Raw genomic sequence first — 54683 nt, forward strand, 5'->3', positions numbered from 1 at the left:
TCTTCCACGACGGCTACTACCACGTGTGCTACCAGTACAACCCGTCCGGAGCGACCCACGCGAACATGCACTGGGGCCACTTCCGCAGCCCCGACCTGCTGACCTGGGAGCCGCTGCCGATCGCCCTGTCCCCGAACCCCGATGGCGTGGACGCCGACGGCTGCTTCTCCGGCAACGCCGTCTCCGACGGCGACCGGCTGGTCGCCTTCTACTCCGCGCACCGCGAGGACCGCTCGTTCCAGCACCAGCCGGTCACCTGCGCCGTCTCCCACGACGGCGGCAACAGCTTCCGCCCGAGGGGCGAACTGCTCATCCCCGAGCTGCCCGAGGGCTGCACCATGTACCGGGACCCCTACGTCTGGCAGGACGACGACGGCTGGCGGATGCTGGTCGGCGCCGCCCTCGCGGACGGCCGCGCCGCCGCCCTTCTCTACGACTCACCCGGCCTGGAGACCTGGACCTACCGGGGGCCCTTCGCGGCCCGCCGTCCGGAGCCCATCGGTGGCGCCGACCTGCTCACCGGCGAGGGCTGGGAATGCCCCCAATACCTCCCGGCAGCCGACGGACGCGGCGCCCTCCTCTTCAGCACCTGGACCGAACCCACCGGTCCGCAGAGGGTCGCGGCCCTGATCGGCGAAGAGCATGACGGCCACTTCGAGGCCGGCCCCGCGGTACCTGCCGACCACGGTCCCGACTGCTACGCCCCCGCCCTGCTGCGCGCACCGGGAAACCGGTGGCTGCTGTGGGGCTGGTCGTGGGAAGCCCGCGACGAAGCCTGGGCCGTCGCGGACGGATGGGCCGGGGTCCTCACCCTGCCCCGCGAGATCCATATCCACGACGACGGCACACTGCGCCAGCAGCCCGCCACCGAACTGCTCGCCCTGCGCGGCGAGCACGCCGTCCACGCGGAGGGCGTGACCGACGGCCCGCAGCCGGTGGACCTCGGCACCGTGGGCCGCGCCTTCGACCTGGCGGCCCGCCTGGAGCAGACCGCCGGAAACGCCGGTCTGCGGCTGCTCACCACCCCGGACGGCTCCGAATATCTCGACATCCGCCTCGATGCCGACGCGGGCGAACTGGTCGTCGACCGCGACCACGCCTCACTGGACCGCCGGGCCCGCGGCGGCTCCCACCGGATGCCCTGCCCAACCGACCGGCCCGTCTACCTGCGCGTGATAGTCGACCACTCCATCGCCGAAATCTTCCTGACCACCACCGGCCAGGTACTCACCCTGCGCTTCTACCCCACAGGGCAGAGCCCCTGGCGACTGCAAGCCCGCACCGCCCCGGGTACGCGCCTCGGCTTCGCGGTCGACGCCTGGGACCTGCACCCGCTCCTGATCAAGGAGCCGAGCACCAGCGCCGCAGAGCCGGCGCAGACGTCGCCGTAGAACCGACTCCAACCGGTCGATCCCCCACCTCGGCAATGTGTCCCACCCGCTCTCCCCAGTACTGAACAAGCAGGTCCGAAGGAGGATCTTCCATGAGCTCATACGGTCTCGGACGACGCCAGTTCCTGGCCACCGCCGTCGGTGTCGCCGCCGCCTGGACCTCGGTTTCCGGGAACGCCATCGCCGCCCCACTGAAGCAGACCGCACGCAGCAATTCCGTCCGTGTGTGGCTGACGGACGTATCGGCCGACAAGTGGGTCGCCGACCAGGACGACGTGCTGTTCAAGGCGAAGCGAACGGCCAACCCGCTCACGATCAAGATCGACGACAGCGTCAAGTACCAAAAGGTCCAAGGCTTCGGCGCGGCCATGACCGACTCCTCCGCCTGGCTCATCGACAAGCTGTCCACCGCCGAGCGGACCAAGCTGATGAAGAAGCTGTTCGATCCCTCGAAGGGAATCGGCCTCAGCCTGCTCCGCTCCCCGATGGGCGCCACGGATTTCAACGCGTCCGGGAACTACTCCTACAACGACATGCCCGCGGGACAAACGGACCCGACGCTGTCCAACTTCTCCATCCAGCATGACGTGCCGTACATCATTCCGGCCCTGCGGCAGGCCCTCTCACTCAACCCGTCCATCAAGATCATGGCCAACCCGTGGAGCCCACCAGGCTGGATGAAGACCTCCGACTCCATGATCGGAGGCACCCTCAAGAGCGAGTACACCTCCGCGCTCGCCACCTACTTCGTCAAGTTCATCCACGCCTATGACGAAGCCGGCGTGCCCATCTCCTACATTTCCCCGCAGAACGAACCCATGGGTACTCCCACCTGGCCCGGAATGTTCCTGTCCGCGTACCAGGAAGCCGACTTGATCCAGGAGATCGGCAAGGCGTTCGAAGCCAACGGAATCTCCACGAAGATCCTGGCCTGGGACCACAACTGGGACGTGCCCTCCTATCCGGAGACGATCTTCAGCGACCCCGCAGCCTCCAAGTACACCGCGGGAACCGGATGGCACATCTACAGCGGCAACCCGAACCACCAGACGCTGGTCCACAACGACTACCCGAACAAGGAAACCTTCATCACGGAAGCCACCGGAGGCGTCTGGCAGGACAGCGACCAGACGGCGTTCAGCGAAGCACTGGGAACGTGGATCATCAACGGCACGCGCAACTGGGCGAACGGGGTGATGCTGTGGAACATCGCACTCGACCCCGACCGGGGCCCGCTCAACAGCGACACCGCCGGCATACCCATGCTTCGGGGCTTGCTCACGATCGACCCGGCCGACGGGCGGGTGACCTACAACGTGGACTACCACGCCCTCGCTCACGCCAGCAGGTTCGTCAAGCCCGGAGCACGCCGGATCTACTCGAACACCTTCGGCGAAGGAAGCATAGAGAACGTCGCGTTCCAGAACCCGGACGGATCGAAGGTCCTGATCGCCCACAACTCGGGCAGCGCCGCGAAAACCTTCAGCGTCGCGGACGGGACACACTCGTTCGACTACACCCTGAACGCCGGCGACGCCGTCACCTTCACGTACTCCGGGCCCGCGCAGAGCGACCGTACCCCCGCGGCGACCAAGGTCTCCGACCCGACACACGACTTCACCTTCACGTCGGCATCCGGTCCGGTCACCGTCACGTACGACCCGGCACTGCTGCCCTACCAGAACTCCATCCGCACCGGAAACAAGCTGGTCACGTACTCCCTGCCGATCGGAGCTTCCGTCCAGACGACAGGAAGGGCGCTGAGCCGCAGCAAATGGACCGCCACGGCTTCCGCGCAGCCGGACTGGGGGGTGGCCGCGAACGCGATCGACGGCGACATCAACACCAGGTGGAGTCTCGGGCACGGGCCGACGAGCGGCGACTGGTTCCAGATCGACCTGAGAAGCCCCACGAGCTTCAACAAAATCGTTATCGACACCGGCGTGAACAATTCGTTCGACTACGTCACCAAGTATCAGATATACGTTTCGGGCGACGGAGTCGATTGGGGCAGCGCGATTGCGAGCGGCAGCGGGGGCATCGGCAAGGTAGCCGTCACGTTGCCGACCCGAACGGCACAGTACATTCGCATCGTCAGTACCGCGGTCTCCGGCTTCTGGTGGGCCATCGGCGACATCGAGGTGTACGGGTCCGCGCGGGGAGCCGGCTCGATCGCAGCTCCGGCAGCGGTATCGAACGGCCTCCAGCTGAAGACCTGGACCAGCAAGGAAGGGTCGCAGGTCACCGTCGTGTTCAACGGGACCGCCGACGGCAAGAGTTTCAAGATATCCGCCGACGACTCGTACACCTATACGCTGCCGAGCGGCACATCGGCGATGTTCACCACCAAGAAGCTGTCGAGCTTCCCATCGCCGAAGTTCAGCGAACTGAAGCCGGAACGAGGAATGCCACGCTCCAAGTTCACGATTCGCGGTGCTGGTTTCGGTGACGCCCAAGGGCTGGGCACGGTGTACTTCGGATCAAGCAATGCCGAAATAGACACCTGGTCGGACACGAGCATCAGTGCCTACGTTCCGGCGGGGCTTCCGGCGGGGAAGGTCACGCTTTCCGTGAAGGGAACCAGCGGGGTGGACGCAGGTGGATCTTCGTTCGACGTCATAGACCTCGGTCCTGCGCTGCCGCGGACGGGCTGGACCGCAAAGGCTTCGGACGCCACTCAGGGGGATGCGCCCGGGAACATGCTCGATGGCAGTTCCGACACTCGGTACAGCTCCGGAACAGGGCAGTACGACGGCCTCTGGATCCAAGTGGACATGGGGCAGACGCAGACATTCAACAGGATTGTGTTGGATGTCGGCACCAGCGTAAGCGACTATGCGCGAAGCGCAGACGTATACGTATCCACGGATGGAACCGACTGGACCAAGGTCTCTTCCGTAGCGGACGGCCAACGAGTCCACCTGATCTCCTTCCCGACGCAAGCGGCTCGTTACATCAAGGTCGTCAATACCGGAAATCTTGCGCGTAGCTGGTGGTCAGTCGCAGAATTCAACGTCTACAACTGACCTCGGGCTTTCATGCGGGATAAGCGTTGACCTTGCCCTCGACGCAGAGAAATTGCCTCCGGACAGCGGACAGGGATTGCTGATGTCTTGTCGCCGTAGTGGCTGAAGGCACTCTTCAGATGAAGGGAGCACTCGGCGGTGACCGCCTGGCCCCTGCAGGGATGCTTCGCGCGCATCGAAGGGCTGAGTTTCTAGAACCAGCCGCCTGACCCGGACCAGTAGAGCTGGGCCGAACAGCGCGGCCCCGTGGGCGAAGGGCCGGGTCAGACCTTGCCCTGCGTCGGCGTCGCACCGTCGGTGACATCGCCGGCCTGCTTACAGCTCAGTTGCCGATGTGTTGACCGGCTGTGCCTGTTGGTGCTTCACTGCCAGAACCGGTTCCGGTACCGCTTCCGGGACCGGTTTCAAGAGTCTCTGTCCTATCGGTTCCTTCGATGCGGGGGAGCATCTTCCGCTGCAGTGCGGAGGGAGGGGAGGTGGCGTGGCAGTCACCATCGCTGATGTGGCCACACGGGCAGGCGTCAGTCGGCGGAGTGAAGGCGTGGCTAGCGAAAAACCCACACGTCCACTTCCATTTCACCCCCGTCGGGTCCTCGTGGCTGAGACAGATCGAGATCTGGTTCGGGATCATCACCTGGCAGTCCATCCACCGTGGCACGTTCTCCAGCGCCAACGTCCTGGCCAAGCAGATCCGCGACTACATCAACTCCTGAAACAAGAACGCGAAGCCCTTCACCTGGACCGCCACCACCGACGAGATCCGCCAAGGTCCCGCTCGCCCAGGCCAGGGTGAAGAAACTCGTCAACAATAACTCGAAGTAACACAGCCAAGATCACGCGACTCTAGGCTGTGGGGTGAAGGTCCACTCTCTTGGGGCTAGGGTATGGAATTGCGTCAACTTACCTGCTTCGTCACTGTGGCCGAGGAACTGCATTTTGGGCGTGCAGCCAAGCGCCTCCATGTGGTACAGCCTGCCGTCAGTCAGCAGGTGCGGAATTTGGAGCGGAGTCTCAAGGTCACCCTATTCGAGCGTTCAACACGAGAAGTGCTCCTCACCGAGGCCGGTAAAGAGCTTTTACCCTTGGCTCGCGCTGTGCTGCGGTCGGTGAAGATGGCCGAGATTGTCGCCGCCAGACATACTGCTCAGGCGCGCACTATGCCGCGGACAGGTGGGTCTCCGGAGAGCCTTGGGCGAGGTGAGTGAGCGTTTTCAGAGTGGCCACCGGTCGGGTGACGGGGTTGCCTCCCGCAACGCACGAGGCCCCTGTGCCGTTGAGAGAGGTGTTCGACGTCTCAACTCATCAGCGCAGGAGCCTCGTTGGTTCCGTATCCTGCCGTACTCGACCTGCCTCACACCCTGGTCGAGTGGGTAACCATGCTCATCGTCACCCGTGAGGGTGACCGCTGCAAGCTCCCGCCTCACCAGCGTGCTCTCGTCGGCCTGGTCTACCTCCGCCGGCACGACACGCTCGCGCGGACCGCCGCCGGTTTCGGCATATCCGTCGGCACTGCCCACGCCTACGTCACCGCCGTCGTCGGCCATCTGTCCCGCCGGGCGCCCGGGCTGCTGCGGGTCCTGCGTGAGACGGATCCCGGACACGTCCTGCTCGACGGAACGCTCGCCGAGTGCGACCGGGTCGGTGACAGCCGGGCCGACTACTCCCACTGTGAGGATGGTGGTCGTGTCGTTCTGGCCACGGCTTGACTCGTACTCTCACTGGCCGCTTGTGCCTTGTGTTTGATCTGTCAGCCCGGCCGGAGCGACACTTACCGGCACTGGGCCGGCGGAGCGTGTCCCGATAGGGGCCTTGGCCTCGAAGGCACCGTCACAGTCCTGACCGCTCCACCGACCGGCGCTGACTATCGGTACGTCGTCGAACAGGAGCACCGTGACCACCCTCGGCATGCCTGCTGCCTTTCCTGCTGTCCTCGCTGTCGAGGCCGCGGCCGAGCCACGCGTGGTCGTGCTCGGTGTCGACACGCACAAGGACGTGCACGTCGCCGCCGTCCTCGACCACCTTGGCCGGCTGCTGAACAGTGGAGAGTTCCCAGCTACCGCGGTCGGCTACGGCCACCTTCTCGACTGGGCACGCCAGTGCGGGACGGTGCTGCGGGCTGGGGTGGAGTGCACCGGCTCCTACGGTGCCGGCCTGGCCCGCTACCTCGCGACCCAGCAGGTTGCGGTGGTGGAAGTCAACCAGCCCGACCGATCCACCCGGCGCCGCCGCGGCAAAACCGATGCGGTCGACGCCGAGGCTGCCGCCCGGGCTGCGCTGTCCGGCATCGCACGGGCACTACCGAAGAGCGGCGACGGACATGTGGAAGCGCTGCGCATGCTCCGGTTGGCCAAGAAATCCGCAGTCAAAGCCCGCACCCAAGCGCTCAACCAGCTCAAGGCCGTGCTGGTCAACTCTCCCTCTGCCCTGCGCGAGGAATTGGAGCCGCTCTCGACTTCACTACTGCTGCGCCGGTGCGCAGACCTGGCCGACACCGGCGAGGGCAACCCGGCAGCCGACACAGCGGTCTTCACGCTGCGACTGCTGGCACGGCGCGTCCTGCAGCTTCGGCAGGAAGCCACCGAGCTCGGAAGGCGGATGACCATAGCGATCCGGTCTACCGCGCCCAGCCTGCTGGAGCAGCTCGGGATCGGACCGGACAGCGCGGCGGCCCTGCTGATCACTGCAGGCGACAACCCGGAACGGCTGGGCAGCGAGGCGTCCTTCGCCGCCCTGTGCGGTGTCAGTCCTGTTGAGAAGTCCTCAGGGAAGAGCCAGCGCCGTCGGCTCAACCGCGGCGGAGACAGGCAGGCCAACGCCGCACTGCACCGCATCGTCGTCACCCGCATGAGACAAGACGAGCGCACCCGCCTCTACCTGGAGCGACGCACCGCCCAAGGAAAGGGAAAACGCGAGGTCATGCGCTGCCTGAAACGCTACGCAGCCCGCGAGGTGTATCACCTGATCCGCGCCGACATGATCACACGCCACCAGCAGCACGATCTTTCAGCAACCCTGATGACCGCAGCTTGACGAACATAGGGGCATCAAGCACCGCCGCCACGGCGTGAACGTGCAGGTCGTTGCCGATCCTGCGGGCAAGCTGCTGTGGATCTCGCCCGCACTGCCCGGCCGCACCCACGACCTGACCGCGGCCCGCACCCACCACATCATCCGGATCTGCGAACGCCAGGGCGTGCCCATCCTCGCCGACCGCGCCTACATCGGGGCTGGCTCCTGGGTGACCACGCCGATCAGACGTCTTCCGCACCAGGACCTCACCGCGACCCAACGGACGAGCAACCGGGCCCTGTCAGCGGCACGAGCACCGGTCGAACGAAGCGTCGCGAGACTGAAGTCCTGGCGCGTCTTCCGCAGAGCCCGCTGCAGCCCCAACCGCATGACGGTCATCGCCGCTGCCATCCTCACCCTGGAGCGTCAACGCTGAAAACGCTCAGTGCAACAAAGTCGACGGTGCTTCTGACGCGGCAGCCAGCAGGGTATGCAACATCGCCGCGTGGACAATGACGGGAGTGGTCCGATATCGCCGCGCAACGAGCTGAAGCAGTGGAGCGGTACGCGTCGATGCGCTTCGGGTGTGCGCTGGCTGTCCGTCACGGTCGGGGATGGGTGGGGTGGTTGTCGGCCCTGGATGCAGGACGCCCGTGGTTGATCACTGGGGAGCCACGGGCTTGGTCAGCGATACGACGTTGCTGCTCGACCTCGACGGGGCGTCCGTCATACGGGTCGAACGGTACGAGGACGGTGGGCGCCGGGTCCACCTGGCCACGGCGGATGCCTCGGCCCGGGCCTGCCCGGCCTGCGAGGTCTTCGCGTCCCGGGTGAAAGGCTCCGCGACCACCCAGCCCCGGGATCTCCCGTACAGCGAACGCGAGTTGGAGCTCCTGTGGCACAAGCGGCGCTGGTTCTGCCGCGAGCCGGCCTGCCCCAGCAAGCCGTTCACCGAGCAGATCCCGCAGATCCCGGCCGGCAAGCGGCTGACCGGGAGGCTGCGCAGTGTGGCCGGGCGCCGGATACGGGACGCCGGCTCCACAGTCGTCCAGGCCGCCCGCGATCTGCACCTGTCCTGGCCGACCGTGATGAACGCCTTCAAGGCCGCAGCCCGGCAGGTCGTCGAAGCACCACTGTCCTAGCCGAGATCCTGGGCATCGACGAGACCCGGCGCGGACGACCTCGCTGGGAACAGAATCCCGACAGCGGCAAGTGGCAGCTGATCAGGGACCGGTGGCACACCGGGTTCGTCGACGCACACGGCTGCGGTGGGCTGCTCGGCCAGGTCGAGGGCCGCACCGTCGCCGACGTGCTGGCCTGGCTCGCCACCACACCCCTGACCTGGCGCAAGAACGTCCGGCACGTCGCCATCGATATGTCGTCCACCTCCGCGCCGCCCTGCGCACCGGCCTGCCCCATGCCACAGTCGTGGTCGACCACTTCCACGTCGTGCAGCTCGCGAACAGGATGCTGTCCCTGGTGCGGCGCCGCACCACCGCCGAATGGAAGGCTCGCCGACGGCTGGTCGTCCAGCAGCGGGTTCCAAATGGTCGCGACTGCTCGTCGGTGAAGGTGGCTTCGCAGTTTGTTGCCGGCCCGGGAACAGTCCGACGCGGCCGCAACACCCTGAGCCGAGAGGCAGCGGGTCAAGACCCGGATTCACCTGATGGACGGGTCAGCCCAGGGCGGTTCTGATCCGTAAAAGTTCGCGGAACGATCAACTCTGGATCGACCAGCTCAGCAAGATGCTCAGGCTGCCTGGCCAAGAACTCCTCGGTGAGCTTCTTCGTCAACTGCTCGTTTGGCGTACTTCGCGCCCAGGACCCCAAACAGTAGCGGCATGCCTCCAGCGGCTCCTGCCTTCGGATCAAGTTGTCCAGGTCCTCGTAGAGGTTCGGGTTACCGTGGATGGCGACACTGTCGGATTCGCGGTTCTTGAAGGCAGTTCCATGAAGCGCTAATCTCGGCTCCATCCATACTGACGGCGCACACATGTAGTAGCGCCCCTCGTAGACGGTGTGACAGCTCTCTAGGTGTGCGAGATTGCAATTCTGGAAGACCATCTCGACGAGCTCTTTGCTTCGGATCTCTTCGATGAGCGACCGTTCGGCGAACTCCGGCGTCTCCTTGCGCCAAACGAAGATCTGATGTTCATCGGCGAGGTGCTGGATCGACTCCCAGTCGAAACGATATTTGATGTTCGGATAGACGCTGATCCACATGCCGTCGATGAGTTCCCAGAGCTCGGTGGGAGCCTTATGTAGAAGCACGCCGTTGGTCACCAGGATGATGCGCTTCGCAATCTGGAGCTCTTTCGCAATCTTGAGAAAATCTACGAGCTGAGGATGCAAGAGAGGCTCGCCGCCCACAAACTTGATCTCCCCGGCCTGCAGGGCGGTCGACAGAACTTCTATATCTCGTGTAAATGATGCGAGATCTGCGAACCCGGGCGGCAGAATCGACGAAGCGTGGTCGCAGTGGGTGCAGCGCAGGTTGCAGTGCTCAGTGAGGTTGAACTCTATAGCGGGTCGCCAGACCTTGTTGAGCGGCATTTCCGAGCCTCCATCTCTTTTCGTAGGTACGCCCTAACGCAGTACTCTAGACTGAGGCGAGAAGCTGGATCGAATCCAGGTAGAGTCCGCCGCCGAGGAAAACCAGGAATAGATCGTGGAGGCCGGGCATTGGCCGCAACCTGCCGCGCACCGTTCTGTATTCCTGAATATCGCCTGTAGCGGAAACGGGGACGGTGCCCAACAGCGGACCGTCCGGCGCATCAACGCGCACCTCGATGAGTGGCTCTCCTCCGTCGGGGTAGTCCAGTTCCGCTGCGGCGGTTCTCAATGCGACCTCATGTACGCCATTCATATCCACCTTGCGGAATCCGATATGGTCGCCGCTGCGTCGGGAGACGACCGAGTGGTGGCCTCCGGCCCTTGCGAGGTTCCTTGACTTGGGCACCTCCCAATGCGACACGCCTCGGCTGATCCGTTCCTCAGGACGCGGACCGGTCATACGCCGCCATGTGCAGTACGGACCCCGCCGACGAGCGACCCTGCCGCATCCGACTACGCGGTGGTCGTCATCGGGAACGAAGTACTGGATGCACGCGAGGGCATCGACCGACCCGGTCTCGCGCTCCCTGAGAGCCAAGCCGAACTCGTACGCCGGACGGCGGCAGCCTGCCCAGGACGCACCGGTCCGGCGTCGTTGATCCGATAGGGAGAGTACAGTCCTTAGCTCGGTTGGCCACCCGGGCGCACTGATTGATTGCAGTCCCTTATAGATCCGGACAGAGGATCATGCGTGCGGTAACTTTTCGGTAAGTCGATTTCCGAGTTACCTGTCCACTGAAGTTCCGACATTGGCTGGGGGTTGAGTGAATATCACAAAAGCGGTTGCAGGCGCCTGGTCAGCGCACCTAGGCGTGTCAGAAATCGGCTCGGAGGAGAACTCTTTCGAACTCGGCGGGAACTCGCTTATTGGCTGCCCGAACATGTGACACCGTCTGTCGGAAGGCTGGCACGTGAGTGCGCATGGGCTTGGACCGAATTTGCAGATCGAGCTCAGGGGTGATCCCCTCACTGCTCGGGCCACCTGATGCTCTGCTGTGGCAATACCTGAGTCATCGAGGTTGAACACCTCGATGGCCGATGGCCGGGCTTAGATTGCTTAGACACGCCTAGGTTAAAGCTGCTTGTACGAAAGGGGCCGAAGTGAATCCGGTGACGAAGCTGCCTACAACCGAAGCCGCGCTGCGGCAGCACGAAGCTGAGGAAGTGTGGGCCGCGATCGGCCGATTGGTCGGCGATCAGGATATCGAGTCGTTGACGCCGGATGAGTTCGTCGATCTGGCGCTCGCTGCCACACCGTTGTTTCCCGCCGACTTGCGCCGGCGCATTACTGAATACCGACGTTACGCTCCAGGTGGAGACGTACTGCTCCTGCGCGGGCTGCTCCCGGACAGCGTGGCATTTCCCGCCACCGCCAGCTCCCCGTCGCAGCAACACTCTGGCCCGGCGCAGCGGGCCGCGTTGCTGCTCGCCGGCGTGATGGTCATGTTCGGAGAGCCTTTCAACTATTCGACGCTCTACGGCGGTCGGCTCGTGCAGAACATGGTCCCGGTGCCGAGCATGGAATTTACTCAGACCAGCCAGAGCAGCACCGGAATGCTCGATTGGCATTGCGAGGACAGCTTTCGCGATGATCGGTGTGACTACGCTGGCCTGCTCTGTCTCAGAGGCGATCCGTCAGGGGCATCGATGTACGCCCAGGCGAAGGACGTTCGACTGTCGGCTGATGCCATAGCGACGCTTCGGGAGCCGCGGTTCCACGTGCGCCCGGATCCGGCGCATGTCCTGTCCGGCGACGTGCAGATGCGTCGAATCGCCATACTCTCAGGGTCGGAGTCGGCACCGGAGATCGCTTACGACACGCATCACCTCGCGCCCATCGATGACGACGACCTCGAGGCTGCCAGCGCGCTTCGCGAGCTGGGCGCTTGTTTGGACAAGGTCGCTGCCTCGCATGTGATGGAAAGAGGCGACCTGTTGATCTTCGATAACAAGCGGGTTGTGCACGCGCGCACACCTTTTGATGCGCGCTTTGACGGCACGGACCGCTGGCTGATGCGCGTCATGGTCTGCGGATCGGCCTTGACGTTTCGCCGCTGGGGCCAGCGCGTACCGGACTAGCCGGATCACATGTCAAGAGCATTGATCACCACCGGTAGAGCATAAGGAGCTCGTGGCCGACGTTCCGATGATGAGGTTGCTCGCCCGGGACGCGCAGACGATAGGAGTACATCTGATGGCGATTCAGCCCGAAGTGCGGTTCACGGCGGATGCCGACGCGAAGCCCGCGCTGCCGCGCTTGCCGGAGTATCGAACGAAGGCGGTGAACTCCTGGGACGAGTTCAGCCCGCTTCGGGAGGTCATCGTCGGGGATGCTACCGGTGCGCGGATCCCGATGCAGACTGACGTCTCCGCGTGGCTGAACGATTACCCCGAGCTCTCGCGCTCCGAACGGGAACAGGTCGGAGGACGCTTTCCGCAGCGGGTGATCGAGGAGACCAATGAGGACTTGGCCGACTTGGTGACGACCCTCCGCGACCTGGGCGTCGTCGTTCATCAGCCGCCGGCGGTCGACCATGAGCAGGAATTCGGCGGACCGGGTTGGCGCAGCCAAGGCCGTCACTCGTACTGCCCGCGCGACGTTGCCCTGGTCATCGGTTCAACCGTCATCGAGACGCCCAGCCCCTCGCGTGCCCGCTACTTCGAGCTGGCGAATATGAGGGACTTGTTCCAGGACTATCTGGAGCGTGGTGCGGCCTGGCTGAGCGCGCCCAGGCCGCAGTTGCGGGATGAGCTCTACCTTGCGGACGCGGCGGGCGGTCCTGCGCTGGGCGAGGCTGAGCCGGCCTTCGAGGCGGCCAACGTTCTGCGACTCGGACGTGACGTCTTCTATCAGGTGTCCCGCAGCGGCAACGAGTTGGGACTGCGTTGGCTGCAGTCGACCTTGCAGTTGATCGGCGACATCCGCGTGCACCCCTTGCGCGGCCTCTACCAGGGGACGCACATAGACAGCACGATCTGCTTCCTGCGCCCCGGCCTCGTTCTGCTCAATCCCGAGCGAGTCCGGCCGGACACCATACCGGAAGTGCTGCGTGGCTGGGACGTGATCTGGTGCCCGCCCATAAACGAGCCGGTTGCTCCCGTCCTTTCCCGTACGTTGAGCACGCCATGGGTGGGGATGAATCTCCTGATGATTAGTCCGCACATGGCCATAGTCGATGGTAACCAGCCTGAACTGATACGCCTTCTGGAGACTAAGGGCATCACAGTCGTGCCGCGCAGACTGCGTCACTCACGCGTGCTCGGTGGCGGGTTCCACTGCGTGACGTTGGACACAGTGCGAGATGGCGGGCTCGAGAACTATCTGGATTGATCGGGATAAGCAGTCTGTATCTTGAGGAGGATTCCATGGTTGCTGGAGATTCGAACCGAAGGCCGTTGCTGAGCCTGAGGGAGCTTAGCGCGGAAGACATCTCGGAAATCGGCGACATCGCGTATCGATTCGGTCAGGCGCCGCAGGAATTTGCTGGAGCATTGGACGGAACGCGAGTGGGCATGGTGTTCACTGCGCCGTCGACCAGGACCAGGATCTCGTTCTGGTGCGCCGCGCTGACTCTCGGCTGCGATGTGCTGCACCTCGGCCCGGCCGATCTCCAGCTCTCCACCGGTGAGACGTGGAGCGATACCGGCCTGATGCTGGCGCACTATCTCGACGTCATTGTTGCCCGCACTAATGGTCCACAACGTGAACTTGCTGAACTGGCTGTCCACGTTCCGGCAACAATAAATGCGTTGACCTATGAGGAGCACCCCACGCAGGCGATCGCAGATTTGTGCGCGTTGCGCGAGCACTTCGGTGATATTGAGAATCTTCGCCTCGCATATCTGGGTGGGGTGAACAACACCGCTCGTGCTCTGGCGCTACTTGTCTGCAAGTTGCCGTTCGCGAGCCTCGATGTGTACAGTCCGGCCGGCCTGGGCTTCTCGGCAGGGGAGATCGAATCGCTAAATGCCGTGCGTGGCGAAGGTGTGGTCCGTCAACATGATGAAGTGCCGACCTCGGCGAATCCTGTCGACGTCGTCTACACCGCACGCTGGAATTCAATGAGCGAGGCCCAGCGGGACCGTGACTGGCTATCCCGGTATGCGCCGTTTTCCGTCACCGCGGACACCGTGAAGCGTTTCAGCGGATCAACCGAGGCAGTATTCATGCATGACCTGCCTGCGGTTCGAGGTCAGGAAGTGACGTCCGATGTCCTGGACGGGACGAGCGTGACCTCGCTCGTGCGGAGACAGGCGCATTATAAGGAATCTGCCGCGGCATCCGCGCTGCTCTGGTCGATGGGCGGATCGTGAGAGGACCTGCGGTATGCGAATGACGGATTCTCTCGCGAGCGTTTTCGAACGGCGCGAGTCGGAGGTGTGCAGCTACAGCAGAACGTGGCCGGTGGTGTTCGACCGGGCGGAGGGTAGTCGGCTCTATGGCGTGGACGGCGTGCCGTACCTCGATTTTTTCGCCGGGGCCGGGTCCCTCAACTACGGTCACAACAACCCCGTTCTCAAGCGGGCGCTCATCAGCTACCTGGAGCATGACGGGGTAACGCACGCGCTCGACATGTGGACTGCGGCCAGAGAGGATCTGCTGAAGACGCTGGAAGAGAAGATCCTGGCTCCGCGCGGGCTCGACTACAAGGTCGTCTTTCCCGGTCCGGCAGGCGCGAACGCCGTGGAAGCGGCGCTCAAGCTGGCGCGCAAGGTCACCGGAAAGCAGGGGCTGGCCTACTTCCGCAATGCGTTCCACGGCATGACCCTGGGCGCGCTGTCGGTGAACGGCAATCACGCAACCCGGAGCAGCGCCGGGATTTCACTGTCGCACACGAAGGAACTGCCCTACGACGACGGTCTCTCTGATGTCGCGGACCTTGAAGGGCTGCTGGCGGCCTGCCCCGGCGGTCTCGCCGGAACGGCTGCAGTCATCGTGGAGACGGTCCAGGGCGAAGGCGGGATCAACGTCGCCCGCGGCCAGTGGCTGCGGGCACTGGCCGCCGCATGCCGGCGCCATGACGTGCTCCTCATCCTCGACGACATACAGATGGGCTGCGGCCGCCTCGGTCCCTTCTTCAGTTTCGAGGACGCCGGGGTCGAACCGGACATCGTTTGCCTGTCGAAGAGCATCAGCGGCTATGGGTTGCCGATGGCACTCATGCTGATCCGGCCTGAGCTCGATGTATGGAAGCCGGCGGAGCACAACGGCACCTTCCGCGGGTTCAACCTGGCCTTCGTGACCGGCGCCGAGGCGATGCGCGCCTACTGGAGTGATGACGAACTGGAGAAGTCCACCAGGACCAAGGGAGAACGAGTCGCCGACGGCCTTCGGCAGATCGCGGTCTCCTATCCCGGGGCGGGCTTGGCGGCCCGAGGCCGGGGCCTCGCCCAGGGGCTGCGCACCGCCGGTGGCGAGATGGCCGGCCGGATCAGCGCGGAGGCGTTCGAACGGGGCCTTCTCGTCGAGACCTGCGGCCCACAGGGCAAGGTCGTGAAGCTCCTGCCGCCGCTGTCCGTCACCACCGGCGAGGTCGACCAAGCGCTCGAAATCCTCGATGCGTCCGTGAAGTCGGCTCTCGCCCGGCTCGCCTGAGCCGGGCCGACCGGCTCACCCGATGAGCAGCTTCCGGCGACGGTACCGGTATCGAATGCGAGGAAGAATACTTGTCCGGTGACGGCGGTGTCCTGGTGCTGACCACCCGCGAAAAGAGCTGGTGGTTGAGCATGCAGGAAGTTATTCCCGCCATCGAGCGGGTCTGGACGGAAATCGGCTGTTCTGAAGGCGAGAACGTCCGCATCATATGTGGCCCCCTACGGCGAGAAGCTGATCTTGGTCTTCAAGCCTCGGCTTCCCGACTCAAGGGCCTCGTCATGACCGCGGTCACGCCGTGGACTGTGAGAACAGCGCTTTTCCTGCGACGCCAGTTGAACGTGACAGCGCCCATGGTCGTCTATGTCTTCGGCGACTCCACGGAAGGGTTTCACGCCTTCGGTGCTCTTACGGATTTTCTTACCGAGAGGGACACGTTCGTCGTGTCTTGTGAGGCGGAAGCGGAGGCGACCCGCTGCTCGTTCCCGAATGCCCAAGTCCGCGTGATTCCGATCCCGCTCGTGGACCAGTTCAAAGTAAGCGACAGCGATCATCATGCGCGGCTCGACACGCCTCGGCTGGCCTACGTAGGACGTGTCTCCGAGCAGAAGAACCTGCACACTCTTTTGTTCGCCCTGTGGATATTGGCGGCGTTTGGGCGCGAGCCGAGAGTCGCCCTGGACGTGTACGGAGGAGAAGACAACCTCGGCAGTCCGAATATGGGCCTCAAGTACCCGAACTATGCGACGTACCTGCAGGGTCTGTCCGAGCTGTTGGGACTGAGCCGAACGGTGACGTGGCACGGGCTCAAGTCGCGCGACTGGTTGTTTGACAATGTGCACTTGGAGCCGCACATCCTTGTGTCGCCAACGCTGCATTCGGACGAGAACTTCGGCTCATCCGTACTGGCGTCGCTGGTCAACGGACATCAAGTAGTCACGACCGCATGGGGTGGCCACCTCGGGTTCCAAGAATGGTTTCCTCAACAATTGACACTGGTACCTGTTCACCGCTCGACCATGGGTCCGGTCGTCAATCCCGTCTCGCTGGCGCACGCCATCCAAATGGCAACGCACAGGATGAGGGGGATAACCGTGGACGCCGCTATCCTCCATCGGGCACGTGCGGAGTTCTCGGAGAAGGGCGTAGCTCGGCGTTCCCATGAAATACTCGATCGGCCCACGGGCGGCTCCGCTCCGCTGAAGAAGTCATCGATCCAACATGAGATCGATGAGAGGAGGTCTCTTTTCGGCGCCACCCGAAAGATTTATACAAGCTACGAGGATCCGATTGCGCAGGGATTCTTCGAGATCTACGGCATGAAGGAACAGATCTTCTTCGACAAGCATGCCGACTACACACTCGCTCCGTGGGTGAGCTACTCCGACAACGTCTTGTGCATAGATGATCCACATCGCGGCCGTCAGAGTTTTCTTGTCGACGCGCGAGCGGCCGAGCCCATGGACGTCGCGATGTGTCCCTCCATGGATGTTTGTCGCCTGCCGGAGAGTCTTGTCTCGGCCCTTGTGGCTCAGGGGTACGCCTTTCCGATTCCGCTGAACCACTCGGCGAAGGTGGGAGAGAACTCGGGAGTTGTCCGGCGGACGCTTTGAACAGCGACCGGTTTTCATAATTCAACCAGCCATGTTGGATCGAGTGATGAGGATTTCGCTATGACATATCGGAGCGATCGGCTCGTCGTATCGGTGTTCTTCGGCGATCACGACTCGAACGTGACCGTCGCCACCAAGAGTCGCACACTGCTTCACCTCGAGGCCGAGCGCGTACTCGGGACGAAGCATGTCACCGCCACTGCGGAGCAGATGGACGAAGTTGTCTGGGCTGCTCTTCGCTATCTCGGTGCCGACGAGGACGCCGTCGACGAGGTGCTCGTCGCCAAGTGGAGCGCCAAGTACGATCTGACCCGTCCGATAAGCATCGGCCGTCGAGAGTTCACTCCGGTGATCACCGGTCACCATGCCAACCACATCGGCACCGCCCTGCCGTCCGGCTTCGATCAGTGCCTGGTGCTGTGCGCCGATGGCTGGTCGGAGGACGGAGCCACCTCGATGTACCTGGTGGATCATGGAAGAGTTGACCGGGTCGCCATTCTCGAGAAGACCTTTCTGACCGGACGGGTGTACGGAACCGCCACGCAGATGACGGTGCAGCCCGACTTCATGGCCGCTCACTCCTCCGACACCGGCAAGATGCTGGGGCTGTCGGCGCTCGGTCGCCACGATCCCGCGCTGGCCGCGCGGATACGAGCTGATCTGGACGAATTCAACGACGCGTTCCCTGAAGGTGTCGAGCATCTCCGCCGGCGTTACGGTCTCAGTGACGTCTACTCTCGAACGCCTGATGAGCCACGGCGCCACTTCGCGGCCACCGTTCAGAAGGAATGGGAGGACGAACTGCTGGAAGTCGCGGCCCGTTTCCGTCCTCTCTCGTCCCGTCTAGCCGTGGTCGGCGGCTGTGCGATGAACGTCGTGGCGAACGGTCGTTTGGCGAACAGCGGTCTGTACAGCGACATCTTCATCCCCGCCATGCCGTCCGACGCCGGCCAATCATTGGGTGCCGTATGGAATCGCTATCCCGATACGGTGACCTCGAGCCCCTACCTTGGCCGCCACCACGGAGTCGAGGCGACCAAGGCGTCTGTCACCTCGATGGCCGATGACCTGGCTGCGGGTTTCGTCATAGCCCTCTACACCGGCGCCTCGGAGTCAGGACCCAGAGCGCTGGGCAACAGGTCGATCTTGGCTGTTCCGCGCAGTGATGAGGTGCGGATACGGGTGAGCGAGCAGATCAAACGTCGCGAGTCCTATCGGCCGGTCGCGCCCGTGATCCGGGCCGAGGACCTGAAACGCTTCTTCGACGGCAGCTTCGATTCTCCGTACATGACGTATGCGTACGTCGCGAAGGGGGAGACCATGGATCGGGCCCCGGCCATCGTGCACGTGGACGGGACGAGTCGGGTGCAGACGGTCGCCCCTGACCAGCACCCCCTTCTCCATGCGGTCCTTACGGCTCTCGAGGAGCGTGGCGAGGCACCGATGCTCCTGAACACGTCGATGAATGTGGCCGGTAGTCCCATGGTCGACACGCCCGAAGAAGCGGCAGGGTTCCTCGCTGAGACGGCTGTGGACGTGCTCTACCTCGGCGATCAGCGTCTCGTCCGCCCGTGATCTGTCGACTCTCGAGGTGAGGCACCTGTCTTGGTCCCATTCGAGCAACAGCGCGAGATGCTCTACCTAGGTCGGCAACTGCTCGGGCAAGGCCACGCTAGTGAAGCTGCTGGAGAAGATGTACCGCCCGAGTTCGGGACGCACCCTGATCGACGGCGACCTGGCGAACCCCCGACCGGCTCGAGACGGCCATCGCCCACGCCGACGTGCAGGCTCTGGTCGACCGGCTGCCCGACGGCCTGGACACCCAGCTGGGCCGGACATTCGGCGGCGTGGACCTGTCCGAGGGCCAGTGGCAGGAGCTCGCGCTCGCCCGTGCCTTAATGCGCGCGGCGCCGCTGCTGTTCGTGCTCGACAAACCGACAGCCTTCTCGACGCCCCGAGCGGACATGTCATCTTCGAGCGTTACTTGGAACGCGCCCGCTTCATCGCGCCCGGCGGCGTCACCGTAATCGTCTCCCACCGCTTCTCCACGGTCGCGGGCGCCGACCTCATCCTCGTCCTCGAAAAGGGACGGTTGTTGAATATCGGCTCGCACGACGAACTGTTGGCCACGTCTACCAAGTATTCCGAGTTGTTTTCTGTGCAGCAGACCGCGTACACGTGGTAGGCGGGTGGGAATGCGGGCAGGCCGCCTTGTGAGCGCGCACGCGAATCTGTATCATGTGGCTATGGGCATAAAGAACTACCTTATCGAAGGCGTTTCCTGCACTGGCAAAACCTCGGTGTGCAACGAATTGCAGAGGCGGGGATATGTTGCCATCAACGGCGACCGGCAGCTGGCCTATCAAGGGGATCCGGAAACCGGCAGGAAAACAGACGGCCATGGGCACGAAAACCACATTTGGGATATCGAGAAAGTGAAGGCCATCGTCGCCGACAAGGGGGCGCCGGTCACGTTCCTCTGCGGAGGTTCCAGGAATTTCTCAAAGTTCACGCACCTCCTTGATGGTGTATTCGTTCTCGAGATCGATCTCGACACGTTGATCCGCCGGCTTGACGAGCGACCGGACGACGAGTTTGGTGCAAAGCCGGAGGAACGGGAACTCGTACTGCGGCTGCATCGAACGAAGGAGGACGTCCCGAAGGACGGCATTTCCATCGATGCCACGGCGCCGCTCGCGCACGTCGTCGACGAGATTATCCGTCAAAGCGGTGCCGGAGGCTCGGAGTAACGAGCTCACGCCGCTCCTTGCCACGATGGTCGGCGCCGCTTCGTCCGGGATGCGGGGTCGCCGGCGGGTTGAACCGCACCGGGATGGTGGCGCAGACCCGGCGATTTCGGTGCGGTTCAGGTCGGTTTTAGGTCAAGGAAATAGCAATGGCTCAGAATAAGAGATCTGTCTTTTTTATCGGGTTTCATGGAGCTGATGGCATCTCCGTCGGCGGCCCGCGCGAGGCCGAACAACGCGTCGATCTGGAGTCCCTCCCCCTCGACCAACCGGCACCCGCCCGTGTCGATGAGCTGACGGTGCGCGCCCGCACCTCGGCCGACCTGCGCAGGGTCACCGTACTCGATCATCTCCTGCCAGCTGCTCCCGTCGTTCACGTGGTCATTGAGGAAATGCCGGATTGGCGCCAGCCCCCGTTGCCCTCACCGGGCGACGAGACCATCTGGTTCCACCTGCGTTCGGCTGCGACGTCGAGGGAAGGCGAGCGCGGCTGGTGCGTCCGTACCGCCTTCGACCTGGATGCCGACGCGGGGACCGTGGTGGCGGCGATCGTCCGGATGCTCGAGGGCCACCGCCTCAACGGTGGCGCGCTGCTCGCGGCGCCTGCGGGGCCGGGAGCCTTGCAGAAGCAGAGTTCGTTCGCGACGCCAGACCTGCTCGAGCCCTTCGTCAAACGGACCGAATTGGTCGCGATGGACCTGTTCAGACAAGCAGGTCGGCACCAGGGCGCACCTCTCGACGAGCGTTCGGTCAATCCCATCGGCTTCGACCCCGGTGCGAACGGCCCCATCGCTGTACTCGCCTGGACCGAGTGCGGCCCCGCTCTCACCGCGGACGGGCATGAACTCCTGCGCCTGCACTCCGGGTCGGCCCTCACGGACGCCGACATGTCCAGGCTTCGATGGTTACGTGGCATACGTCTTGCACCGCCGCCCTCGCCGCCGGACGACGGCGCAGCCCTTGCGCGCCTCGTCGTCTCATGTGCTGCCGCGGGAATCCCCTTGACCGCATCTCCCTCGCATCGCTGGTCTGCCCTGCTGGGCGAGACGCTGGCACAATTGATCGCCGGCGTGAAGGACGAGGAGCTCTGCGACCCGCTCACCCGCGAGGAGCACAGCATCCGCCAGCGGCGACATGCTCTGCGCCACTACGGGATGCGGCGATTCTGGCTGGAGACGTTGCGCGAGCGGGGGCACATGCAGGCCGCGCCTCTGCAGCCGTCGGTTTCGGTGCTGCTGTGCACCAAGCGCCCGGAACTCGTGGACTTCGCCCTTCGGCAGATCGCCCGTCAACGCGGCGTGGACGTGGAAGTCGTCCTGGCCCTCCACGGGGTGCCACAGCCCGAGGAAGTGGCGAGAAGAGCGCTGGAGAACTCCGGTCTTCGGATCGTGCCGGTCACGGTCCCCTCGCACTACCTTCTGGGCGAGGCGCTCAATTCGGCGGCATCGAGGGCTTCCGGCTCGTACATAGCCAAGATGGACGATGACGACTGGTACGGCCCCGACCACCTCGGCGATGCGCTGCTGGCGCAGCTCTACTCGGGCGCTGACTTGGTCGGGTGCCCAGCGGAGTTTGTCTATCTGGAATCGCTGGACATGACCGTGCGCAGGCGGCGTGGCAGGACGGAGGCGCCGTGCGCCCTGACCCCGGACGGGCTTCTCCCCGGTGGCACTCTCGTCATCTCCCGGACGGCACTGGAGGGTGTCGGCGGGTTCAGAGCGGTTGCGCGGTTCGAGGACACCGAGCTGAGTAATGCGGTCCGAGCTGCCGGCGGGCGGGCCTACCGCATGCACGGCCTCAATTACCTCTACCGGAGGCGCGCGCCGAGAATGCACACCTACACTGCCACGAACGAGCACTTCCTCAAGGAGAACAGCCGGCGGTGGCCCGGCCGTTTCTTCAACCACCTGATGGAGGCGGACTCTACCGAGCCCTACGGCTGACCACGACCTGAGACTCACTGACCCAGCAGCTTCGGCGGTGGGGCCCGTATCTGATTTGTTGGGCGTTGGTCTACTTAATGTATCGGTGGTCCAGATGTATCGGTGGTCCAGCAGCGCGACTTAAGTATCGCGTCGGGGTTCCACTCGTTCGGGTTACTGCTGGTCTGGGTGAAGCCTGCCGTCGAAGGTGGTCTCGAAGGCGTTGAGCTTGTTCTTTATCTACCAGGACCTCCGGGAGTGTGATGGGGACAACAGATGCGCGAGGGCCGAGGCCGGGCAAGAGCACGGTCGTTCTGGCACTGCGCCGCTACGGCCGGGAGCTGCTGCGACTACGATGGCTGGCCCTGCCCGCGCTGCTGCTGCCGGCCGTGGGCATCATCGGCACCCGCTACGTCGCCCCCCTGCTGGTCGCCAAACTGGCAGGACAGGCCGTCGGCGACGGCGGTCTCACCCTCAGCTCGGCGCTGCCGTACGTGCTGGGCTTCGGCGTGACGTTGCTGCTCGCCGAGGTCGTGTCGCGGGTCGGAGTGCACTGCCTGAACCGCGTGGACGCCCTCGGCATGGAACACCTGTACGTGAGCGGCATGGATGAACTCCTTGCCAAGGACGCGGCGTTCTTCCACGACAACTTCGCCGGCTCCCTGACTAAACGGGTACTGAGCTTCGGCAAGCGCTTCGAGGACTTCGTCGACACGGTGACGTACCGGATCGTGGGCAGTCTCGTCCCCCTGCTGTTCGGTGCCGTGGTCCTGTGGAGCTACGAACCGATGCTCGTCGCCGGCCTTCTGGTGATGATCGTGCTGACCGTGGTGACCGCGACACCTCTGATCCGTCGCCGGCAGAGGCTCGTCAACGACCGTGAGGCGGCGATCGCCCGGGTCTCCGGCCACGTCGCCGACAGCCTCATGAACATGGAGACCATCCGTGCGTTCGCGGCCGAGCGGCGGGAGGCCGACGAACACCGCAGCCGTGTCGCGGACTCCCGGCGCCTGGCGCTGAGGTCCTGGGACTACGCCAACCTGCGCGTCGACACCCTGATCGCCCCCATGTCCGTGCTCACCAACGTGCTGGGCCTGTTGGTCGCCATCGCCTTCGGTGGCCCGGGCCAGGGGGTGGAGGAGGTCGTCGTCGCTTTCACCTACTACTCCAACGCGACCCAGATCATGTTCGAGTTCAACCAGATCTACCGGCGTCTGGAAAGCTCGATGACCGAGGCCGCGCAGTTCACCGAGCTGCTGCTGGATCCGCCCACCGTGCTCGACCCGACCGAACCCGAACCGCTCGCACCGCAGGACACCGGCATCCGCTTCGAGGCGGTGACCTTCGCCCACGAGGGCGCGAAGCCGATTTTCCAGGGTCTCGACCTGGACGTGCCCGCAGGGGCACGGATAGGTCTGGTCGGCAGGTCCGGCGGCGGCAAGACCACACTCACCCGGCTCCTGCTGCGGATGTCGGACATCGACGACGGATGCATCCTGATCGGCGGTCAGGACATCAGCCGGCTGCGCCAGACCGACCTGCGCTCACTGATCGCCTACGTCCCGCAGGAACCCGCCATGTTCCACCGCAGCTTGCGTGACAACATCGCCTTCGCCCGGCCCGGCGCCACCGACGCGGAGATCCACGCCGCGGCCGCCGCCGCGCACGTCACGGAGTTCGCCGACCAACTCCCGGACGGCTTCGGCACCCTGGTGGGGGAGCGGGGAGTGAAACTCTCGGGCGGCCAGCGTCAGCGCGTCGCCCTCGCCAGGGCCATCCTGCGCGACGCCCCGATCCTGCTGCTCGACGAGGCGACCAGCGCGCTGGACTCGGAGAGCGAGCTCCTCGTTCAGGACGCCCTGTGGCGGTTGATGGACGGACGTACGGCCCTCGTGGTCGCCCACCGTCTGAGCACCGTCGCCGGCATGGACCGTCTCGTCGTCCTCGACCGCGGAAGCGTCGTCGAGCAGGGCACCCACGAGGAGCTGCTCACGGCAAACGGTGCCTACGCCAAGTTGTGGCAGCACCAGTCGGGCGGCTTCCTCGGCGAGAGCACCGAGTCGGCCCCCGGTCACCCGGCCCCAGGAGCCGGACCCATCGGGCTGCCCGGACCGGCCGACCCGGCGCCGAACGGGGACCACAGGACGTCGTCGCACGCTCATACGCGCAAGGGGTGAACTCCCTCCGGGACTGGCGCAACGGGCTAGTAGTAGTGCTTGGTCAGGTTGATATCGGCTCTGGCATGTCGCGGTGACAGGTGGGGCAGGCGGCCGGTCCAGACGGCGAGGAGGAACTGCATCTCGCGGACGACCTGGTAGAGGGTCAGGCCGGCGCCGTTTCTTTTGGGGTCCGGGCCAGTCGCTGGAGTGTGCAGAAGACGTTGGCGGCGTTGCGGTAGGTCAGTATGTCGTTCATGCCCCGCTATGGCGTACGCGGTGAGCCGTCACGATACAGCAGGCGCTTAGAAGGCGCCTGCTGTATCCCACATTGATCCCCTCTGACCTGCGCCTTACCGACGTTGTGACGGGTAGTCAGGCATTTTGTGGGACGCATGTGGGATCTGGCCGTTCGAGTGACCCGTGGGATGCTGGCACCTTCCCGTGGTCTCGATAGTGCTTCTCACTCCATCTTCACACTCTCGAAGCCTCTTGCGGAAACAATCCCGTACCTCGTCGGCGTTGGTGATCTCCGAGCCGAGGAGGGGAAGGTGTCGGGCCTGAAGCTGTTCCGCACGGTCACGACCAATAGCGGCATGACCGAGGTCATGCCGCGTCTTGCTGAGATCGAGGCAGATGTGCAGCGTCTCGTCGAGGCGCACATGGAGACGCTGCTGGGAGTCCGGTTCCTGGCGAGCGAGTACAGCACCGGGCCGGTGCACGGGGGCCGGATCGATTCGCTCGGGTTGGACGAGAACGGATCGCCGGTCATCGTTGAGTACAAGCGTGGTGTCGACGCCGGCGTCATCAACCAGGGTCTCTTCTATCTGGCGTGGCTGATGGACCATCGCGCCGAGTTCGAGCACCTGGTCCGCGACCGCCTCGGGGTGACGGCCGCGTCCCAGGTCCTGTGGAGCGGCCCGCGCCTGATCTGCATCGCCGGCGACTTCACTCGTTATGACGTGCATGCCGTGCGCGAGCACCGGCGCTCGATCGACCTAGTCCGCTACCGACTCTTCGGCAGCGACCTGCTCGGGCTTGAGACCGTGGCTTCCGTGAGCGGCGGCATGCAGATGGCCCGCCGGGTGCGGGGCCGGACGGTTGCCCGGGTGGCCGATGCCCAGCATGCGTCGATGGTGGAGCTGGCGGGCGCGGTCGACGAGGCCCTGCTCGGGCTCGGGGACGGTGTGCACCGGGTTGAGCGCAAGCAGTACCGGGCGTATCAGCGACTGCGGAACTTCGCCTGCCTGTGTCCGCCGCAGCGAAGCAAGCTGCTGGTCTACCTGAAGGTCGACCCGAAGGACGTCCACCTTGTTCCGGGCTTCACCCGGGACGTGTCCGGTCTCGGTCACCACGGGACGGGTGATCTGGAGGTCCAGCTTCGTACGGCGAGGGACGTGGAGCGGGCGCAGGATCTGTTCCGGGCAAGCTACGCGGCGGCGTGATCGCCTGCCGCTGCCTGCCTCTTGGAGGCTGCGCTTCGTGTCGTGTCTGCGGTCGTGGGTGGAGCCTCTCGACGTGCCGGCAGGGCGTGGCGGTGGACTATCTATGGTGCGCGGGATCGCCGGTTTGGCCAACCGGCGATCCCGCGCTATGTTGCCCCGCTCATTGCGCCAATGATCAGCGTGAACGGCTGGCGGCTAACCCGGCCGTGGCCGCCGGAGCCATCACTCTAAGGGCGACAACACGGCCTCGTGGCGATCGGTTGCCCAGCGACTTCGATTGGCGCCAGAGGGTACAGATTTCATGCACGGAGGCGATGGGGCTACCCGCCCCATCGGCCTTGGAGCACACTGCACTCACGATCCGAAGGGTGATGGCTTCTACCGGTCACCAGCTCGGGTGTCCCGTATGGTTCGGTGCTGTCGCATGCTGGCCTGTCCGTGGAATCAGGGGACGCCGATGACACAGCAGCTGTGGAGCAGCCAGAGGCATCAGACCGCAATCGGCCGAGTCGGTCTCTCACTGCCGGCCCGCCGCGCGGTCGGCGACCTCCAGCTGGAACCCGAAACGGGAGTGCTGGACTACGGGTGTGGGCGTGGCGGCGATGTACGGGCGCTGCAGGACCTCGGTCTCGATGCTGCGGGGTGGGACCCGGTGCACTTTCCGGACGGGCGGCGCGAGCCGGCCGACGTGGTCCTTCTCACCTATGTTCTGAACGTCATTGAGAATCCGGCCGAACGACGGGAGACGCTCCTACGGGCATGGGACCTCGCCAAATCGGCGCTCGTGGTGTCCGCTCGGTTGAGGTGGGAGCGCAACCAGATCAAAGGTATGGAGTACGGCGACGGCATCCTCACGCGGCGCCGCACCTTCCAGCACCTTTACGCCGCCGGCGAGCTTCGCGACTACGTCGAGGAAGCCACGGGCGTCCGCTGCGTGTCGGCGGCGCCAGGCATCGTCTATGCCTTCAAAGACGATGCGGCCCGCCTGAGTTACCTGGCCCGCCAGGTCACCCCCGACGGGGGGTGGCTGGCGTCCGAAGACACCGCCTCGGCGATCACTTCGGTCGTCGCTCATCTCGAAGATCGCGGCAGGATGCCTCAGCTGGAGGAAATGCCGCAGCCCATCATCAGCCTCCTCGGCCACCTGCGCCCCGCTGAACTCAAGCGCCTTGCCGAGCAGGAAGCAGACCCTGTGAAGGTCGAACGAAGTGCCGAGCGTGGAGCCCTCGACACGCTGCTGTTCCTCGCGCTGGAGCTGTTTCACGGCCGAGGCCCGGTCAGCAGTCTGCCCCTGCCGGTGCAACTGGACATCCGTGCCTTCTTCCCTTCGTACGCCGAGGCGTGCCAGCGAGCGGATCGGCTGCTGTTCAAGCTGCGCGACGACGCCTACGTCCGTCGTGCGATGAACGGATCGATCGCCGGCAAATTCACCGCGACCGCCCTGTACGTGCACCGCAGGGCACTCCACCGGATCCCAGCCGTGCTGCGCCTTTACGAGCAGTGTGCGAGCATCGCTGCCGGCCGCCCTGGCGAGTGGTCCGTGGTCAAGCTCCGCCACCAGGGCCGCGGTGTCAGTTGGCTGGACTACCCCGAGTTCGACACGGATCCTCACCCGCGCATCGCAGCGTCGTACGCCGTCGACCTGAAGACCCTCAAGTCCTCCTTCACCTCCTACGCGGACTCCACCAACCGCCCTCTACTTCACCGGAAACACGAGTTCCTCGCCGAGGATGATCCCGACGCACCCAAATACCGGCGGCTCACGGACGCCGAGGTACGCGCTGGCCTCTACGAGAGCCCGCACCTGATCGGCACGGAAGAGGGCTGGGAACGCGAACTCGTACGCTGCGGGCGGGCGTTGCGAGGTCACCGGCTTGTACGGCGCACCACAAGCACCTGAGAGTCGCGCCGACTATCGGCACCGGAGCGATTGTCAGTGCCGTGTGTCACGCTCCACCCATGACCACTACCCGGATGGCGGGCTCCTGCCTGCCCTCGTACCGCACGCTGTCAACCCTCGCGCTGTCCGAGCCCGAGGAGCACGTCCGCGAACTCACCGACTGGGTGGAGCATGCCTCCGCCGTCTCCAGTGTTCCCGGGGCGCAGAACAGCTGGGACACGGCCTACAAGTGGCTGCGCCTCGCGCAGGGCCTGCGCACGGTGACGTTCGACATGTCGTACGACGACGGCGGCATGTGCTCGGCCGGCCTCGACTTCGACGCCGTCTGGACCGAGATGATGGAGGAGTGGCAGCAGCACCAAGTCCGTCTCGGCTACCTGCGCGCAGCACTTGAAGGATTCGTCCGGCTGCTGCACCCGGGCACCACGGAGTCTGGACTGGCCGTCGAGGCAGCAGAACAGCGGCTGCACCACCATGGCGACGCATGGCTGGTGCACGCACGCGCGGTCGCCGACCATCTGCGGGCGCATGCCCCGGACGGAGTGCCGGGTGCCGGCACGCCGGTGGCGGCAGCGGTGACCCAGGCGATTGCCCTGCACGAGATGGCCGTCCGGGGCCGTGCCGCCATCCCCGAGCCGGAAAGCGACGCGGACGGGAAGGTCTTTCCCACCGGGCACGGCGAGGTCTGCGCGGTCAAGGAAGCCTCCACGGTGCTGCTGCTGGGAATCCAGCTGCTTATGGCGGCGGCGGTGCAGGAGGACCGCGTCGCCGTCTTCGACGACAAGTACCTTCTCGACGGCATGTGGATTCCCGACGCCTCGGGCGGCAGCCGGTGGGTGGATGAAGAGATGCCCTACGGCGAGTACCTCGCCGTTCTCCACCTTCAGCCCGGCGAGCCGCCCGAGCTCTGATTCCGCCACGTGCAGTGCCCCGCGCCGATCACGTCGGCAGCCCAGGGGTAAACGACGGGTGGGCCCGGAGCCATGGCTTCGGGCCCACCCGTCGTGGCCTGCTCGACACATATCAGGTCATGCACCAGCCGGAGTCGCATGCACCTTCATCCTCATCGGCGTCGCCTTCCATTGAGCTCTCGTCGGGGATGGCTTGTGTGAGCGGGATCCCGTACCTCGTGAGATACACGGCATCCCGCCCGAGTGCGGCCCGCCGTCGGTTGATTGTCTCCTCCAGCCGGACCGACTGAGCGAACAACTCCGGCTCGTGCCGACGCTGGTGGCGCCAGGCGCCGACGGTGCGGAAGGGGCAGAAGAAGCAGGAGCTCTTGGGCGGTACCGGCAGGCCGGCCTCGGCGATGATGCGCTCGCAGTCGTCCCGGCGCAGCCCGAGATCGAGGAGAGGGTATTCGATGACCTCGTGGGCTTCCCGCCGCCGGCGGTTGGCGCGATGGATTTCGTCGACCGAAATGCCGATGCCGACCGCCGCCGGCTCCTCTGCGGTGGCGCCATGCTCCCGAAGCCACCGCCCGACCACCTTGATCTTGAAGTCGGCAGTGCAGTTGCGGCGGCCAGGAGCACCGTTGGCCATGCGGACCGGAATGGGGATCGACCGGGTGTCCGGCCGGTTCAGCCGCTGCATGAGCGTTTCGCTGGCCCCGTCGCGTCGCCGGCGCTTGAGCTCGTGGATGTCCAGTCCCGCACGCATGGCGTACGGGATGGCGATCTCACGGACGTACGCGAGGGTTGCTGGATGCTCGCTGTCGTCCCCGACGTTGGCGAACAGGAAGGTGCGGAAGTCGATCTCTCCGCGAGCGGCCAGCACGAGCAGGGCCGTGCTCTGAACTCCGCCTCCGTAGGAAATGACCTTCATGGGAGGGCGGTTGGGCTCGCTGGATGCGGCTTGGGGGAGGAGGTCTGTGGGATCGACGTGATGGTCTCCGGGGGTGCGCTGCAAGATCGACATATGAGAGACAGTATGTATGGGATTTGATCAAAGCAAGTGTTTCTCTCACTGCTGTTGGCGAATATAGAGGTCAACGGGGGAGTGGTTCGGCACGGGCCGGATGTGGTGATGGGCTACGGCCGGGGCTTGATGGTGACGGAATATCCCTGGGCCAGGACGGACGCCAGAAACTCCGCTGCGGCGCCGTGGTCAGCGCTGGTGAACGTCTGTGCGGCAGGCGGTGGCTGTCGAGGCGGGCTTGCCTCGGGGGTGCTCCGCCTTCGGCCACGGGGCTTCTGAGGAGCGCGCTGTCCTGCACGGAGCGCGGCGACTTCGGAGGCCACGATGGTTCGCTGCCGCTGTCGCGCGTCGTCCAGGATCGTTTCAAGGAGCCAGAGCGGCGAGCCGGAGACGAGCAGGTCGGCCTCGGCGATCCGCTGCCGGTTCCGCCACCGAGAGATGGTCTGCGCGTTCTGGCCGAGCACGCGTGCTGCCTCCTGGATACCGACGACGACCGGGAGGTTCTCCCTGTCCTCTGGGTCGTAGCCGAGAGGGATACCAGCCTTGTAGGTCGCTAGCCGTGCTCGGTCGGCTTTGCGGTCGCCTTCGCCGTCGAGTCGCATGGCTGTGCTCAGCAGCCAGTAGGGGTTGCCCGATGCGATCAGATCGGGCTCGTCGAGCGTGCCCGCTGTCCGCCATCGTTGGGATGTCTGTCGCTCCACGTGGAAGAGGAAGGCAATCTCGGCGTGCCCGAGGAGGAACGGGACGCGTACCTCTGCCATGAGACGGCCTTCCCCATCACCCTGTGCTCGTGTTCGTCGGCAGTGTGCTGGCAGGCCACGCCGTGGCTGTGATCTTAGGCGTGCTCTACGCCCGGTCGCAGCTCCCACGAGCCCACTTCGGTGTAGTACCGGCCGAAGTGCTGGAGCCAGGCCGCGAGCGTCTCCGTTGTTCTGCGCGCCTGCTCCTCAGTGTCTCCTGTCCGCTCGGCGATGGCCCGCTGCAGCTCGACGTTGCTGAGACGCTGTTCTGCGGTCAGCTGACCGAGTTCCGGAATCGCATGCAGGCGGGCCTCGACCTCAGCGTTGAAGGCGTCCTCCGAGAGGCCGGCGGGAACATCGAGCATGGCCAGGTCCCGCACGATGCCGGCCTCGACCAGCGAGGTGAACCGCTGCCGCCCGCTGTAGAGGGCGTAGACGTTCTCCGGTCTCCTTGTCTCCGGGAACCAGTACGGCGCTGCTTCGTCCTCGGACGGCGGAGTGACGCGCTCGCTTCTCAGGAGTTCAGCCTGCTCCCGTACGAGGGCTGCCGTGTGGCGTGTGGCTATGGTCGAGCGGGCGTTGATCTGGCCGAGGACCCGCTGTACTTCGGGGTGGTCGATCGGCACCTCCAACAAGAGTTCCACGTTGGCGTTCGGTACGCGTCCAGTGGCTTTGCCGGTCAGGTTGGCCGAGCCGACCAGACAGCGGCCGTCGGCACGGTAGAGCTTGGCGTGGAGGGACGGACACAAGGCAATGGAAATGCGTTCGTCACTCTGGGCAGCTTCGATGATCTCCGGGTCGGAAACCCCGGCGGCTACCTCCGCCGGGGTCCAGCGCGTGACACACGTGATCTTCTGGACGGAGGAGGGCACCGCGGCGATGGTCTCCTCGAAGATCGCCTTCTTGATGAAGGGGGCGATGATGACCACCTCCTCGGCGGCGTCCTCCATCATGTCCGCGATCTGCTGCCAGACATGGTCCGGCTGCGTCACTCCTCTTCGCTCCCGTCCTCGATGAAGTCACGGGCGTACCGACCCCAGTCGCTTCGGGCATCCGCGATGACCCGGCGCGCCTTCTTGCTGGGGATCTCGTCCTCCATCCGCGCCCAGGAGAAGATGAGCAGCTTGAAGGTCTCGGTCGCACGGGCAAGCCGCTGGCGGAGCTCTGCTTCGTTCGCGTCCTCGGGCACGTCCTCAAGAACGGCCATCAGCTTGCTGTGCAGGGGGTGTTCCGTATTGAAGGACACCTGGAGCATGCCGGCGAGCAGGTCGATATTGAAGAAGGCGGATGAGTCCTGGGGACTGGAGATCCAGCGGACGCGCCAGTCGTTCTCCATGGCCTCGTCCACCAGGGTCTGGGCGGTGTCCTCGTCGACGTGGTGTCGCTCGGTCAGCGCGGTCAGCTGCTCCTGGCGCTTGTCGGCTTCCGTCGCCTCCTCGGCGAGGAGGTCGGTCGTACCCGTGTGCCCGTCCTCCTGCCGGCGCTTGACGGCGTCCGTGGCCTTGGAGGTGACGTTCTCGTCGTACCGCTTCTTGCCCTTCCGGCCGCCCAACGTCTGCTGCCTCAACTTCAGGCGCATCTTGCTCAGGAGGCCCTTGAGGTACTGGGCAAGATCGATCAGCGGCAGTCGGGCGTCGCCGAGTTCCCGTAGACGATCCTTGAACTCCTTGGGGGTTTCGTCGGGGTCCTGCTCAGCCGACCAGTCGAAGTCGGCGAGTGACGAGAACACGACGGCGGTCTGCTTGTTGTTGGTGACGCCGAACACCTCGTCGAGCTCGGGCGGGAAGTCCACCTCGATGCCCCACCACCGCTCCACGGGGTTGTAGCCGATGGCCCATGAGGTATCGAGGTCGAGTTCGCGGCCTTTGCGGACCAGGGAGACGCCGATGTTCCGACGGGCGTGCTGTCCCCACGTCTGGGCACCAGCGTCCCGGTTCGGGTTGGCCGTGTCGGGCCACGGATGGCCGGAGACATCGGAACGGCGGGCTTCAGGCCGGGCGATGGATGCGCGCACCGTTACGGTGTGCTGTGTGCCATCGACCGTGACGGGATAGCGGTAGACCCCGGGCTCCGCCTCGTTGCCCATGTGGAAGGGCTCGAACATGGGAGTGCTGTTGAACGGCGCCGGCGTTCCCGTCTTCGCCATGAGGTACAGAGGGTCGTTGGGTTCGGCGTAGTAAGCGCCGTTGTCCCCTTCGAGGACCTTCCCGTCGCGAACGGGCGCCATCTTGATGTCCACGGAGCCGTCGTTCAGGTAGTGCCGGTACACGCGGCCGATCAATTCGGCGGTGTTGCGCAGGGTGGCGCCGGCACTGTGCCATTTGACGCGGTCCAGGTTCGTCCAGACGACGAGGGTGCCGCTGGTGCCCAGGGGCACCTCGCTCAGGTCGTCCCAATACTCCGGCACACGGCGAGGTACGGGGTCGGGAACCTCGTCCTGGCCCTTGGTGATCTCGTCCAGGTCAAGGTAGGTGTACAGAGCGTTCGCAGCGCCGTTCTTCCACGACCAGACTTCGACCTTGGTGCACTGGGACATGCTGGAGTTGGGCAGGCCCATGCCGAAGCGGCCGATTCGGCTGCGGTCGTCGCCGAGACCGTCGCCGTACTTCAGAGCGCGCCGCAGGAGTTCGCTGTCCATGCCCTTGCCGTTGTCGAGGACGGCGATCTTGTCCACCCGGTACCTGGTCCGGGCGGCACCCTCGATAGGACTCTCGCAGGCGAAGACCTGCACCAGCGTGGCTTCCGCGTCGATGCTGTTGTCGATCAGCTCGGCGAGCGCGTAGGCGGTGTTCTTGTAGCCGCTGTCGCGCATGGCCTTGACGGTCAGCGAAGGGCTGACGATCCGGTAGTTGTTTCCTTCGCCGCTCACGCTGTCTCCCATACGTCTTCCCAGTTGGTGAATGCTTCGGCGACGTCGCCGAACCCGGGGAGCTCCGGGTCGACGACGGTGACGATCTCGCAGGTTTCGGTTCCGCCGGCCTTGGGGCCGCGGATGACCCGGCCGACCATCTGGCTGTAGAGCACCAGGGACTTGGTCGGCCGGGCGATGACGGCGGCGCTGGCCGCGGGCGCGTCGAAGCCTGTAGTCAGGACTCCGAAGTTGCACAGGATCATCGGGCGCCGCGCCGCGCTCTTGAAACGACGGATAGCGTCGCTTCGGTGCCGCGGCGAGGACTCGCCGGTCACGAATACCGCGTCGAGGCCGGCCGCGGACAGCACGGACGCGATGAGTCGGCAGTGCTGCACCGATGCCGCGAACACGAGGATGCGCCGGTGCTGCTTTTGGAGCAGCTCCATGATCGTCTGGACAACCTTGAGGTTCCACTGCTCGTCCTTCGCGAGCTCGGCGATGATGTTGTCCGGGATCTCGAACGCTCGCGCCAGGTTCTGCTGATCCCGGGCCGACAGATGCATGCCGGCTTCCGCGGCCACCGTGCGCATGATCGGTTTGGCCAGGTAGCCCTGGTCGATGAGGGCTGTCACGGGATTCGTGTAGCCCTCGATCTCCAGCATGACCTTCTGGCGGGAGAAGAAGTCGGCGAGTTCCTCGTCCTTGGCGATGTCCGCCCACGTGCGGCCCGGGGTCGCGGTGAGGCCCAGCAGGCTGGAGTCGTGACGTACGGTCAGGTCGTCCACCACGCCCTGAAACGTGGGGGCGATGATCTGATGTGCCTCGTCGAACACGGTCAGAGTGCTGCGGGCGGCCAGGGTACGCAGGAACTGTGGGTCGGATTTGGCGGTTGAGACGGCCTTCTCCAGCCCGAGGACGACCAGTCCGTCGGTCACGTCCGCGAGGTCCGGGGAAGCGCTGCCCCACACGCGGAGGACCGGCAGGGGGCGGTCGCCGACCTTGCTCCAGGCGCGCTCGAACTCGGCCGCGGCCTGCTCCAGCAGTTCCTGCCCGTGGGCCAGCCACACCACCAGGGCGGGCCCGTGCTGCCGCAGGTGGTCGCAGATCATGCTCATGCCGGTCCGCGTCTTGCCCACGCCCGTGGGCAGATGGAGCACGGCCCGGCGGGGGCCGTCGTACAGCAGCTCCTTGACCCGGCGCGCCGCGCGGAGCTGATGGGGGAACAGAGCGTAGTCGGGTGCTGTCTCCCGCTTGAAGGGCGGCAGTTGAGGCTGTGCGCGCTCGACGGTGAAGCCGAAGAATTCCAGAAGCTCCCTGCGCTCGTCAGGAGTCCACTTCAGCGTCTGCAGGTACTCCAGCGGTTGCTCGTCACCCAGCGACCCGAGCCGTTGCGCCAGTTCCGCCTGCTTGGGCCCGGGAATGAGGCCGAGCAGTACGGCGCGCTCGTCCTCGTCCGCGACCAGGAGCTCGGCGTCGATCGCGATCGCAGCGACGGCTCGCAACCGCTCATCACCCGCCGTGCCTCCTTCGACGAGGTCGAGGAGGCCGCACAGCTCCTTGCCGAGGTGCCGGCGGATGTAGTCCATGGGGGCGTTTGCCAGGACTGCCTCGAAGGGCATTCCCGGTGACCACGTCGTCACAGCCTCACCTGACCGATGCGGCTGACGGAAAGCCGTGAGCCGCTCGCACAGGACCGACCATCATCGTGAAGTTCCTCCCCCAGCTCGACGCACACCAAGCAGCGCTTCAACGTGCAGATACTGCGGCGTTGCAGCGTGCGGACCACCCTAAACGGGACCACTGACAACAGGAGCACCATCAGACTAAAAGCCCAGCCAGGGGCGGCAATTGGCCACGTAGCTGCCCGACTTCCCGGCCACGAAAACGGGTTTTGCAGCATGCGGCTTGCGCGTGAGGCGCGCAATATAGAACATTCATTCGGTAAATGGCTTGCGACACCACGCGTTCGAGTGATTCAAAGAGTGGATCTAGGCTCGCGGCTAGGATCACGGCGAGCTACTGGTGGAACCCCGGATGCGGGGCGAGGTTTCCACCAGCAGTACATTGGTGTGTGACACGAGCGAGGTGGGGTGGCAGACGATGAGCGAGCCGAATGGGCCGGATACGTCCTATTTTGACTACAACGCCACCGCTCCGATCCGGCCCGAGGCCCTCGCGGCTGTCGTCGAGGCCATGCAATCGGTCGGCAACGCCTCAAGCATGCACCAACCCGGACGGCAGGCGGCTCATCGGGTCGACGCCGCACGCTGGCAGCTAGCCGACCTCCTCGGCTGCTCGCCCGGCGAGATCATCTTTACCTCCGGGGCGACAGAAGCGAACAATCTGGCCCTGTGGGCCGCGTTCACCGCCGGAAGTCCCCTGGTCACAAGCCCTGTTGAGCATCCGGCTGTGCTGGAGACGGCCCGCGCGGTCACCGCCGGGAGCCCCGAGGATCTTGTGCTCCTGCCGGTCGGTGGCGACGGCCTGGTGGAGCTCGACGCCCTCGATCAGGTCTTCGCCGTGCGTCGTGGGGGAGTGGTCTCCTTGATGGCGGCGAACAACGAGACCGGTGTCCTCACCGATCTCCGCGTCGTGGCCAAGGCGGCCCGTGAAGCCGGTGCACTCGTCCATACGGACGCCACGCAGCTCATCGGTCGCCTCCCCGTGGACGTCGCTGAACTCGACGTCGACCTCTTGTCGCTGTCGGCCCACAAGTTCGGCGGGCCGCAGGGAGTCGGTGCCTTGTATGTGCGGCGTGGGTCCCCACTTCCGCACCGGCCGCTCCTCGTGGGCGGCGGACAGGAGCGGGGCTGGCGCGCGGGCACGCTGAACGTGGCAGGGATCATCGGCATGGGAGCAGCGGCCGAGGCTGCGGCGCGCGGCCTCGGCGAGGAGGCTGAGCGGGTCGCAGCCCTGCGTGACCGCCTCGAACGCCTGGTCGTCGGCAACCTGCCCGACTGCCGTATCAACGGCCGGCGCGATCAGCGCCTGCCCGGTGTGACGAGCATTACTTTTCCTGGGGTGCCTGCGGACGCGGTCCTGGCGGCCATGCCCGACGTCGCTGCCTCGGAGGGCAGCGCGTGCGCGTCCGGCGCTCCGACGCCGAGCCACGTGCTCCTGGCGATGGGGCTGTCCCGGGCGGATGCCGACAGCACGATCCGCTTCTCGCTGGGTTACGCCACCACGGATGCCGAGATCGAGCACGCCGCGCAGGCCGTCAAACGCGCCGTGACGCAGGTTCGGGCCGCGCTGGCCGAAGCCGACGGTGCCCGCTGACCGTTACCCCGTTTACCAACCTCGTTAGAGCAATCGCATTGGACACAGAGAGGTCCCGGATGTCAGACAGCCGGCTTGGGGAAGCCGCCCTTTTTTCCTTCGCGCGACACGAAACGTTCGCGCCCCGCTTCGGCTGGCTGCACAAGGCGTACGTGCAGGTCAAACGCGATCAGGGTGCGTTCCTCGCGGTCGACGCGCCGGTGCGGTTCGGTGTGGGCAAGAACATGGTCTACTCCATGCGCTATTGGTCGCGGGCGTTCAAGCTCACCCGTGAGCACTCGCCCACGAAGGGCACACAAGCCAAGTTCTCCTATCCCACCTGGGAGGCCCGGTGGCTCCTCGATGAGGACGGTGCGGATCCGTATTTGGAGGAGAACGGCAGCCTGTGGCTGCTGCACTGGTGGTTGGTCTCGTCCCGTCCCGGGGCCAAGAGCTGGGCGCCGGCCTGGTACACGGCCTTCCATCTCGCGCCGTTCTCCCGGTTCACAGTCGCGGACATGACGCAGGTGGTTACCCGGCATGTGAACTTCTCCTACGACAAGAGCCCGGAGGAGGCGTCGATCGTCAAGGACATCGAGTGCCTCACCAAGATGTATGCGCGCAGCGCCCCGGAGAAGGCGGGCTCGCCGGGCAGTTACGAGGACCTGCTCGCCTGCCCCTTCCGTGACCTTGACCTGCTCACCTTTGTCGGGACGCGCGGAAATGCCGAGTGGCAGTTCACTAGTGGGCACCGCACCTCGCTGCCCGCCCGGGTCCTGGCCTATGCCTGCCTCGACTACGCCGCCAAGTTCTCCCGCCAGGCCAACTCGATCTCAGTGGCCCGCCTCGCCAATGAGCCGGGTTCTCCGGGGCGCGCCTTCCGCGTCCGGGAGAACGAGATCGTCATGGCGCTGCAGAAGGTCGCCGCGGACCACCCGCAGCTCGACCTGACCGAGGCCGTGGGACAGCGCAGCCTCGCCTTCACGGCCGACCCCTTCGATCTGGCCTGGGAAGTGCTTGACGAGCAGTACGACTTCGTCACCCGCCGCCCCGGCTTTCCCACCCGCCAGGAGTGGGCCGCCAAGTTCCCCAAGCTCGCCGAGTCCGAGCAGAAGGAACTCGCCACGAAGGCCACGGACGCCACAGACACGGCCGACACCACCGAGACACTCTTTGCTGAGGAGACCGCGTGACCACCGCAACCCCCACGCGGACCCCGGGTAGCCCGACGAGCTCCGCCCCGCAGATCCCCGCCGGCATCGAACTCGTCGGCTCCCAGATGCGCTCGACCAACCTCGAGCGAGACGTCGAAGACGCGCTGCACGACCCCTACGTCGGCGCCCGGGCCGTCGACGTCCTGGAACGCATCGCGAGTGCTCTGGCCGACCAACGCCGTACCCGCGCCTGGTCGTTCACCGGCCCCTACGGCTCCGGCAAGTCCACCCTGTCCAACATCATCGACGCTCTGCTGGGGCGGGATGCCAAGCGGCGCGGCGAGGCCGAGCGCATCCTCGAAGAGGCCAGCCCTGCCCTCGCTCAGCGCCTTGCCGCAGCCCGCGATGCCATCGCACCCGAGGGGTTCCTCGGCGGCGTGGCCACCGCGCGCCGCGAATCCGTAGTTGCCACCCTCTCCCGCGCTCTGCACACGGCGGCGGCGCGACGCTGGGGCAAGCGCGTCCCGAAGGCCATCGCCGCCGCCCTGGAGGCGTGCGCCGACCCGGACCGGGCCGGGGCCAAGGAGATTCTCGGCGCCGTCACGGCTTTGACGGCGGACGGGCGGCAGCCTCTGCTCCTCGTCATCGACGAGTTCGGCAAGACGCTGGAACATCTGGCCGGCCACAACGAGTTCGCCGACGCCCAGCATGATCTGTTCCTGCTGCAGGAACTCGCCGAGAAGGCGGCTGGCCCAAACGGGCTGCCCGTCTACCTGATGACCTTGCAGCACCTGTCGTTCATGGACTACGCCTCACGGTCCAGCGAACTCAAGACCCGCGAATGGGCCAAGATCCAGGGGCGCTTCGAAGACATCACCTTCGTCCCTCACCACGGCGACTCCCTGCACCTGCTGCGCCGCCGCCTCGACCGCTCGGCCGTCAACTCTGCGGGACAGTCCCTGATCAACGCCTGCGCCGAGGCATCCGCGGACATCTGGACCCAGCACGGTCTCGGCGTTCTCGCCGAACTCGGCCCCGACCACTTCGCCGACCTCTACCCGCTGCACCCCATCACGGCCCTGGCCGCGCCGATCCTTGCCGCCCAGATCGGCCAGCACGACCGCAGCCTGTCGGGCTTCCTCAACAGCGGGGAGCCCAACACCGTCCGCCACTCGCTGGCCCAGCACAGCAACGAGAAAGCGGAGCACGCCAGCACGGTGCGGCTGCCGCAGCTGTACGACTACTTCCTCAACTCCGGGCGCACCACCCTGCTCGCCTCCGCCAACGCGAGCAAGTGGATCGAGGTCGACTCACGCATCCGGGACGCCAATGGCCTCCCCGATGCCGACCAGGACGTACTGAAGACCATCGGCGTCCTCAATCTGATCGACTCCGACGGGGCCCTCAGCGCCACCGCCCCGATGATCCACTTCGCCCTGCACGACCCCACAGACGTCGCCGACTCCGACGCCTTCACAGCACTCGAAGAGCGGCTCGCCGACCTCGTGCGCCGGGGCTTCGTGGTCCACCGTGAGTTCAGCGGGGAATACCGGGTCTGGCAGGGCACGGACGTCGACATCGACGGCCGGCTCAAGGAAACCATCAGCCACTTGAATGACGCTGCGGTCATCAATCGGCTCGGCAGTCTCGTTCCGCAGGCATTCGTGGCCAGCCGCCACAGCCAGGTCACTGGCATGATGCGCGTGTTCTATACCGCGGTCAGCGGCCCGGAGACCAAGACCGTCGCCGCCCCGGATGAGTTGAGGGAGCCGGCCGACGGCCTCGTCGTCTTCCACTTCGGCACTGACGCAGACCGGCCCAACGTCCACTCGCCTCTGCCGGTACTCGTGGGCACCACCCCCGACCCCGACGTGGTGCTGGCCACGGCCACCTACCTCGTCGCGCTGAAGGAACTCAGCGTCCAGCAGGACATCGATCACGTCGCCCGGCGGGAAGTCATGGAGCGGCTCGTGCAGGCCGAGGCCGAGCTGCTGGAGCTGCTGCAGGACGCCTTCTATCCGCCGTCGTCTGACGCGTCCTGGAGCCTGTGGCACACCGGGATCGGCCCGGGCGAAGAACCCGCCGCTTCCGGCTTGACGGCCCGCAGCCTGAGCGGCCTGGTCTCCCTCGCCTGTGAATCGGTGTACCCCCACACCCCGCACATCCGCAACGAGATGCTCGGCCGGCACGTCCTGACCAGCCAGGCCGCCCAGGCCCGCGGCATACTGCTGACAGCCATGCTCTCCGCCTCGGGCGAGGAGAACCTCGGCCTCACCGGGTACAAGGCCGAACGAGCCATCTACCACGGTGTCCTGGCCTACCTCGGCCTGCACCGCGAGAACGGGGTGGTCCAGGCCGAGAGCCAGCAAGAGAGCCTGCTCCCTTACGGTTTCTCCCCGCCTGGCGAGGGCCACGAGCACGCTCAGCCCGCCTGGAACGCCCTCAACGAGGTACTGACCGGAGCCACCGAGCGGGTCAGCATGGAAGAGGTTATCCGGGTCCTTATGAGCCCGCCGTTCGGGCTCAAGGCCGGCGTGGTCCCGGTCTTCCTGATTCCGGCCCTGCTCATCCGTCGCCACGACGTCGCCCTGTTCGAGGAAGGCACCTACCTTCCCCGGCTGACCATCGACGTCGTTGAGCGCCTCGTCAAGGGCCCGGGACGCTTCTCAGCGAAGTACACGCCGGCCGGAGACGGCCAGCGTGGCAGCATCATCAAGAAGCTGATGGTCTCGCTCGGCGTGGAGGCACCACGCTCCAAGGCCCTGCGTAACCCCGACCTCCTTTCCGTGGCCAGCGCCTTGATCATGCGCGTGGCCGACCTGCACAAGTACGCCCGAACCACCAAGAACATCTCCGCCGACGCCCGCACCGTGCGGACCACGATCGCCCGGTCCCTGGACCCCGACGACCTGATCTTCCACGCCCTGCCGAAGGCCCTCGGTCTGCCTGAGATCCCGGCCCGCACGCGCGCCAACGCGGAAGCGGCCAACACCTACGTGGAACGGCTCACCGCGGCGGCGGACGAACTCGTCGCCATCGACAGCAAACTGCGTGCCCAGGTCGTGCGCGTTCTCGCCAAGGAGTTCCGCCTGCCGGCCGAACTACCGAAGCTGCGCGCACAGCTAGCGGCCCGGCTGAGGGGCTTCGCCGACGCGGTACTGACCCCGGAACTGCGGGGCTTCGTCGACTTCGTCCTCAGCGACGACCTTGAGGACGACGACTGGCTTGAGCCCATCGTCGTACGGCTGACCAACTCCGCCCTCGGCGACTGGGACGACCACGAGGCCAAGGTCTTCCCGCAAAAGGCCCGGTCGATGGCCGCCGCTCTCGACCGCGTCGGACACCTGCACCACGCCGGGAACGAGGTCCGCGGCAGGGAAGAGAAACTCGACGCCCAGTTGTTGACCTTGACTGACAGCGCCGGCGTGGAACAACGCACCCTGATCTACGTTCCGGAACAGGCCCGCAGCGAGGCCAGCAGCCTCGCCGCCGACGTCCTGAAGCAGGCCGAGAAGGCACTCGGGCCGGACGGAGCGAGGATCCTGCTCGCGGCTCTCGCCCAGCGTGTGACCGATGCCGCGGCAGCAGCGAGTGAAAGGAAGGCACAGGGATGACCGACGGAGCCGACACCCAGAAGGTCCGGCACGTGCTCGGTATCTCCGGCGGAAAGGACTCCTCGGCGCTCGCCGTCTACATGCGCAACCGAGTCCCGGAGATGGAGTACTTCTTCTGCGACACGGGCGCCGAACTGCCCGAGACCTACGAGTACCTCAACCGCCTGGAGGCCGCCCTCGGCAAGTCCATCGTGCGGCTCAACGCCGACCGGGACTTCGACCACTGGATGGAGGTCTACCAGGGCACCCTGCCCAGTCCGCAGATGCGCTGGTGCACCAAGAATCTCAAGATCAAGCCCCTGGAAGACTGGGTCGGCGACGACAAGGTCATCTCCTACGTCGCCATCCGGGCCGACGAGAACCGCATCGGCTACGTCAGCACCAAGCCGAACATCGATGCCGTCTTTCCCTTCCGTGAGGACGGCATCGACAAGGACGGCGTCATGCGCATCCTCGACGAGGCTGGCATCGGCCTGCCCGACTACTACGAGTGGCGCACACGCTCCGGCTGCTACTTCTGCTTCTTCCAGCGCAAGCACGAATGGGTCGGCCTCAAGGAACGCCACCCCGACCTCTTCGACCGCGCCGTCGCGTACGAGGAGAAGGTCCGCTACCGGCACACCGCCATGAAGGGCCGCAACTACACCTGGTCACAGGGCGAGTCGCTGCCGGAGCTGATAGAGCGAAAGGACGAGATCGAGGCCAAGCATGAGGCGGCCCTTGAGCGCGCAGCCAAGCGCATCAAGCCCAACCGCCCCTTGCTAGAGGTTCTTTCCGACGCACTCGACTCAGACGACGACGAGGCTGGCTGCTCCGTCTGCCACCTCTGACGCGCAACCACACGCAGCGGCCCCAGCAACCCGAGCTGGGGCTGCTGTGGCGTTTCCGAGTTCCAATCAAGCTTGTCCCACTTGCGGTTGTGATCGCGCCCAGACTGTGTCTCGACGCATGCAGCTGGAGCTGCCAGCGGGCAGTGCCCGATGCTTATCAACGCGAACGGCCGGCGGGTCGGCCGGCCGTGACCGCCGGAGCCGCCGGCGCACTGGTGGCGAGGCGGGTCCTGTGCTCGCGGCCCAGCTGGGCCTGGCGCGTGCCGGTCTCATGGGCGAGGGACCCAGAGAGACCCGCCAGCAGTGAACTCGGCGTGTACGGGGACGCGGTGATGGCCCAGGTGGGCCGGTCCGGACCAGGGCCGGCCCAGATGGTCCAGGTGGCCAGGTTCTGACTCGCGTGTTGTGCGGCGAAGGCGTCGAGCTGGACGCCCGCGTCCCCGTCGGGGGACGTCCAGCGGATCCATCGCCCGTCCACGGTGTGCTTCCATCCGGCGTCGGAGAGCGGCTGGGTGGCTGAGGTGACCATCTTCTCGTCCACCGGGGCGCCGATGACAGTGTCCCAGCCGTCGCCGTCGGCGAGGTGGATCAGCAGATCCTGCAGCACCGGGGCGGGGGTGGCGCCGGTCGCGGTGAGGACCCACATGCGGTCGGAGACGGGTGTCTCGTAGGCGGCTACGGTCCATGCGGTCTCGTGGGCGGGGGTGTCGTGGACGCGCTCGATGCGCAGAGTCTGCGACTCGTGGATGGCGTGGGTTGTCACGACCAGGTCCGTTCCCTGTCAAGTCAGCGTGTCGGACTCAAGTCGCCCGCCAAGGACGCGACTGGCCGGGCGATCGCCTTTGGGGGGCCAGACGGTCACGCGTCCTCGCCGACTCGGACAACGTGACCACGAACAGCCGCTCCCCCCTCGGTTGGCGAGGCCAGAACGGCAATGTTCGTACCCTGTGCCGTAGGGCCACAGAGAGATGAATGAAACGACTTCGGTGGCGCTGGCAGTCCGCTCTACCACCGGATGGCTAAAGTCGAGGTTCTGCGCTTCGGACAGGAGGCATCGCGGCCGTCTGCGCTTAGGAGGTCAACGTTTGCTGGAGCTCTGGCGCATCGATAGGTTGCTCGTCACTGAGCCCTGGGGAGGAGCCCACGTGATGATGCGTGGTGGTAGGCACTTACGACCGGCACTTATGTTGATCACGGTGCTGGCCGTCTCCGTTGCTCTCGGATTCCTACTCTTGCAATGGATTCCGCATCAGCTTGCTGATCCGGAGGCGAAGCAGTTGAAGCCAGCCGAACGCCTCGTGCATCTCAACACCGTTCGTGGCACGGTGCTTCAGACCGCCGCTGGGCTCGCCGTTCTCGGGGGGCTCGTCTACACGGGCAGGGGATACGTACTGTCGCGCCAGAGCCAGGTCACGGATCGATACGCGGGTGCGGTCAGCCAGCTGAGCAGCGACAACCTGGATGCACGCCTTGGCGGCGTGTTCGCCCTGGAGAGACTAGCCCGGGATTCTCGGCACGACGTCGCCTCGATTGCACAAGTACTCTCGTCGTTTGTCGTACGTCGCTGTCCGATAGCCGAGCCAGCACCGGGCGGGCAGGCTCGGGGCTCCGAGAGACCGAATCGGACCTCTCAACCGCCGAGATCGGAGCCTGACGTCCACGCGGCGTTGACGGTGCTCGGTTCGCTCGGCCGCAGGACTCGCGTCGAACTCTCGGAGGCTGACCTGAGGGGCGCTGAGCTAGACGGCCTGGCATTCGAAGGCGGAGAGATCAGCCGATCGCTCTTGCGAGGCGCTGACCTGCGCCGATCCTTTCTACGCGAAGCCGAACTCGAAGACACAGATTTGCGCGGCGCTCGCCTTGAAGGGGCCGATCTGACTGCGGCGCGCCTCCCACGCGCTGACTTGCGAGGGGCCGAGATGAAGGGTGCAGCGTTTAGCGACTGCTTGTTGTCTTCCGCACGGCTCGAGGACGCCTGGGCATCGTCCGTCTCCCTTCGCGGAGCTGATCTCTTCTCCGCCCGGCTTGACGGAGCGCGTCTGGACGGGGCGGATCTGCGAAACGCTACCTTGATCAACGCGCGCCTTGGGCGAGCCGACCTCACGGGCACAGACCTGTCGGGGGCAGACCTGTACGGTGCCGATCTGTCGGGCACCATCCTCGTCGCCGCAGACCTGAGGCTTGCTCGTTCACTCACCCTCGAGCAATTGCGCTCTGCAGTACTGGGCCAGAGAACTCGTTTGCCGGCGGGTCTCGCGCATCTTCTGGACGACCTCGGCCCGACCAACGGTGCTGGCAGCGGCATCGTGATCACATGACGGAGAATTGATTGAGCATCGCAACTACGGATCCTGATCCGGATCCCTCCAGCACTTTCTCCGGAGCCCCGTCGCCCACTCAAGCCTTCGTCCGTCAGCCGCGGTTCCTTCCCGCATCCGTCCCTACCGATCCCGTGCCACTCCGGCCGCCTCCCGTCCACACGGACCGCACTTGGCGCCATAGGTGGCTGTCGTCGGCCCTCTTAACTTCCCCAGGCATAGCATCCTCCTGCCTCCTGCTCCTCTTCGTGGACAGCAGCATGGGAAGGGCAGTCGGGTTCGTAACCCTAGGGGTGGGTATCGCCGTCACCTGCTTTGCTTCGGTACGCGGCTCGGCCGGGGAGGTGACCCATGCGACGCAACAACGGCGGGCCTATCTCCGCTACCTTACCGACGTACGCCGCCAGCTGCATCGAACAGCCTTGAAGCAACGAGAAGCCCAGCTGTGGTTGAACCCAGAGCCATCGGAGTTGCGTTCCGTCGTGTCTCGCCGCAGTCAGTTGTGGGAGAGAACAGCCGATGACCCCGATTTCCTACAAGTGCGAGTGGGATCCGGAGAGCAACGGCTCGCCACGGATCTGGAATCTCCAACTATTCCAGCAGGGGCCGATGCTGTGTGTGTTGACGGTCTGGCCTCACTCGTTTACGAGTACGGAACCATGGCAGAGATGCCCATGGCCGTCAGCCTCAAGGCGTTTCACCACATCCACGTGTGCGGCACTGACGAACAAAGTATTCGCAACCTCGTGCGAAGTATCGTTGGGCAGGCGGTGACATTTCACGGGCCTGACGACCTCCGATTGATGATTTACGGGCCCGTGCAACAGTCCCACGAATGGGAATGGATCGACTACCTGCCGCACGCGCAGCGTCTTCCTGGCCATCAGACCCCGTCAAACACAACCGCCTTTGCCGACGACGCGGTTAGCTTCACTCGGCTTGTAGCAGCAGTAGGTGACCGACCGCCTTTTAGTAGAGACGGTTCACGGCAGCTTCCCCACATTCTGATCGTCTGTGACACTCTGCCGTTGCCTGACGAGCTGGATTGGCTCGCAACCGAAGGACGGCAAGGTGTCACTCTAGTCAGGCTTGTCCCGGACACTAGGGAGGGGGTCAATATCGGCCTGGAGATGGCCGTCACCGACGACGAACTCACCCTGGGTACACAGAACGTTAGTTACACCGGCACGCCCGACTCGCTAACCATCGGTCAGGTCATCCGACTCGCCCGCGACCTATCTCGTTTCCGCCTAGCAGAAAGCGAGAACGGTGCCTCGTCCGCTGGCGGCCACGATCGTTGAACACGCCACGAGGGTCGGCGACAGGGGGCTGCCGAACCCCGCCCGGCGAACCGAGCGCACCAGACCTCGGCATGACAGTTCGGTGCCTGTCGCCCGGCCCATGCATTTTGCTACGCCGCTCGTTGTGGAGGCGCTCAGTCTGCCCCTGGACCGTTTCCTGGTCGGGAACGGGATGAGGTGACATCCCACCTCGAACCGTGTCGCGTGGCACCCAGAACACACGCCAGTCCCCTGAACCGCCCCCTGATCGGCTTCGACACGCTGATTCAACAGGGAAGGTGCGCCATTTTTCGAACTCGATGTGCGCGTCGAGGAAGGCGTCGAGGAGGGCATCGTGGTCGCCGGCATCGGCCCGGTAGACGGGGACGGTCTCCGGCTCCGGGCGGCAGGGTTCTGACTTGGCCGTGGTGACGTCGACGGCGCGTTCGGTGTCGGTCAGGGGTGCCGGGCCGGGGCGCATCTCGGCTGTGTGGTCCTTCTCGAAGGCGAGGAGGGCCTGGGCGGGTGAGTCGAAGGTGTCGGCGACCTGGCGCAGGTGGTCCTCGCCGTGCAGGTAGACGGACTTGCCGCCTGGGTGGAGGTCTGTGCCGACCGCGGCGGTGGTGTGGCCGTCGTGGGCGTGGGCGTGGATGAGGAGCTGGCCGTGGCGGATGTCGTCGTGGATCTTCTGCGCCTGGTTGGAGACCTCGCGGATTTCGCTGCGGGTGCACCAGGGCATCGGGTAGTTCGCCCAGGTCCATTCCTCGTCGATGGCCTCCTGGAGCCGAGGGGTGATCTCGACGGTGATGCCTTCGGCGATCAGGTGCTTGGCGGCGTCAGCGGCCCAGTAGGGCTCCGTAAGGTGTTGGTCAGCCCAGGAGAGTCGGATGTGGCTGAGTAGGGCCTGCCAGTAGTGGCTAGCGAGGAGTGGCCGTTCGACTCTCTGGGGCGCCCTGACTGCTGATTGAGATGTGCGCGCCTTGTGCGGTCGCTGTTTACGGAGCGGACAGCGGGGTGTTCCTCGGGCTCACGACATGTCGTGCGGAATGAGGAGAGGGCGAGTGAGCAACCGACTCAGCCAAGCCTGGTGTGGGATCGACGCGGGCAAGGGCCATCATTGGGCGGCAGTGGTCGACGAAACCGGTACGACCCTATGGTCGAAGAAGATCGACAACGATGAGACTGCCATCCTCATGGCCCTCGGCGAGATCCTGGACCTGGCAGATGAGGTCCGCTGGGCGGTGGACATCTCCGGAACGGCTTCCGCTCTGCTGATAGCACTGCTCGCTAGTCACGGTCAGCAGGCTGTCTATGTACCTGGTCGCACGGTCAACCGCATGGCTGGCGCCTACCGTGGCGAAGCCAAGACCGATGCACGCGACGCCTACGTCATCGCCGAAACTGCCCGTCATCGCCAGGACTTCGCAACCATCGATGTGCCTGCCCAGTTGGCAACCGACCTGGCGCTGCTGACGGGACATCGGTCGGACCTCGTTGCCGACCGTGTCCGCATGATCAACCGGCTGCGCGACGTGCTCAGCGGCATCTTCCCCGCGCTGGAACGTGCCTTCGACTACTCGGCCCACAAGGGCGCCCTTGTCCTTCTGACGGGATACCAGACTCCCGCCTCCATCCGCCGCCGCGGGCGGAGCAGACTGACGGCGTGGCTTGCCAAGCGCGGTGTCCGCGGCGCCCATGCGGTCGCCACTACTGCGCTAGAGGCTTCTCAGGCTCAGCAAATCTTGCTGCCCGGTGAGGCCGTCGCCGCCCAGATCGTCGCCGATTTGGCTGCGCAGATCCTCAGCCTGGATGACCGACTCAAGGGCGTCGACCGTCAGATCCGGGAAAGATTCCGCACCCACCCTCAGGCCGAGATCATCGAATCGTTGCCAGGTATGGGCCCAATTCTCGGTGCCGAGTTCGTCGTAGCCGCCGGTGACCTGTGGGCTTACGCGGACGCTGGCCACCTAGCCTCAGCAGCGGGGCTGGTGCCCGTGCCAAGGGACTCAGGCCGTCGCATCGGCAACCTGCACCGCCCCAAGCGCTATAGCCGGCGCCTACGCAGAGTGTTCTACCTGTCCGCGCAGACCAGTATCATCCGCGAGGGCCCGAACAGGGACTTCTACCTCAAGAAGCGCGGCGAGGGCTGCAAACACGTCCAGGCCGTCATAGCGCTCGCACGCCGGCGTGCCAGTGTCCTATGGGCTCTCCTGCGCGACAACCGAACGTTCACCCCTGTCGCGCCGATCACGCGATATAAGGATCTTTGAAGATGGCTCTGTCTGGCATTCCGTGTCCCTACCACCGGTGGCTGGCAGGATGACGAGGCTCGCCTGATGCCTTCCTCGCGAGGCGGAGCTGCGCCATTCCCGCCGCCAGCGCCGGACCGACCGCGACGTCACCCGAAGATCCCTACCGACGGCCTCGCTCTTCTCACCGCGAGCGAACCGCTCGGCCGTCTCAAGACACACCCGCTGGAAGCCGCGGGTCATTGCCTCTCGTACTTCGTGGCATCGACCACTGCGGCCTGCCTGAATGCATTTCTCCTTGAGAGACATGCCTCGCAAGTACCGCATTGCATACTTCCTGATGGGCGCAGACAACTCCAGGACCGAGACATATCCACACTCAGAGCGTTTCCTATCCGGATGATGTCGCATTTACTCATATCCTGGAATGGAACCAGAATTCGCACTTCACTTCCGACAAGCTTGATTCCTTGCCGTATATAGTTGAGGAATGATGGACTTTGCTCCACATGTTCTTGCGCATCCTCTCGATGGAGTCCAAACGCCACCGAGTTGATTCTGTGTGCCATTGCGAAAGCCAAAGCAGCCGAGTACATTGTGGCTGCGCCGAAAATAGCCCGCTCGCCGCCCCCTTCCTGGGCGACTCGTGCGGATCTCCAGGACAGCAGCAACGATGACATATCGATGCTCCAATATGCGACTCGCGCCTGGTGCGCGATAGCTCGAGCGGCTGCTGACTCTTCCGGTGAGGAGAAACCAGCGAAGTGAACGGCGATCAGTTCGCTCGACTTCTCGGCGCACATCTTTCCCAAGAGAACGGTGGAGTCGACACCGCCTGAGAGGAATACAGCAACGCCGAACCGCCCATCGCTGATCGTATGGCCCTGCCCCGACCTCATATATGCCTCTAAGTATTACCGGTAATTTCTCTCGAACTCGCTTTGATCTCGAAAGCGGTCCGAGAAGTATTCATCTGCCTTGAGCGGAACTGCTGCAGGGATGAAAAGAGACGCGCCTAGGGTCTGGGGTGACATTTCGGTCCCACCTAGACAACTCAGCGGAAAGGACTCGAGATGAGCCGGATTACCTGACCTCACAGAACACGTGATATAGGTCACCGTATGATCGCTCGGGTAACACTTAAGAAGATGATCGCGCAGGGGCCACAACGCTGCCGCGCACGGCTTCCGCCCCATCGTCACAAATGCTGTGCCAAAAACGTTGGGCTGCATCACCAAACAGTCAATGTCATTTCGTGGCTGAATATTGTGAGCCACAAGGGAAGACGCTTCCAAAATTTGGATCCCGGGTGCGTAATCGATCCCGAGATCAGCCATGATGGCATCTACGGAGGAGACGCCAGCAATCACGCGGACGCTCATGTCGCCGCATTTAGCCCGCTCGATCAGCCCTGCAGTGACACTGTCGAAAACCACCGGATTTCCCACTGTAAGGTACGCCACGGGGGGATTGCTGCGAGCAGCTTGCCAGATGAGGTTGATCTCTTCCCTATAGACATCCAGCCGCCGCCCACCTCGTTGGTATATCTCTTGCAGATCTCTCGTTTTTGATGCCCATCTGCTCGGCATCAAGCGGCTCGTTGACCGCGGGAGGATCGAATAGATCTCCTGACACTGGTCCAGGACGTCGATCGCCGCAGATGTGAGATGATCCGGAACCTGTACTCCGGCACCCACGATGAATACATCTGCCGGACATCGTCCACCATCTGCGCTAGGTGTCATGACTCCGACCTCCTCGAGTCTCTCTCCGGTCCAGCGGAATCGACGAATGCGCTTACCATAACCTTTACTCTGAGCCTGCATGATCGAGTTTCCGCCACGTCGAACGTGCCGGCCTCCGCAATCTTGTTCGACGGAGAACCACCACCACAAAAGTCAAAGTAACCGCACTCAGATTGACACTTGGCCACACCACTTTGGACGGCCTTATTGACCGCGGTGAACTTTGGGCTCTCTACTATGGTGTCTATTTCGTCGTCGTGAACGTTACCGAAGAGAAAATCTCCGAATGGCTCATGTCTTGCCGTCAAGAGTTCAGGTGAGAATGTAGATACATTGCCCCGATGGTCGAAGCTCAAGATCGCCATAGGAACGTTGTCGTGGCAGCGCACTTGATTTGTGCGGAACGAACTCGCGAGCTGACGAAAGTTGTCGTACTCTCGCAAGCGGGGATACCCGCGCTGACCGATGCCTAGAGTCAGGATCTCATCGACGAAGGCCCGAAATTCGTGCTCCGAGTCGTCGTCGTGGATACTGGAGCGCTCATGTGATCCCTCGGCTTCTTCCGGATTCAGACCAACAACGGTAATGCCGGCATCAGCAAAGAACTGCCAGAACTCCCGGCCGTGTGTAAGTGAGCCTTTGGTGACGACCGCGATAACCGATGGATTCAGACCGGAATCCTGCAATAGGCGGACTCCCCGCATCACCCTATCGAACGTGCCGCGTCCCGCTCGGTCGACTCGATTTTGGTCGTGCAACTCCGCCGGCCCGTCCAGACTCACCCCTACGTTTACCTTATATTCGCTAAATAGGTCGCACCACGATTGATTGATCATCATGGCGTTGGTCTGCATCGAGAAAGACAAGTCGACATCACCCCAGTCCCTGTTCCGGAACACGTCGAATGCCTCGCGGTAGAACTGGATTGGGAGTCGCAAGGGCTCGCCGGCATGCCAGACAACTGTCAAAGCATCCCGCACATGACGAGATTTAGACAATTGGTCGGCAATGCGCTCGAGCGTAGCCATGGAAATAACTTCGCTTGATCCACGGTCAGGCAGATAGCAGTAGCGGCAGCGAATATTGCAGAAAGGTGTCGCCTGTACGACCGCAAGCTGCGTCTGCACAGATGGGGGCCCAGCTGTCATGATTGACGCCATTTCACGTTCGGCGATCTATGCGGTATCGGAGACGGCATAGATCGAGGCATACGGCGTTAGATGCGCGGAAGCAACGCATCATGCGATCTTGGTCCATGAGGCCCAGTTTGCCCACTGCCCCCACTGAAGTTCTGGGCTTTCAGGCAGGTTGTCCTCGGCAGTCTCGTCGGCGAGGTCTCGAACCGCATCACCCAGTTGGTCCAGGTGGGGTCCAATCTCCTGGTGGAAGGCATGCCGCTCAGAGTCCATCACTGCCTCCGTAGAATTTGACGAAGGTCGCTCACTAGTTATCGTAGATGGGGTCTGAGTCCCCGCAACCTGAGCCACGCAAGCACCGGTGAGCTCCGAGATGCGGGGCCTCCTGGCGGCGCCAATCAAGTGAGCGAGGCTCACATGTCGAAGATCAATCCACGCACCTCCGCCAGCAAGGGTCAGGCGAGTGGTCAATTCGGCCTCTTTTCCCTACATGGATTGCCAGTCTACCTGCAAGATCTCGGGTTTAGTGTCCACGCATCTTGCGGGGCCGTAACCCCGCCAACCGTGCATGTTCCTCACGGATCATTTAGCATGGGCAGCGATCCGCAAAGAGACCGAGCTGCTTATACTGATGAGTGTCCAGCTCATAATGCAAATACAGTAGACATTGAGTTTGGTGTGTTTCCCGTCACGGTGGCGGAGTATGCGGCTGCCGTATCCGATGGCGCCGTTCCCAGGCCATACACTTTCCGTGGGGTGACGTGGGACGATCAGTTGGTTAAACCTGCTCTCCCAGTTACGTCTGTCTCTTGGTTCCACGCCGTCACTTATTCTGTTTGGTTGAGTGAACGGCTGGAGCGTCCTTGCCGCCTACCGACAGAAGCTGAGTGGGAGAAAGCTGCCCGGGGCACAGACGGCCGGATCTATCCATGGGGCGATACCTGGGATCCTCAACTGGTGAATACGCCGGACGGCGGGCTGGGGAAAGCTGCTGAAATCGGCCTCTATCCCGCTGGGGTGAGCCCCTATGGCGCGCGTGACATGGTTGGCAACGTTTGGGAATGGTGCAGCTCTATGCCGCTGCCGTACCCATATGATGCATCAGATGGTAGGGAAAATCTGTATAGAATCTGCGACCGAGTGATGAGAGGGGGAGCATGGTACTGCGCCCCCTACAACTCCCGGGCGGCATGTCGTGGATTCGGGTATTCGGCCATGTATCTGGGAGGAGGCTTCCGCCTTGTTTTTCCAGCTGACTAGCGGGCTTCTGTGATGGTCCGGCCGGCAGTGATCGTCCAACTTGGCGCTGCTGACCTCGCTTCTCGATGGCTTGACGAGATCACGGACTTGTACGTCGAGGTATTCTCGGTGCCTCCGTTCGTGTGGTGCGATGACGAGGGATGCCACCAACGCAATCGACTGTCGAGCCTCATGATGACCGAGGGTTTCACCCTGGCTTTGGCAGTGACAGGGTCGAATTTGATCGGTTTCGTGTATGGAGCTCCTGTTCCCTCCCAGCATCAGCGGGGGTTCCTTCCAGATAGGGTCGTCCGTCGTTTCGCAGGGCCGGCTTTCCATGTTACTGATTTCGCGGTCCGGCAGGACTTTCGTTTCCTTGGGGTAGGCAGAAGCCTGCATGATTCAATTCTCAGTGATCGGTCCGAGAAGTGGGCAACCTTGGCAGTGCAGCCTCAGGCTGGCGTTTCCATCTCCATCTATGAGAGGTGGGGATGGAGGAAGATCGCTCAGCACCATCTGGACGCCGAGGGTCCGGCCCCTTCGCTCGACATATATGCCCATCGCTTGGGGCTCTCAGTTCCGAGTGTGGGGTGGTGATGAAGCGTGGTACTCGAACGTGGAATCAGTTTCGTCGATGCAACAACAAGCACTCGTTCAGAAAAACCTCGGGTCTGGATAAGTGCGGGACTTGCCGCGCCGCCATCTCCTTCAACCCTGTCATGCCACCACCCACGGCACGCTTTGCGGTACGAGGACAACGCTGTGGTTGCCAGGGAGCCATGGGTTCTTCCGTCGGCGTCCGAGCTTGACACCATCGTGAACGGAGTTTCCGCGGCGCCCGGCTGCTGCGTAGCGGTTCTATCTCTTTCGTCTGATCTCTACGATGAGTTCGATGCTGCCCGAAGTAGGGCTGAGATGGTGTCCGACTGGGATGAGGTGAATCGATATGTAAGCGGTCAGCCGCTGCAGCGAGCGATTGAGTGCGCCGCTGAACATGCTGAATCCGGTTCATCGCAGATATGGCAAATGGGTATCCGCGTTAATCCTCCGGGATTGCCCAACGTCACGGTGGACAACAAGACTGGCCGTCTCGTTGGGCTTCACTGTGACAACTGGTTTGGGGCACAGATGAAAGCTCGTGATGGTTCCCCGAATCGTATCGCGATGAACCTTGGGGATGGGGATCGGTATTTCACCTACATTAATCTTCCCCTCTCTAGAATATGGCAGCTTGGTAATGACGCCACGGATCTATCCGTTGCGCGACTAACCGGTGACCTGCTTGTCCGCTTTGTGGAGCGCATGCCGGCCTATCCCGTTGTGCGGCTGCGTATTTCACCCGGCGAGGCGTACATAGCACCTACGGACAACATCATCCACGATGGCAGTACCCAAGCGGGTTATGAGTGGGATATCTACTTCACCGTCGTCGGCCGCTTCAGAATTCCAATGCAACGGCCCGGCCAAGCGGTGGGAGAAACTTGCTGATTACAGTAAGTGTTCCGCCTCGGACGATCAAGGCGGCTGCAGACAGAGCCCACCTCAGAGAGCCCAAGCCACGCTGGCGCTTGACTCAGTCATTGAGACTCCTCGTGATCGATGCGGGCCAGGACCAGGATGTTGTCGGCGGCGGCGCTCCAGTCGGCAGCCTCCAGAGCCATGAGAGCGACGTGGGCCTGGCTGCCGGTTAGGACCACCTGCACGGCGCTCGGGTGAGTGGGGTGGGTGCCGAGGCGGACGTGGGCGTCGATGGCGGGAGTCACGTGGGGGTCTCGTCTCTTGTGCCGGTGGCAGGGCCTTGGGGTCCGGCCACCGGTGTACGCGGGGGGCTATCGGGTTGCCCGTGTGGACCGGGCGGCGTGTGCGGCCGTGGTGGTCGGCGGGCCGGCGCGGGTGGTGGGCGCCGGTCGCCGCTGCTGTGGCGGGGTGGCTCCGGTGGCGTGCTGCCAGCGGGTGCGGGCGGCGGCGATGTCGGCGAGGGCGCGGCGGGCGCCGACGACGAGTTGGAAGGGGGTGTTCGCCGGGTCGCCGGCGTATGCCTCGATGCGTCGGCCGGTGTGCTCGGCCGTGGCCAGGAGGGAGCGCTGCAGGGCGCGCTCGCCCCAGTGCTCGACGGATCCGGCCGGTTCGGCCAGCATGCGGAGGACCTCGCCTGGTTCACTGCCGTCGTCCAGCAGGCCGCGCTGCTGGGCTTCCCACAGGACGGTGACGGGGTCGACGGGCTCGTGGCGGCGGGCAAGGCCGGTCAGGCACTGCCACAGGCCGGCGTGCAGTGGCAGGGTGAGGTCGTCGGGGAGCAGCCACCGGACGGCTTCGATGTCGGAGGGGTAGGCCGTTGCGGTGGCGAGCAGCATCTGCTCCTCCTCGACGGCCTCTGCGGGGTCGGGCGCGGCGGGCGGCTGCGGTGCCGTGGTGCGGGGCAGCACGCCTGCGCGTGGCGGGAAGCGGTTGGCGATGTCGTCCACGACCGCGGCGAGCGCATCGGCCTCGGCGAGAACCGTCTGGACGGGGTGCGGGAGGGAGACGTCGTGGACGGTGTGGACGAGGCGTTCGGCGGCCGTCAGCAGGCGGCGGCGGGAGTGCTCCGCCTCGACCATCCGGGCGTAGGCGGGGGCGTGGCTGGGCCAGGGGCAGACCTGGACGAGGGTGTGCAGGTAGGAGGCGGTGAGTCCGCGCGCCTGCTCCCGGCCTGTGGCGAGCACGCGGTCGAGCCACTTGGTGTTCTTCGCGTGCTCGGCGGGGTTGGGCGGCGGCAGGGTGATGATCGCGGCGTACAAGGCGGCGTGCGTGGCGGTGGAGAACGAGTCGGCGGCGATGCCGGTCACGTTGCTGAGACGGTGCGGATCGAGGAGGAGGGCGCCGAGGAGGGCCTGCTCCACGTGGAACACCGGCTGGGGCGGTGCGATGGCGTCGAGGTCGTCTTCGTCGGGTTCGGGGGCGT

General features: G+C 64.6%; 45 protein-coding genes and 3 pseudogenes. 34 read left to right on the forward strand and 14 right to left on the reverse strand.

All coding sequences use genetic code 11. The annotated features are described in order from the left end of the window. The 9 genes and pseudogenes from C1J00_RS02170 to C1J00_RS48025 all read left to right on the forward strand — a co-directional run. Window positions 1-1391, forward strand: a 1391-nt coding sequence (locus C1J00_RS02170) for a glycoside hydrolase family 32 protein (protein ID WP_102907323.1), incomplete at its 5' end; no start/stop codon positions are given. 92 nt (window positions 1392-1483) lie between these two features. Then, the gene (locus C1J00_RS02175) at window positions 1484-4417 is read left to right on the forward strand and encodes a discoidin domain-containing protein (RefSeq protein WP_102907324.1); all 2934 of its coding nucleotides are present in this window, start codon (window positions 1484-1486) and stop codon (window positions 4415-4417) included. Between the two features lie 533 nt (window positions 4418-4950). Then, window positions 4951-5130 (forward strand): hypothetical protein, encoded by a 180-nt coding sequence (locus C1J00_RS44970; RefSeq protein WP_180989360.1) that lies wholly within the window; start codon window positions 4951-4953, stop codon window positions 5128-5130. 171 nt (window positions 5131-5301) lie between these two features. Beyond that, window positions 5302-5622, forward strand: coding sequence for a LysR family transcriptional regulator (locus C1J00_RS02185; RefSeq protein ID WP_102907325.1), 321 nt, complete (start codon window positions 5302-5304; stop codon window positions 5620-5622). A gap of 114 nt (window positions 5623-5736) precedes the next feature. Beyond that, window positions 5737-6117: pseudogene (locus C1J00_RS02190) on the forward strand (helix-turn-helix domain-containing protein); the annotation flags it as partial. Window positions 6118-6322: 205 nt separating this feature from the next. Continuing rightward, window positions 6323-7447, forward strand: a complete 1125-nt coding sequence (locus C1J00_RS02195; protein ID WP_102907356.1) for an IS110 family RNA-guided transposase — start codon at window positions 6323-6325, stop codon at window positions 7445-7447. 16 nt (window positions 7448-7463) lie between these two features. After that, window positions 7464-7862: pseudogene (locus tag C1J00_RS02200) on the forward strand (transposase family protein); the annotation flags it as partial. A gap of 244 nt (window positions 7863-8106) precedes the next feature. Further along, on the forward strand, window positions 8107-8568 hold the full coding sequence (locus tag C1J00_RS02205; RefSeq protein WP_180989361.1) for a transposase family protein: 462 nt from the start codon (window positions 8107-8109) through the stop codon (window positions 8566-8568). A 91-nt stretch (window positions 8569-8659) separates the two neighbouring features. Next, complete coding sequence (locus C1J00_RS48025; RefSeq protein ID WP_369333481.1) at window positions 8660-9121, forward strand: transposase; 462 nt, start codon at window positions 8660-8662, stop codon at window positions 9119-9121. Here C1J00_RS48025 and C1J00_RS02215 read toward each other — a convergent pair. Together C1J00_RS02215 and C1J00_RS02220 are read right to left on the reverse strand one after the other, a co-directional pair. Continuing rightward, window positions 9073-9978 carry a radical SAM protein gene (locus C1J00_RS02215; RefSeq protein ID WP_102907328.1) on the reverse strand — a complete coding sequence of 302 codons (906 nt, stop codon included), beginning with the start codon at window positions 9976-9978 and terminating at the stop codon, window positions 9073-9075. The two genes, C1J00_RS48025 and C1J00_RS02215, sit on opposite strands and share 49 nt — an antisense overlap. A 46-nt stretch (window positions 9979-10024) precedes the next feature. Then, window positions 10025-10438, reverse strand: coding sequence for a carbohydrate-binding protein (locus C1J00_RS02220; protein WP_146046117.1), 414 nt, complete (start codon window positions 10436-10438; stop codon window positions 10025-10027). 360 nt (window positions 10439-10798) lie between these two features. Between C1J00_RS02220 and C1J00_RS48530 the strand changes: the two genes are divergently transcribed. The 14 genes from C1J00_RS48530 (at window position 10799) to C1J00_RS02285 (ending at window position 28325) form a co-directional block, all read left to right on the forward strand. Then, window positions 10799-10999 (forward strand): hypothetical protein, encoded by a 201-nt coding sequence (locus C1J00_RS48530; protein ID WP_500691467.1) that lies wholly within the window; start codon window positions 10799-10801, stop codon window positions 10997-10999. 140 nt (window positions 11000-11139) lie between these two features. Next, complete coding sequence (locus tag C1J00_RS02225) at window positions 11140-12117, forward strand: TauD/TfdA family dioxygenase (protein ID WP_146046118.1); 978 nt, start codon at window positions 11140-11142, stop codon at window positions 12115-12117. A gap of 52 nt (window positions 12118-12169) precedes the next feature. After that, window positions 12170-13369, forward strand: a complete 1200-nt coding sequence (locus C1J00_RS02230) for an inosamine-phosphate amidinotransferase 1 (protein WP_245936147.1) — start codon at window positions 12170-12172, stop codon at window positions 13367-13369. A gap of 35 nt (window positions 13370-13404) precedes the next feature. After that, window positions 13405-14352: an ornithine carbamoyltransferase gene (locus C1J00_RS02235; RefSeq protein ID WP_102907331.1), complete on the forward strand. Its 948-nt coding sequence runs from the start codon at window positions 13405-13407 to the stop codon at window positions 14350-14352. 13 nt (window positions 14353-14365) lie between these two features. After that, complete coding sequence (ectB, locus tag C1J00_RS02240) at window positions 14366-15634, forward strand: diaminobutyrate--2-oxoglutarate transaminase (protein WP_219728305.1); 1269 nt, start codon at window positions 14366-14368, stop codon at window positions 15632-15634. Between the two features lie 71 nt (window positions 15635-15705). Then, on the forward strand, window positions 15706-17244 hold the full coding sequence (locus C1J00_RS02245; RefSeq protein ID WP_107501866.1) for a glycosyltransferase: 1539 nt from the start codon (window positions 15706-15708) through the stop codon (window positions 17242-17244). A 60-nt stretch (window positions 17245-17304) separates the two neighbouring features. Then, complete coding sequence (locus C1J00_RS02250; RefSeq protein ID WP_102907334.1) at window positions 17305-18819, forward strand: carbamoyltransferase C-terminal domain-containing protein; 1515 nt, start codon at window positions 17305-17307, stop codon at window positions 18817-18819. A 292-nt stretch (window positions 18820-19111) separates the two neighbouring features. Next, window positions 19112-19429, forward strand: coding sequence for a hypothetical protein (locus tag C1J00_RS47815; protein ID WP_342751644.1), 318 nt, complete (start codon window positions 19112-19114; stop codon window positions 19427-19429). A gap of 61 nt (window positions 19430-19490) precedes the next feature. Beyond that, entirely contained in the window at window positions 19491-19994 is a 504-nt protein-coding gene (locus tag C1J00_RS02260) for an AAA family ATPase (RefSeq protein WP_102907336.1), read from the forward strand. 146 nt (window positions 19995-20140) lie between these two features. After that, window positions 20141-21934, forward strand: coding sequence for a glycosyltransferase family 2 protein (locus C1J00_RS02265; protein WP_102907337.1), 1794 nt, complete (start codon window positions 20141-20143; stop codon window positions 21932-21934). 242 nt (window positions 21935-22176) lie between these two features. Further along, window positions 22177-24090 carry an ABC transporter ATP-binding protein gene (locus C1J00_RS02270; RefSeq protein ID WP_102907338.1) on the forward strand — a complete coding sequence of 638 codons (1914 nt, stop codon included), beginning with the start codon at window positions 22177-22179 and terminating at the stop codon, window positions 24088-24090. Between the two features lie 530 nt (window positions 24091-24620). Continuing rightward, window positions 24621-25514, forward strand: a complete 894-nt coding sequence (locus C1J00_RS02275) for a DUF5655 domain-containing protein (protein ID WP_102907339.1) — start codon at window positions 24621-24623, stop codon at window positions 25512-25514. Between the two features lie 457 nt (window positions 25515-25971). Beyond that, entirely contained in the window at window positions 25972-27414 is a 1443-nt protein-coding gene (locus C1J00_RS02280) for a DNA phosphorothioation-associated putative methyltransferase (RefSeq protein WP_102907340.1), read from the forward strand. Window positions 27415-27473: 59 nt separating this feature from the next. Continuing rightward, window positions 27474-28325: a hypothetical protein gene (locus tag C1J00_RS02285; RefSeq protein ID WP_102907341.1), complete on the forward strand. Its 852-nt coding sequence runs from the start codon at window positions 27474-27476 to the stop codon at window positions 28323-28325. Between the two features lie 112 nt (window positions 28326-28437). On the opposite strand, the gene C1J00_RS02290 is transcribed toward C1J00_RS02285, so the two are convergent. The 5 genes from C1J00_RS02290 to C1J00_RS02310 form a co-directional block, all read right to left on the reverse strand. Next, window positions 28438-29238, reverse strand: a complete 801-nt coding sequence (locus C1J00_RS02290) for an adenine nucleotide alpha hydrolase family protein (RefSeq protein ID WP_102907342.1) — start codon at window positions 29236-29238, stop codon at window positions 28438-28440. Between the two features lie 206 nt (window positions 29239-29444). Then, window positions 29445-30092 carry a hypothetical protein gene (locus C1J00_RS02295; RefSeq protein ID WP_102907343.1) on the reverse strand — a complete coding sequence of 216 codons (648 nt, stop codon included), beginning with the start codon at window positions 30090-30092 and terminating at the stop codon, window positions 29445-29447. 74 nt (window positions 30093-30166) lie between these two features. Continuing rightward, entirely contained in the window at window positions 30167-31063 is an 897-nt protein-coding gene (locus C1J00_RS02300; RefSeq protein WP_180989363.1) for a phospholipase D family protein, read from the reverse strand. Then, a complete protein-coding gene (locus C1J00_RS02305; protein WP_245936148.1) occupies window positions 31060-32940 on the reverse strand; it encodes an ATP-binding protein in 1881 nt (626 codons plus the stop codon). Before C1J00_RS02305 ends, C1J00_RS02300 begins: the two co-directional genes overlap by 4 nt. Next, window positions 32937-34562, reverse strand: coding sequence for a DEAD/DEAH box helicase (locus tag C1J00_RS02310; RefSeq protein ID WP_245936149.1), 1626 nt, complete (start codon window positions 34560-34562; stop codon window positions 32937-32939). Before C1J00_RS02310 ends, C1J00_RS02305 begins: the two co-directional genes overlap by 4 nt. A gap of 460 nt (window positions 34563-35022) precedes the next feature. Here C1J00_RS02310 and C1J00_RS02315 point away from each other — a divergent pair, with 460 nt between their 5' ends. The 4 genes from C1J00_RS02315 to C1J00_RS02330 are packed head-to-tail and all read left to right on the forward strand — an operon-like array spanning window position 35023 to window position 41775. Next, a complete protein-coding gene (locus tag C1J00_RS02315) occupies window positions 35023-36198 on the forward strand; it encodes a cysteine desulfurase family protein (protein WP_102907359.1) in 1176 nt (391 codons plus the stop codon). Window positions 36199-36257: 59 nt separating this feature from the next. Further along, window positions 36258-37370 carry a DUF4007 family protein gene (locus C1J00_RS02320; protein ID WP_102907346.1) on the forward strand — a complete coding sequence of 371 codons (1113 nt, stop codon included), beginning with the start codon at window positions 36258-36260 and terminating at the stop codon, window positions 37368-37370. Beyond that, window positions 37367-40945, forward strand: coding sequence for a hypothetical protein (locus C1J00_RS02325; protein ID WP_102907347.1), 3579 nt, complete (start codon window positions 37367-37369; stop codon window positions 40943-40945). Before C1J00_RS02320 ends, C1J00_RS02325 begins: the two co-directional genes overlap by 4 nt. Beyond that, complete coding sequence (locus C1J00_RS02330; RefSeq protein ID WP_102907348.1) at window positions 40942-41775, forward strand: phosphoadenosine phosphosulfate reductase family protein; 834 nt, start codon at window positions 40942-40944, stop codon at window positions 41773-41775. Before C1J00_RS02325 ends, C1J00_RS02330 begins: the two co-directional genes overlap by 4 nt. 157 nt (window positions 41776-41932) lie before the next feature. Here C1J00_RS02330 and C1J00_RS02335 read toward each other — a convergent pair whose 3' ends face one another. Next, window positions 41933-42538 (reverse strand): SPDY domain-containing protein, encoded by a 606-nt coding sequence (locus C1J00_RS02335; protein ID WP_342751646.1) that lies wholly within the window; start codon window positions 42536-42538, stop codon window positions 41933-41935. A 421-nt stretch (window positions 42539-42959) separates the two neighbouring features. Here C1J00_RS02335 and C1J00_RS02340 point away from each other — a divergent pair, with 421 nt between their 5' ends. The 4 genes from C1J00_RS02340 (at window position 42960) to C1J00_RS02350 (ending at window position 47643) form a co-directional block, all read left to right on the forward strand. Then, on the forward strand, window positions 42960-44093 hold the full coding sequence (locus tag C1J00_RS02340) for a pentapeptide repeat-containing protein (RefSeq protein ID WP_180989364.1): 1134 nt from the start codon (window positions 42960-42962) through the stop codon (window positions 44091-44093). A gap of 293 nt (window positions 44094-44386) precedes the next feature. Beyond that, window positions 44387-45394 carry a hypothetical protein gene (locus C1J00_RS44560; RefSeq protein ID WP_146046119.1) on the forward strand — a complete coding sequence of 336 codons (1008 nt, stop codon included), beginning with the start codon at window positions 44387-44389 and terminating at the stop codon, window positions 45392-45394. A 535-nt stretch (window positions 45395-45929) separates the two neighbouring features. Further along, the gene (locus C1J00_RS44980) at window positions 45930-46274 is read left to right on the forward strand and encodes a hypothetical protein (RefSeq protein ID WP_180989365.1); all 345 of its coding nucleotides are present in this window, start codon (window positions 45930-45932) and stop codon (window positions 46272-46274) included. A gap of 160 nt (window positions 46275-46434) precedes the next feature. Continuing rightward, the gene (locus C1J00_RS02350) at window positions 46435-47643 is read left to right on the forward strand and encodes an IS110 family RNA-guided transposase (protein WP_102907350.1); all 1209 of its coding nucleotides are present in this window, start codon (window positions 46435-46437) and stop codon (window positions 47641-47643) included. 54 nt (window positions 47644-47697) lie between these two features. On the opposite strand, the pseudogene C1J00_RS48150 reads toward C1J00_RS02350, so the two are convergent. From C1J00_RS48150 to grrM, 4 genes and pseudogenes are all read right to left on the reverse strand, one after another. Next, window positions 47698-47865 (reverse strand): annotated as a pseudogene (locus C1J00_RS48150) (IS630 family transposase); the annotation flags it as partial. Further along, entirely contained in the window at window positions 47862-48521 is a 660-nt protein-coding gene (locus tag C1J00_RS48030) for a 7-cyano-7-deazaguanine synthase (protein ID WP_102907351.1), read from the reverse strand. The pseudogene C1J00_RS48150 and the gene C1J00_RS48030, both read right to left, overlap by 4 nt. Window positions 48522-48536: 15 nt before the next feature. Next, window positions 48537-49367, reverse strand: a complete 831-nt coding sequence (locus C1J00_RS02360) for an SAM-dependent methyltransferase (RefSeq protein WP_180989367.1) — start codon at window positions 49365-49367, stop codon at window positions 48537-48539. Beyond that, a complete protein-coding gene (gene grrM, locus C1J00_RS02365) occupies window positions 49364-50527 on the reverse strand; it encodes a cyclophane-forming radical SAM/SPASM peptide maturase GrrM/OscB (protein ID WP_102907353.1) in 1164 nt (387 codons plus the stop codon). The genes C1J00_RS02360 and grrM overlap by 4 nt, the downstream gene beginning before the upstream one ends. 393 nt (window positions 50528-50920) lie before the next feature. Here grrM and C1J00_RS48035 point away from each other — a divergent pair, with 393 nt between their 5' ends. From C1J00_RS48035 to C1J00_RS44565, 3 genes are all read left to right on the forward strand, one after another. Further along, on the forward strand, window positions 50921-51763 hold the full coding sequence (locus C1J00_RS48035) for a formylglycine-generating enzyme family protein (RefSeq protein ID WP_102907354.1): 843 nt from the start codon (window positions 50921-50923) through the stop codon (window positions 51761-51763). Window positions 51764-51937: 174 nt separating this feature from the next. Then, window positions 51938-52339, forward strand: a complete 402-nt coding sequence (locus tag C1J00_RS48040; RefSeq protein WP_369333482.1) for an N-acetyltransferase — start codon at window positions 51938-51940, stop codon at window positions 52337-52339. Window positions 52340-52657: 318 nt separating this feature from the next. After that, entirely contained in the window at window positions 52658-53230 is a 573-nt protein-coding gene (locus C1J00_RS44565) for a hypothetical protein (RefSeq protein WP_146192622.1), read from the forward strand. 89 nt (window positions 53231-53319) lie between these two features. Here C1J00_RS44565 and C1J00_RS02375 read toward each other — a convergent pair whose 3' ends face one another. Next, a complete protein-coding gene (locus C1J00_RS02375) occupies window positions 53320-53505 on the reverse strand; it encodes a hypothetical protein (RefSeq protein WP_102907355.1) in 186 nt (61 codons plus the stop codon). Between the two features lie 66 nt (window positions 53506-53571). Further along, window positions 53572-54683, reverse strand: a 1112-nt coding sequence (locus C1J00_RS02380; RefSeq protein ID WP_245936150.1) for a DnaB-like helicase N-terminal domain-containing protein, incomplete at its 5' end; no start/stop codon positions are given.

The sequence above is a fragment of the Streptomyces cahuitamycinicus genome (assembly GCF_002891435.1).
Lineage (GTDB): Bacteria > Actinomycetota > Actinomycetes > Streptomycetales > Streptomycetaceae > Streptomyces > Streptomyces cahuitamycinicus.

Excerpts from the sequence above, each read along its gene's own strand:
- C1J00_RS02250 (WP_102907334.1), top strand. The coding sequence starts at position 17,305 with ATGACATATCGGAGCGATCGGCTCGTCGTATCGGTGTTCTTCGGCGAT.
- C1J00_RS02360 (WP_180989367.1), bottom strand. The coding sequence starts at position 49,367 with ATGACACCTAGCGCAGATGGTGGACGATGTCCGGCAGATGTATTCATC.
- grrM (WP_102907353.1), bottom strand. The coding sequence starts at position 50,527 with ATGGCGTCAATCATGACAGCTGGGCCCCCATCTGTGCAGACGCAGCTT.
- C1J00_RS02320 (WP_102907346.1), top strand. The coding sequence starts at position 36,258 with ATGTCAGACAGCCGGCTTGGGGAAGCCGCCCTTTTTTCCTTCGCGCGA.
- C1J00_RS44565 (WP_146192622.1), top strand. The coding sequence starts at position 52,658 with ATGGTGTCCGACTGGGATGAGGTGAATCGATATGTAAGCGGTCAGCCG.
- C1J00_RS02315 (WP_102907359.1), top strand. The coding sequence starts at position 35,023 with ATGAGCGAGCCGAATGGGCCGGATACGTCCTATTTTGACTACAACGCC.
- C1J00_RS02340 (WP_180989364.1), top strand. The coding sequence starts at position 42,960 with ATGTTGATCACGGTGCTGGCCGTCTCCGTTGCTCTCGGATTCCTACTC.
- C1J00_RS02215 (WP_102907328.1), bottom strand. The coding sequence starts at position 9,978 with ATGCCGCTCAACAAGGTCTGGCGACCCGCTATAGAGTTCAACCTCACT.
- C1J00_RS02330 (WP_102907348.1), top strand. The coding sequence starts at position 40,942 with ATGACCGACGGAGCCGACACCCAGAAGGTCCGGCACGTGCTCGGTATC.
- C1J00_RS02280 (WP_102907340.1), top strand. The coding sequence starts at position 25,972 with ATGACACAGCAGCTGTGGAGCAGCCAGAGGCATCAGACCGCAATCGGC.
- C1J00_RS02235 (WP_102907331.1), top strand. The coding sequence starts at position 13,405 with ATGGTTGCTGGAGATTCGAACCGAAGGCCGTTGCTGAGCCTGAGGGAG.
- C1J00_RS02265 (WP_102907337.1), top strand. The coding sequence starts at position 20,141 with ATGGCTCAGAATAAGAGATCTGTCTTTTTTATCGGGTTTCATGGAGCT.
- C1J00_RS02175 (WP_102907324.1), top strand. The coding sequence starts at position 1,484 with ATGAGCTCATACGGTCTCGGACGACGCCAGTTCCTGGCCACCGCCGTC.
- C1J00_RS02195 (WP_102907356.1), top strand. The coding sequence starts at position 6,323 with ATGCCTGCTGCCTTTCCTGCTGTCCTCGCTGTCGAGGCCGCGGCCGAG.
- C1J00_RS02185 (WP_102907325.1), top strand. The coding sequence starts at position 5,302 with ATGGAATTGCGTCAACTTACCTGCTTCGTCACTGTGGCCGAGGAACTG.
- C1J00_RS02260 (WP_102907336.1), top strand. The coding sequence starts at position 19,491 with ATGGGCATAAAGAACTACCTTATCGAAGGCGTTTCCTGCACTGGCAAA.
- C1J00_RS48030 (WP_102907351.1), bottom strand. The coding sequence starts at position 48,521 with ATGAGGTCGGGGCAGGGCCATACGATCAGCGATGGGCGGTTCGGCGTT.
- C1J00_RS02295 (WP_102907343.1), bottom strand. The coding sequence starts at position 30,092 with ATGGCAGAGGTACGCGTCCCGTTCCTCCTCGGGCACGCCGAGATTGCC.
- C1J00_RS48035 (WP_102907354.1), top strand. The coding sequence starts at position 50,921 with ATGTCGAAGATCAATCCACGCACCTCCGCCAGCAAGGGTCAGGCGAGT.
- C1J00_RS02290 (WP_102907342.1), bottom strand. The coding sequence starts at position 29,238 with ATGAAGGTCATTTCCTACGGAGGCGGAGTTCAGAGCACGGCCCTGCTC.
- ectB (WP_219728305.1), top strand. The coding sequence starts at position 14,366 with ATGCGAATGACGGATTCTCTCGCGAGCGTTTTCGAACGGCGCGAGTCG.
- C1J00_RS02220 (WP_146046117.1), bottom strand. The coding sequence starts at position 10,438 with ATGACCGGTCCGCGTCCTGAGGAACGGATCAGCCGAGGCGTGTCGCAT.
- C1J00_RS02270 (WP_102907338.1), top strand. The coding sequence starts at position 22,177 with ATGGGGACAACAGATGCGCGAGGGCCGAGGCCGGGCAAGAGCACGGTC.
- C1J00_RS02285 (WP_102907341.1), top strand. The coding sequence starts at position 27,474 with ATGACCACTACCCGGATGGCGGGCTCCTGCCTGCCCTCGTACCGCACG.
- C1J00_RS48040 (WP_369333482.1), top strand. The coding sequence starts at position 51,938 with ATGACCGAGGGTTTCACCCTGGCTTTGGCAGTGACAGGGTCGAATTTG.